This is a genomic window from Nocardioides furvisabuli (assembly GCF_021083185.1).
In the GTDB taxonomy this organism is placed as follows: Bacteria; Actinomycetota; Actinomycetes; order Propionibacteriales; family Nocardioidaceae; genus Nocardioides; species Nocardioides furvisabuli.
The window spans coordinates 171,782-227,140 of record NZ_JAIGQB010000002.1 but is presented as its reverse complement, the minus strand read 5'-3'; the positions used below and the strand labels follow the sequence as shown (position 1 = coordinate 227,140).

General features: G+C 71.4%; 57 protein-coding genes (2 of these 57 only partly in view). 33 read left to right on the top strand and 24 right to left on the bottom strand.

Annotation, left to right across the window (positions count from 1 at the left end; all coding sequences use genetic code 11):
- A protein-coding gene (locus K4G59_RS04270; RefSeq protein ID WP_231249552.1) for a hypothetical protein crosses the window boundary here: on the bottom strand, positions 1 to 473 show its 5' portion. Its footprint begins 25 nt before the window's first position; 473 of the gene's 498 nt are visible here — the first part of the coding sequence; it begins with the start codon at positions 471 to 473; its stop codon lies off the left edge, out of view.
- Positions 474 to 588: 115 nt separating this feature from the next.
- Here K4G59_RS04270 and rimP point away from each other — a divergent pair, with 115 nt between their 5' ends.
- From rimP to K4G59_RS04230, 8 genes are all read left to right on the top strand, one after another.
- Entirely contained in the window at positions 589 to 1,077 is a 489-nt protein-coding gene (gene rimP / locus K4G59_RS04265) for a ribosome maturation factor RimP (RefSeq protein WP_231249550.1), read from the top strand.
- Positions 1,077 to 2,066, top strand: coding sequence for a transcription termination factor NusA (gene nusA / locus K4G59_RS04260; RefSeq protein WP_231249548.1), 990 nt, complete (start codon positions 1,077 to 1,079; stop codon positions 2,064 to 2,066). Before rimP ends, nusA begins: the two co-directional genes overlap by 1 nt.
- Before the next feature lie 46 nt (positions 2,067 to 2,112).
- The gene (locus tag K4G59_RS04255; protein WP_308189343.1) at positions 2,113 to 2,457 is read left to right on the top strand and encodes a YlxR family protein; all 345 of its coding nucleotides are present in this window, start codon (positions 2,113 to 2,115) and stop codon (positions 2,455 to 2,457) included.
- Between the two features lie 97 nt (positions 2,458 to 2,554).
- The gene (gene infB, locus K4G59_RS04250) at positions 2,555 to 5,341 is read left to right on the top strand and encodes a translation initiation factor IF-2 (RefSeq protein ID WP_231249547.1); all 2,787 of its coding nucleotides are present in this window, start codon (positions 2,555 to 2,557) and stop codon (positions 5,339 to 5,341) included.
- Positions 5,342 to 5,476: 135 nt separating this feature from the next.
- On the top strand, positions 5,477 to 5,953 hold the full coding sequence (gene rbfA, locus K4G59_RS04245) for a 30S ribosome-binding factor RbfA (protein WP_231249545.1): 477 nt from the start codon (positions 5,477 to 5,479) through the stop codon (positions 5,951 to 5,953).
- On the top strand, positions 5,953 to 6,822 hold the full coding sequence (gene truB / locus K4G59_RS04240; RefSeq protein WP_231249543.1) for a tRNA pseudouridine(55) synthase TruB: 870 nt from the start codon (positions 5,953 to 5,955) through the stop codon (positions 6,820 to 6,822). Before rbfA ends, truB begins: the two co-directional genes overlap by 1 nt.
- 47 nt (positions 6,823 to 6,869) lie before the next feature.
- Positions 6,870 to 7,808, top strand: a complete 939-nt coding sequence (locus tag K4G59_RS04235; protein ID WP_231249541.1) for a bifunctional riboflavin kinase/FAD synthetase — start codon at positions 6,870 to 6,872, stop codon at positions 7,806 to 7,808.
- Positions 7,801 to 8,763, top strand: a complete 963-nt coding sequence (locus K4G59_RS04230; protein ID WP_231249540.1) for a hypothetical protein — start codon at positions 7,801 to 7,803, stop codon at positions 8,761 to 8,763. Before K4G59_RS04235 ends, K4G59_RS04230 begins: the two co-directional genes overlap by 8 nt.
- 88 nt (positions 8,764 to 8,851) lie before the next feature.
- Here the strand turns inward: K4G59_RS04230 and K4G59_RS04225 are convergent, their stop codons facing one another.
- From K4G59_RS04225 to K4G59_RS04210, 4 genes are read right to left on the bottom strand one after another with little or no spacing between them, the layout of a single operon-like run.
- Positions 8,852 to 9,094, bottom strand: a complete 243-nt coding sequence (locus tag K4G59_RS04225) for an HPr family phosphocarrier protein (RefSeq protein WP_056602465.1) — start codon at positions 9,092 to 9,094, stop codon at positions 8,852 to 8,854.
- A 40-nt stretch (positions 9,095 to 9,134) separates the two neighbouring features.
- Complete coding sequence (locus tag K4G59_RS04220; RefSeq protein ID WP_231249538.1) at positions 9,135 to 11,213, bottom strand: PTS fructose transporter subunit IIABC; 2,079 nt, start codon at positions 11,211 to 11,213, stop codon at positions 9,135 to 9,137.
- Entirely contained in the window at positions 11,210 to 12,163 is a 954-nt protein-coding gene (locus tag K4G59_RS04215; protein WP_231249537.1) for a 1-phosphofructokinase family hexose kinase, read from the bottom strand. Before K4G59_RS04215 ends, K4G59_RS04220 begins: the two co-directional genes overlap by 4 nt.
- Positions 12,160 to 12,927 carry a DeoR/GlpR family DNA-binding transcription regulator gene (locus K4G59_RS04210; RefSeq protein WP_231249535.1) on the bottom strand — a complete coding sequence of 256 codons (768 nt, stop codon included), beginning with the start codon at positions 12,925 to 12,927 and terminating at the stop codon, positions 12,160 to 12,162. The genes K4G59_RS04215 and K4G59_RS04210 overlap by 4 nt, the downstream gene beginning before the upstream one ends.
- 86 nt (positions 12,928 to 13,013) lie before the next feature.
- On the opposite strand from K4G59_RS04210, the gene ptsP reads away from it, so the two are divergent.
- From ptsP to K4G59_RS04190, 4 genes are all read left to right on the top strand, one after another.
- On the top strand, positions 13,014 to 14,693 hold the full coding sequence (gene ptsP, locus K4G59_RS04205) for a phosphoenolpyruvate--protein phosphotransferase (protein WP_231249534.1): 1,680 nt from the start codon (positions 13,014 to 13,016) through the stop codon (positions 14,691 to 14,693).
- Between the two features lie 43 nt (positions 14,694 to 14,736).
- Positions 14,737 to 16,476 carry an alcohol dehydrogenase catalytic domain-containing protein gene (locus K4G59_RS04200; RefSeq protein WP_231249533.1) on the top strand — a complete coding sequence of 580 codons (1,740 nt, stop codon included), beginning with the start codon at positions 14,737 to 14,739 and terminating at the stop codon, positions 16,474 to 16,476.
- A 142-nt stretch (positions 16,477 to 16,618) separates the two neighbouring features.
- A complete protein-coding gene (locus tag K4G59_RS04195) occupies positions 16,619 to 18,157 on the top strand; it encodes a PTS mannitol transporter subunit IIBC (RefSeq protein WP_231249532.1) in 1,539 nt (512 codons plus the stop codon).
- A gap of 128 nt (positions 18,158 to 18,285) precedes the next feature.
- The gene (locus tag K4G59_RS04190) at positions 18,286 to 18,717 is read left to right on the top strand and encodes a PTS mannitol transporter subunit IIA (protein ID WP_231249530.1); all 432 of its coding nucleotides are present in this window, start codon (positions 18,286 to 18,288) and stop codon (positions 18,715 to 18,717) included.
- A gap of 99 nt (positions 18,718 to 18,816) precedes the next feature.
- Here K4G59_RS04190 and K4G59_RS04185 read toward each other — a convergent pair whose 3' ends face one another.
- Entirely contained in the window at positions 18,817 to 20,946 is a 2,130-nt protein-coding gene (locus K4G59_RS04185; protein ID WP_231249529.1) for a molybdopterin-dependent oxidoreductase, read from the bottom strand.
- A 113-nt stretch (positions 20,947 to 21,059) separates the two neighbouring features.
- On the opposite strand from K4G59_RS04185, the gene K4G59_RS04180 reads away from it, so the two are divergent.
- The 4 genes from K4G59_RS04180 (at position 21,060) to K4G59_RS04165 (ending at position 25,699) form a co-directional block, all read left to right on the top strand.
- Positions 21,060 to 21,326, top strand: a complete 267-nt coding sequence (locus K4G59_RS04180; protein ID WP_231249527.1) for a DUF6458 family protein — start codon at positions 21,060 to 21,062, stop codon at positions 21,324 to 21,326.
- A 171-nt stretch (positions 21,327 to 21,497) separates the two neighbouring features.
- Positions 21,498 to 21,773 carry a 30S ribosomal protein S15 gene (gene rpsO, locus K4G59_RS04175; protein WP_135840703.1) on the top strand — a complete coding sequence of 92 codons (276 nt, stop codon included), beginning with the start codon at positions 21,498 to 21,500 and terminating at the stop codon, positions 21,771 to 21,773.
- Positions 21,774 to 22,069: 296 nt separating this feature from the next.
- Complete coding sequence (locus tag K4G59_RS04170) at positions 22,070 to 24,304, top strand: polyribonucleotide nucleotidyltransferase (RefSeq protein WP_231249525.1); 2,235 nt, start codon at positions 22,070 to 22,072, stop codon at positions 24,302 to 24,304.
- 87 nt (positions 24,305 to 24,391) lie between these two features.
- The gene (locus K4G59_RS04165) at positions 24,392 to 25,699 is read left to right on the top strand and encodes a M16 family metallopeptidase (RefSeq protein WP_231249524.1); all 1,308 of its coding nucleotides are present in this window, start codon (positions 24,392 to 24,394) and stop codon (positions 25,697 to 25,699) included.
- A 186-nt stretch (positions 25,700 to 25,885) separates the two neighbouring features.
- Here the strand turns inward: K4G59_RS04165 and K4G59_RS04160 are convergent, their stop codons facing one another.
- Positions 25,886 to 26,401, bottom strand: a complete 516-nt coding sequence (locus tag K4G59_RS04160; protein ID WP_207081935.1) for a class I SAM-dependent methyltransferase — start codon at positions 26,399 to 26,401, stop codon at positions 25,886 to 25,888.
- Between the two features lie 114 nt (positions 26,402 to 26,515).
- On the opposite strand from K4G59_RS04160, the gene dapB reads away from it, so the two are divergent.
- A complete protein-coding gene (gene dapB, locus K4G59_RS04155) occupies positions 26,516 to 27,259 on the top strand; it encodes a 4-hydroxy-tetrahydrodipicolinate reductase (protein WP_231250123.1) in 744 nt (247 codons plus the stop codon).
- A 27-nt stretch (positions 27,260 to 27,286) separates the two neighbouring features.
- Here the strand turns inward: dapB and K4G59_RS04150 are convergent, their stop codons facing one another.
- From K4G59_RS04150 to K4G59_RS04130, 5 genes are all read right to left on the bottom strand, one after another.
- Positions 27,287 to 27,583: an AzlD domain-containing protein gene (locus K4G59_RS04150; protein ID WP_231249523.1), complete on the bottom strand. Its 297-nt coding sequence runs from the start codon at positions 27,581 to 27,583 to the stop codon at positions 27,287 to 27,289.
- Positions 27,583 to 28,314, bottom strand: coding sequence for an AzlC family ABC transporter permease (locus K4G59_RS04145; protein WP_231249521.1), 732 nt, complete (start codon positions 28,312 to 28,314; stop codon positions 27,583 to 27,585). Before K4G59_RS04145 ends, K4G59_RS04150 begins: the two co-directional genes overlap by 1 nt.
- Positions 28,315 to 28,368: 54 nt before the next feature.
- Entirely contained in the window at positions 28,369 to 28,563 is a 195-nt protein-coding gene (locus K4G59_RS04140; protein WP_231249520.1) for a hypothetical protein, read from the bottom strand.
- Positions 28,564 to 28,703: 140 nt separating this feature from the next.
- Positions 28,704 to 29,264: a GNAT family N-acetyltransferase gene (locus tag K4G59_RS04135; RefSeq protein WP_231249518.1), complete on the bottom strand. Its 561-nt coding sequence runs from the start codon at positions 29,262 to 29,264 to the stop codon at positions 28,704 to 28,706.
- Positions 29,261 to 29,842 carry a DUF3043 domain-containing protein gene (locus K4G59_RS04130; protein ID WP_231249517.1) on the bottom strand — a complete coding sequence of 194 codons (582 nt, stop codon included), beginning with the start codon at positions 29,840 to 29,842 and terminating at the stop codon, positions 29,261 to 29,263. The genes K4G59_RS04135 and K4G59_RS04130 overlap by 4 nt, the downstream gene beginning before the upstream one ends.
- 150 nt (positions 29,843 to 29,992) lie before the next feature.
- Here K4G59_RS04130 and K4G59_RS04125 point away from each other — a divergent pair, with 150 nt between their 5' ends.
- The 5 genes from K4G59_RS04125 to K4G59_RS04105 are packed head-to-tail and all read left to right on the top strand — an operon-like array spanning position 29,993 to position 33,752.
- Positions 29,993 to 30,796, top strand: a complete 804-nt coding sequence (locus tag K4G59_RS04125) for a PspA/IM30 family protein (protein ID WP_231249515.1) — start codon at positions 29,993 to 29,995, stop codon at positions 30,794 to 30,796.
- Positions 30,793 to 31,071: a PspA-associated protein PspAA gene (pspAA, locus tag K4G59_RS04120; RefSeq protein ID WP_231249514.1), complete on the top strand. Its 279-nt coding sequence runs from the start codon at positions 30,793 to 30,795 to the stop codon at positions 31,069 to 31,071. Before K4G59_RS04125 ends, pspAA begins: the two co-directional genes overlap by 4 nt.
- A gap of 10 nt (positions 31,072 to 31,081) precedes the next feature.
- Complete coding sequence (gene htpX, locus K4G59_RS04115) at positions 31,082 to 31,993, top strand: zinc metalloprotease HtpX (RefSeq protein ID WP_231249512.1); 912 nt, start codon at positions 31,082 to 31,084, stop codon at positions 31,991 to 31,993.
- Between the two features lie 5 nt (positions 31,994 to 31,998).
- Positions 31,999 to 32,571, top strand: a complete 573-nt coding sequence (gene pspAB, locus K4G59_RS04110) for a PspA-associated protein PspAB (RefSeq protein ID WP_231249511.1) — start codon at positions 31,999 to 32,001, stop codon at positions 32,569 to 32,571.
- On the top strand, positions 32,568 to 33,752 hold the full coding sequence (locus K4G59_RS04105) for a sensor histidine kinase (protein WP_231249510.1): 1,185 nt from the start codon (positions 32,568 to 32,570) through the stop codon (positions 33,750 to 33,752). Before pspAB ends, K4G59_RS04105 begins: the two co-directional genes overlap by 4 nt.
- Here K4G59_RS04105 and K4G59_RS04100 read toward each other — a convergent pair.
- Both K4G59_RS04100 and nadA read right to left on the bottom strand, forming a co-directional pair.
- Positions 33,749 to 34,945 (bottom strand): winged helix DNA-binding domain-containing protein, encoded by a 1,197-nt coding sequence (locus K4G59_RS04100; RefSeq protein WP_231249508.1) that lies wholly within the window; start codon positions 34,943 to 34,945, stop codon positions 33,749 to 33,751. The two genes, K4G59_RS04105 and K4G59_RS04100, sit on opposite strands and share 4 nt — an antisense overlap.
- A 15-nt stretch (positions 34,946 to 34,960) precedes the next feature.
- Positions 34,961 to 36,139: a quinolinate synthase NadA gene (nadA, locus tag K4G59_RS04095; protein ID WP_231249507.1), complete on the bottom strand. Its 1,179-nt coding sequence runs from the start codon at positions 36,137 to 36,139 to the stop codon at positions 34,961 to 34,963.
- 89 nt (positions 36,140 to 36,228) lie between these two features.
- Here nadA and K4G59_RS04090 point away from each other — a divergent pair, with 89 nt between their 5' ends.
- The gene (locus K4G59_RS04090) at positions 36,229 to 37,470 is read left to right on the top strand and encodes a glucose-1-phosphate adenylyltransferase family protein (protein ID WP_231249506.1); all 1,242 of its coding nucleotides are present in this window, start codon (positions 36,229 to 36,231) and stop codon (positions 37,468 to 37,470) included.
- Between the two features lie 16 nt (positions 37,471 to 37,486).
- Here K4G59_RS04090 and K4G59_RS04085 read toward each other — a convergent pair whose 3' ends face one another.
- Positions 37,487 to 38,374: a GNAT family N-acetyltransferase gene (locus tag K4G59_RS04085; RefSeq protein ID WP_231249504.1), complete on the bottom strand. Its 888-nt coding sequence runs from the start codon at positions 38,372 to 38,374 to the stop codon at positions 37,487 to 37,489.
- Complete coding sequence (locus K4G59_RS04080) at positions 38,371 to 38,790, bottom strand: SRPBCC domain-containing protein (protein ID WP_231249502.1); 420 nt, start codon at positions 38,788 to 38,790, stop codon at positions 38,371 to 38,373. The genes K4G59_RS04085 and K4G59_RS04080 overlap by 4 nt, the downstream gene beginning before the upstream one ends.
- Before the next feature lie 41 nt (positions 38,791 to 38,831).
- On the opposite strand from K4G59_RS04080, the gene K4G59_RS04075 reads away from it, so the two are divergent.
- The gene (locus K4G59_RS04075; protein ID WP_231249501.1) at positions 38,832 to 39,914 is read left to right on the top strand and encodes a glycerate kinase family protein; all 1,083 of its coding nucleotides are present in this window, start codon (positions 38,832 to 38,834) and stop codon (positions 39,912 to 39,914) included.
- Positions 39,915 to 40,002: 88 nt separating this feature from the next.
- On the top strand, positions 40,003 to 40,362 hold the full coding sequence (gene erpA, locus K4G59_RS04070) for an iron-sulfur cluster insertion protein ErpA (RefSeq protein WP_207081919.1): 360 nt from the start codon (positions 40,003 to 40,005) through the stop codon (positions 40,360 to 40,362).
- A 59-nt stretch (positions 40,363 to 40,421) separates the two neighbouring features.
- On the opposite strand, the gene K4G59_RS04065 is transcribed toward erpA, so the two are convergent.
- The gene (locus K4G59_RS04065) at positions 40,422 to 40,664 is read right to left on the bottom strand and encodes a hypothetical protein (protein WP_231249499.1); all 243 of its coding nucleotides are present in this window, start codon (positions 40,662 to 40,664) and stop codon (positions 40,422 to 40,424) included.
- Positions 40,665 to 40,728: 64 nt separating this feature from the next.
- On the opposite strand from K4G59_RS04065, the gene K4G59_RS04060 reads away from it, so the two are divergent.
- On the top strand, positions 40,729 to 41,715 hold the full coding sequence (locus K4G59_RS04060) for a carbohydrate kinase family protein (protein WP_231249498.1): 987 nt from the start codon (positions 40,729 to 40,731) through the stop codon (positions 41,713 to 41,715).
- A gap of 13 nt (positions 41,716 to 41,728) precedes the next feature.
- Here K4G59_RS04060 and K4G59_RS04055 read toward each other — a convergent pair whose 3' ends face one another.
- Together K4G59_RS04055 and K4G59_RS04050 are read right to left on the bottom strand one after the other, a co-directional pair.
- Positions 41,729 to 41,968: a sulfurtransferase TusA family protein gene (locus K4G59_RS04055; RefSeq protein ID WP_231249496.1), complete on the bottom strand. Its 240-nt coding sequence runs from the start codon at positions 41,966 to 41,968 to the stop codon at positions 41,729 to 41,731.
- 1 nt (position 41,969) lies between these two features.
- Positions 41,970 to 43,097, bottom strand: a complete 1,128-nt coding sequence (locus K4G59_RS04050) for a cysteine desulfurase family protein (RefSeq protein ID WP_231249495.1) — start codon at positions 43,095 to 43,097, stop codon at positions 41,970 to 41,972.
- A gap of 177 nt (positions 43,098 to 43,274) precedes the next feature.
- Here K4G59_RS04050 and ctaC point away from each other — a divergent pair, with 177 nt between their 5' ends.
- From ctaC to K4G59_RS04030, 4 genes are all read left to right on the top strand, one after another.
- Entirely contained in the window at positions 43,275 to 44,165 is an 891-nt protein-coding gene (ctaC, locus tag K4G59_RS04045; RefSeq protein WP_231249493.1) for an aa3-type cytochrome oxidase subunit II, read from the top strand.
- Entirely contained in the window at positions 44,162 to 45,925 is a 1,764-nt protein-coding gene (gene ctaD, locus K4G59_RS04040; RefSeq protein ID WP_425572348.1) for an aa3-type cytochrome oxidase subunit I, read from the top strand. The genes ctaC and ctaD overlap by 4 nt, the downstream gene beginning before the upstream one ends.
- Positions 45,922 to 46,320 carry a cytochrome c oxidase subunit 4 gene (locus K4G59_RS04035; RefSeq protein ID WP_231249491.1) on the top strand — a complete coding sequence of 133 codons (399 nt, stop codon included), beginning with the start codon at positions 45,922 to 45,924 and terminating at the stop codon, positions 46,318 to 46,320. The genes ctaD and K4G59_RS04035 overlap by 4 nt, the downstream gene beginning before the upstream one ends.
- A gap of 105 nt (positions 46,321 to 46,425) precedes the next feature.
- Positions 46,426 to 47,652, top strand: a complete 1,227-nt coding sequence (locus K4G59_RS04030; RefSeq protein ID WP_231249490.1) for a L,D-transpeptidase — start codon at positions 46,426 to 46,428, stop codon at positions 47,650 to 47,652.
- 250 nt (positions 47,653 to 47,902) lie between these two features.
- On the opposite strand, the gene qcrB is transcribed toward K4G59_RS04030, so the two are convergent.
- The 4 genes from qcrB to ctaE are packed head-to-tail and all read right to left on the bottom strand — an operon-like array spanning position 47,903 to position 52,325.
- A complete protein-coding gene (gene qcrB / locus K4G59_RS04025) occupies positions 47,903 to 49,657 on the bottom strand; it encodes a cytochrome bc1 complex cytochrome b subunit (protein WP_372461788.1) in 1,755 nt (584 codons plus the stop codon).
- Entirely contained in the window at positions 49,654 to 50,772 is a 1,119-nt protein-coding gene (qcrA, locus tag K4G59_RS04020; RefSeq protein ID WP_231249488.1) for a cytochrome bc1 complex Rieske iron-sulfur subunit, read from the bottom strand. The genes qcrB and qcrA overlap by 4 nt, the downstream gene beginning before the upstream one ends.
- Entirely contained in the window at positions 50,769 to 51,641 is an 873-nt protein-coding gene (qcrC, locus tag K4G59_RS04015) for a cytochrome bc1 complex diheme cytochrome c subunit (RefSeq protein WP_372461787.1), read from the bottom strand. Before qcrC ends, qcrA begins: the two co-directional genes overlap by 4 nt.
- A gap of 45 nt (positions 51,642 to 51,686) precedes the next feature.
- Positions 51,687 to 52,325, bottom strand: coding sequence for an aa3-type cytochrome oxidase subunit III (ctaE, locus tag K4G59_RS04010; protein ID WP_443685461.1), 639 nt, complete (start codon positions 52,323 to 52,325; stop codon positions 51,687 to 51,689).
- A 74-nt stretch (positions 52,326 to 52,399) separates the two neighbouring features.
- Between ctaE and K4G59_RS04005 the strand changes: the two genes are divergently transcribed.
- The 3 genes from K4G59_RS04005 to trpD are packed head-to-tail and all read left to right on the top strand — an operon-like array spanning position 52,400 to position 54,867.
- The gene (locus K4G59_RS04005; RefSeq protein ID WP_231249485.1) at positions 52,400 to 53,338 is read left to right on the top strand and encodes a cytochrome c oxidase assembly protein; all 939 of its coding nucleotides are present in this window, start codon (positions 52,400 to 52,402) and stop codon (positions 53,336 to 53,338) included.
- A gap of 23 nt (positions 53,339 to 53,361) precedes the next feature.
- Positions 53,362 to 53,772 (top strand): Rv3143 family two-component system response regulator, encoded by a 411-nt coding sequence (locus K4G59_RS04000; protein WP_231249484.1) that lies wholly within the window; start codon positions 53,362 to 53,364, stop codon positions 53,770 to 53,772.
- 42 nt (positions 53,773 to 53,814) lie between these two features.
- Positions 53,815 to 54,867 carry an anthranilate phosphoribosyltransferase gene (trpD, locus tag K4G59_RS03995; protein ID WP_231249482.1) on the top strand — a complete coding sequence of 351 codons (1,053 nt, stop codon included), beginning with the start codon at positions 53,815 to 53,817 and terminating at the stop codon, positions 54,865 to 54,867.
- Here trpD and K4G59_RS03990 read toward each other — a convergent pair.
- On the bottom strand, positions 54,849 to 55,359 hold the 3' portion of the coding sequence (locus K4G59_RS03990) for a hypothetical protein (protein ID WP_231249480.1). The gene runs 113 nt beyond the window's last position; only the last 511 of its 624 coding nucleotides appear in the window; the start codon falls outside the window, past its right edge — the gene reads right to left on this strand; its stop codon occupies positions 54,849 to 54,851. The two genes, trpD and K4G59_RS03990, sit on opposite strands and share 19 nt — an antisense overlap.

Sequence of the window (55,359 nt, the reverse complement as noted above, 5' to 3'; positions counted from 1 at the left end):
GCTGCGGAGTGCTGGGCGGTCGATGCGGCGACGCTGGCCAGCACGCGCGCGAGGTCGCCGCTGGCCGCGGCGACGCACGCCTCGCGCAGCTGCCGCAGCAGCCGCTGCTCGGAGCGGCGTACGGCAGCCAGTGCCCGGTCCGGCGCGTCGGGGACGCGGGCGGGGGAGGCTCCGGGCAGCTCGGTGTCGGCGACCGCACCCGCGAGCAGCTCGCGGTGCGCAGCGTGCGCGGCGACCAGGGGTTCGAGCCGGGCGGCGAGTCCCGGCGCTGCCGCGGTGGCTGCCAGCACGCCCTCTGCGCGCACCAGCGCGGCGACGACGGTGGCCACGAGCTCGGCGTCCTCCGGGGGCGGCGGTGAGGCGGCGGAGGCGTCGTCGCGAGGCGGCGGGTCGATGTCGCACGCCGCAAGGACCAGGGGCGTCGCGAGTGCCGAGCCCACCGCCGTACGGCGGGAGAGGGGGCGTCCGGGCACCCCCGAACCCTACCTACCACCTGCCGCGGTCCGGACCGGTCGGCGGTGGATGAGCCGGCTCCGGCACCGGCCGCTAGGGTGATCCTTCGACAACAGCACAAGGAGGTCGCACCCGATGAGCACACCCCGTCAGGACGCCACCCGGGACCGCATCGAGGCGGAGCTGGTCGACCCCCTGAGCGTGATGGGTCTCGACGTCGAAGCCGTCGAGGTCACCCCCGCCGGCAAGCGGCGCGTGCTGCGCGTCGCGGTCGACAAGGACGGTGGCGTGACGCTCGACGACGTCGCCGACGCCACCCGCGAGGTCTCGCGGGTGCTCGACGAGTCCGACGTCATGGGCGAGATGCCCTACACGCTCGAGGTCACCTCCCGAGGTGTCGACCGCCCCCTGACCCTGCCGCGCCACTGGCGCCGCAACTCCGACCGGCTCGTGAAGGTCACCCTGGCCGACGGCGAGACCGTGACCGGCCGCATCACCGACTCCTCGGAGGAGTCGGTGATCCTCGACGTGTCGGGGGAGACGCGCGAGGTCGCCTACGCCGACGTCGCGAAGGCCTTCGTGCAGGTCGAGTTCAACCGCAAGAGCGAGAAGAAGGACGACTGATGGACATCGATCTGAGCATCCTGAGGATGCTGGAGCGCGAGAAGGAGATCTCCTTCGAGGTGCTGGCCGAGGCCATCGAGCAGGCCCTGCTGACCGCCTACCAGCGCGCCACGGAGTCGCAGCACCCCGCGCGCGTCGAGCTGGACCGCAAGACCGGCCACGTGACCGTGTGGGCCCGTGAGGTCGACGAGGACGGCGTCGCCGGACCCGAGTACGACGACACCCCCGCCGGCTTCGGCCGGATCGCGGCCACCACCGCCAAGCAGGTGATGCTCCAGCGGCTGCGCGACGCCGAGGACGAGAAGACCTTCGGCGAGTTCTCCGGCAAGGAGGGCGACATCATCTCGGGCATCATCCAGCAGGGCCGCAATCCCGACGACGTGATGGTCGACCTCGGCAAGCTCGAGGCGATCCTGCCGATCAGCGAGCGGGTTCCGGGAGAGAGCTACGTCCACGGCGAGCGCATCAAGTGCCTGGTCATCTCCGTGCGCAAGGGCATGCGCGGCCCGCAGGTCACCCTGTCCCGCTCGCACCCCACGCTCGTCAAGAAGCTCTTCGCGCTCGAGGTGCCCGAGATCGCCGACGGCACCGTCGAGATCGCCGGCATCGCCCGCGAGGCCGGGCACCGCACCAAGATCGCCGTCCACTCCACCATCCCGGGCGTCAACGCCAAGGGCGCCTGCATCGGTCCGATGGGCCAGCGGGTGCGCAACGTGATGAGCGAGCTCCACGGCGAGAAGATCGACATCGTCGACTGGGCCGAGGACCCGGCCGAGCTGGTCGCCCACGCCCTGTCGCCGGCCCGGGTCAACTCCGTGGAGATCGTCGACCTGGCCGCGCGGTCCGCACGGGTGGTGGTCCCGGACTTCCAGCTGTCCCTGGCTATCGGCAAGGAGGGGCAGAACGCCCGTCTCGCCGCCCGGCTCACCGGCTGGCGCATCGACATCCGCTCGGACGAGGCCCCGGATCCTGAGCCGGCCGCCGAGTGAGCCTCAGTTCGTGAACCACTGGCTCCACGCAGTAGAGTGACTCACAGTGACCATCACGTCTGACACCCCTGCGCCCGGACCCGTCCGGACGTGCGTGGGTTGCCGGGCCAGGGTCGCTGCGAGCGAGCTGCTGCGAGTGGTCGCAGGCTCGGACGCCGGGGGCACGCCCGCCCTGGTGCCCGATCCGGACCGCCGGGCACCCGGTCGTGGGGCGCACCTCCACCCCACGCTCGAGTGTTGGGAGCTCGCGGTGCGACGTCGAGCATTCCCCCGGGCCCTGCGCTCGGGAGTCCCGCTCGCCGGAGCGCCGGTGGAGGACCACCTCGCCTCGCTGCACCACCATTCCGACCCACAGCACGACCGACCAGAAACTGGAGCACGCAGCTCATGAGCACTCGATGAGTAACTCGTAATGAGTGTGCACACCCACTAGCTGTTCCGTTTCCCCTCCTTCTGGGGTCACGGACCAGAAGGAGTAGTTACCAACCGTGGCAAAGACCCGAGTCCACGAACTCGCCAAGGAGTTCGGAGTCGAGAGCAAGTTCGTTCTCGAGAAGCTCAAGGAGATGGGTGAGTTCGTCAAGTCGGCATCGTCGACCGTCGAGCCCCCCGTCGAGATGCGCTTCAAGAAGCAGTACGGCGACGAGCTGAAGGCCGCTGCGGCCTCCGCTCCCGCCGCCGACACCGCGACCGAGGCGCCGGCCAAGAAGGCCGCACCCAAGCCCGGCCCCAAGCCCCCTGCCGCGCCTGCCGCGACCGAGGCCCCCGCCGAGACGCCCGCCGAGGCTTCTGCCCCGGCACAACCCGTCGAGGAGGCGGCCCCGGCCGCCAAGCCCGGTCCGAAGCCCGGCCCCAAGGCACCTGTCGCCGAGCCGACGGCCCCGGCCGCCGAGCCCGAGCCGCCGGCGGCCCCGGCAGCTCCGGCTGCCAAGGCCCCGTCCCCGGCACCGCGTCCCGTGGGTCGCCCCGGCGCCCCGCGCCCGGGCAACAACCCGTTCGCCCCGAGCCAGGGCATGGGCTCGCGCCCGGCCCCGCGCACGCCCGGCGACGACAACCGTCCGCCGCGTCCGCCGGCCGGCGGTGGCGACGCACGCCCCGGCATGCCGCGCCCCAACCCCGCGATGATGCCGAAGTCGCCTGCCGCCTTCGGCAACGGTCCCGGCGCCCGTCCGGCCCGCGGTGGCCCCGGTGGCGGCCCCGGTCGTCCGGGTGCTCCCGGTCGCGGTGGCGCTCCGGGTCGTCCCGGTGCCGGTGGCGGTGCTCCCGGCGGCGCTCCCGGTCGTCCTGGTGGCTTCGGCCCGTCCGGTGGCGGTCGCCCCGGTGGCGGTCGTCCCGGCCAGCGTGGCCAGACCCAGGGTGCCTTCGGGCGCGCCGGCGGCCCGTCGCGTCGAGGGCGGAAGTCCAAGCGTGCGCGTCGTATGGAGTTCGAGGCCATGGAGGCCCCGACGATCGGTGGCGTGCGCGTCCGCAAGGGCAACGGCGAGACCGTCCGCCTGCCGCGTGGTGCCTCGCTGACCGACTTCGCCGAGAAGATCAACGTCGACGCCGCTGCGCTGGTGCAGATGCTGTTCTCGCTCGGCGAGATGGTGACCTCCACGCAGTCCGTGGGTGACGAGACGTTCGAGCTGCTCGCCGACGAGCTCAACTACGTCGTGGTCATCGTGTCCCCCGAGGACGAGGACCGTGAGCTGCTCGAGACGTTCGACCTCGAGTTCGGTGCCGACGAGGGTGACGAGTCCGACCTGGTCATCCGCCCGCCGGTGGTGACCGTCATGGGTCACGTCGACCACGGAAAGACCAAGCTCCTCGACGCGCTGCGCAACGCCAACGTCGTCGACAAGGAGGCCGGTGGCATCACCCAGCACATCGGTGCCTACCAGGTCCACACCGAGGTCGACGGCGACGACCGTCGCATCACCCTCATCGACACCCCCGGTCACGAGGCGTTCACCGCCATGCGAGCCCGTGGTGCCCAGGCCACCGACATCGCGATCCTGGTCGTCGCGGCCGACGACGGCGTCATGCCGCAGACGGTCGAGGCGCTCAACCACGCCAAGGCGGCAGGCGTGCCGATCGTCGTGGCGGTCAACAAGATCGACAAGCCGGAGGCCGACTCGACGAAGGTCCGCGGCCAGCTCACCGAGTACGGCCTGATCCCCGAGGAGTACGGCGGCGACGCGATGTTCGTCGACGTCTCGGCCAAGGCGGGGCTCAACCTCGACAAGCTGCTCGAGGCCGTGGTCCTGACCGCGGACGCCTCGCTCGACCTGCGGGCCAACCCCACGCAGGACGCACAGGGCCTCGTGGTCGAGGCGCACCTCGACCGCGGTCGCGGTCCGGTCGCCACGGTCCTGGTCCAGCGCGGAACGCTGCGCGTCGGCGACTCGATCGTCGCCGGTCCCGCCCACGGTCGTGTCCGCGCCATGCTCGACGAGCACGGCAACGAGATCACCGAGGCGGACCCGTCGCGTCCCGCGATGGTGCTGGGCCTGAGCGCCGTCCCCGGCGCGGGCCAGAACTTCATCGTGGTCGAGGACGACCGCATGGCCCGCCAGATCGCCGAGAAGCGTGAGGCGCGCGAGCGTGCGGCCATGCAGGCCAAGCGTCGCGTGCGTCGCAGCCTCGAGGACTTCATGGCCTCCATGGAGAAGGGCGAGAGCCAGGAGCTCAACCTCATCCTCAAGGGCGACGTGTCCGGATCGGTCGAGGCCCTCGAGGACGCCCTGTCGCAGATCGACGTGGGCGAGGAGGTCTCGCTGCGGGTCATCGACCGCGGTGTCGGTGCGATCACCGAGACCAACGTCGACCTGGCTGCCGCCTCGGACGCCATCATCATCGGCTTCAACGTTCGCCCCCAGGGCAAGGCGAGCCAGATGGCCGACAAGGAAGGTGTCGAGATCCGCTACTACTCGGTCATCTACCAGGCGATCGAGGAGATCGAGGCGGCGCTCAAGGGCATGCTCAAGCCCGTCTACGAGGAGTCGACCCTCGGCCAGGCGGAGATCCGCGAGATCTTCCGCTCGTCCAAGGCTGGCAACATCGCAGGCTGCATGGTCACCTCCGGCCTCATCCGCCGCAACGCCAAGGTGCGTGTGCTGCGTGACGGAGCCGTGGTGGCCGACAACCTCGACCTGTCCTCGCTCCGCCGCGAGAAGGACGACGCCTCCGAGGTCCGCGAGGGCTTCGAGTGCGGTCTGGTGCTCAAGAACTACCAGAACATCCAGATCGGCGACATCGTCGAGTCCTTCGAGATGCGCGAGATCCCGCGCAGCTGATTGCCGAGCGGGCACTTGCTCGCGCTGAACAGAGTCGACCGGGCGGTTCCTCGCGCTACGCCGCGAGGAACCGCCCGGTCGGCGCGTGTCAGCGCGAGGAAGTGCCCGGTCACCACCGTTTGAGAGAGTGAGCCCATGAGCAACCCCCGCGTCCGCAAGATCGCCGACCGGATCCAGGTCATCGTCGCCGAGATGCTCGAGCGCCGGATCAAGGACCCGCGCCTCGGCTTCGTCACCGTCACCGACGTCCGGGTCACCGGCGACTCGCAGCAGGCCTCGATCTTCTACACCGTCCTCGGTGCCGACGAGGAGCGCGCCAGCACCGCCGCCGCGCTCGAGTCCGCCAAGGGCGTCATCCGCTCCGAGGTCGCCAAGCAGCTCGGCATGCGCATCGTGCCGACCCTCACCTTCATCCCCGACGCCCTCCCCGAGAGCGCCCGCGAGCTGGAGGAGGTCCTGGCCCGCGCGAAGCAGCAGGACGAGGAGGTCGCGGCCCGCCGCGTCGAGGCGTACGCCGGCGAGGCCGACCCCTACAAGAAGCCCCGCGTGATCGACGAGGACGACGACCTCGACGAGGACGACGACCTCGACGACGAGGACGACCGCGCCTGATGGTCGACCCCGGACTGGTCGTGGTCGACAAGTCGCCGGGCATGACGTCGCACGACGTCGTGGCGCGGGTGCGCCGGCTGGCGGGCACCCGCAAGGTGGGGCACGCCGGCACCCTCGACCCGATGGCCACCGGAGTGCTGGTGCTCGGCGTCGACCGCGCCACCCGGCTGCTCGGCCACCTGATGCTGACCGAGAAGGCGTACGACGCCACCGTGCGGCTCGGCGCCTCCACCACCACCGACGACGCCGAGGGTGAGGTCACCTCGACCCACCGCGTCGACGGCGTGGGGGCCGACGACGTACGGGCGCAGCTGGCGACGCAGGTCGGCGACATCCTCCAGGTGCCGACCGCCGTGAGCGCGATCAAGGTCGACGGCAAGCGGGCCTACGCCCGCGTGCGTGACGGCGAGCAGGTCGAGCTGAAGGCCCGGCCGGTGACGATCCGCGAGCTCGTGGTGCACGACCAGCGGGTGGTGGGCGACCTCCTCGACGTGGACATCTCGGTCCGCTGCTCGTCGGGCACCTACATCCGGGCCATCGCCCGCGACGTCGGCGCCGCGCTCGGGGTGGGCGGGCACCTGACGGCGCTGCGGCGCACGGCGGTGGGCCCCTTCGACCTCGACGTCGCACGCACCCTCGACGAGCTGTCGGACGACTTCGCCGTCGTGCCGATCTCGGTGGCGGCCCGCGCGAGCTTCCCCGCTGTCGATCTCGACGAGGAGCAGGCCGCCGACGTGCGTGTCGGTCGCGCCCTGGACCTCGCCCTTCCTGCAGACGCGCCCCACGCGGTGTTCGCGCCGGACGGACAGTTCCTCGCGCTCTACGAGCAGCGCGGCGAGCGGGCCCGCGCCGTGGCGGTCTTCGTGTGACCGGGGGACCGGCCGGACCGTGCGTCGGGCGCCAGTAGGCTGCCGCCGTGCAGATCTGGCGAGACGTCGACGACGTGCCGAACGACCTCGGCCGCACGGTGGTCAGCATCGGCAACTTCGACGGTGTGCACCTGGGGCACGCCCACGTGCTGCGCGAGGCCCGTGAGACCGCCGAGCGCCTCGGCGTCGACACGGTGGTCGCGGTCACCTTCGACCCGCACCCGATGGCGGTGCTCCGCCCGGAGCACGCGCCGCCGACGCTGACCTCCATCCGCACCCGCGCGCGCCTGCTCGAGCACGCCGGCGTCGACGCGATCCTCGTGGTCGCCTTCGACCGGGAGGTCGCCGGCTGGGCCCCGCAGGAGTTCATCGACCGGATCCTGGTCGACGCGCTGCACGCCGCGGCCGTGGTCGTCGGCGGCAACTTCCGCTTCGGCGCCAAGGCGGCCGGCGAGGTCGCGACCCTGGTCGAGGCCGGCGTGTCGCGCGGCTTCGAGACGATCGGCGTCGCGCTCGACGGTGGCCCGCAGGTGTGGAGCTCGACCTACGTCCGCCAGTGCCTGGCCACGGGCGACGTGGCCGGCGCCTCGGAGGCGCTGGGCCGCCCGTTCACGGTGCGCGGCACGGTGGTCGAGGGTGACAAGCGCGGCCGCGAGCTGGGCTACCCGACCGCCAACGTGCCGGTCCCGCCGGTCGACGCGGCCCCGGCCGACGGCGTCTACGCCGGGTGGCTCACCCGGCTCGACACCGGCGAGCGCTTCCCGGCCGCGATCTCGGTCGGCACCAACCCGACCTTCGACGGCGAGCGCGAGCGGCGCGTGGAGTCCTACGTGCTCGACCGCGACGACCTCGAGCTCTACGGCGTCGAGGTCGAGGTGGCCTTCGTCGACCGGCTGCGCGGGATGGTGAAATTCGAGGGCATCGAGGCGCTCGTGGAGACCATGCACGACGACGTACGCCGGGCGCGCGAGGTCCTGGGTGGCTGACCCCCGGCTCGCCCTGACCGACGAGTGGTTCCTCGCCCACGGACTGCCGTACTTCGTGCCGGAGCAGCGTGCCGGTGCCCGGGACGCGCTCCGGCTGGGACGCACCGTTCCCCTGGTCGTGCTGACCGGCCTGGCTGCGGCGGCCGCCGGGGTGGCGCTCGCCCTCGTCTCCGGGCAGCTGACCCTCGCTCCTGCCACCGCCGTCACGCTCGGCATGCTCGCGGCGGGCTGGTACGCCCTGACCGCGCTCAGGGCCAGCCCGATCGTGCGGTGGGCGCTGCACCGTGCCTTCGGCAGCCTGCGGACCGTGCTGCCGATGATGACGCGCGCCCTTCCGCTCCTCCTGATCTTCGTGACGTTCCTCTTCATCAACGCCGAGGTCTGGCAGGTCTCGTCGCGCCAGGACGGCGCCGCGCTCTGGCTCGTCGCCCTCCTGTTCGGGATCCTCGCCGTCCTGTTCCTGCTGGTGCGGCTGCCCGAGGAGGTCGACCGGACCGACGACCAGGTCGACGACGCGCTGCTGCTCCTCGCGTGCCGCGGCACCCCCTTGGAGGACGCCGCGCGGGACCTGGTCGACGACCCCGGGGCCGACCCGGCGGCCCACGCCGAGATCCACGGGTTCGAGCGCTGGAACCTGGTGCTGGTGCTGCTGGTGATCCAGGCGGTCCAGGTCCTGCTGCTGTCGGCCACCGTCTTCCTCTTCTTCATGCTCTTCGGCTCGATGGTCATGCGCGACGACGTCGTGGAGACGTGGATCGGTGAGCCGACGGCCAACCTCACTGTCGAGCTGTTCCAGGTCTCGATCTTCCTGGCCGCGTTCTCGGGGCTCTACCTGACGGTCGCGACCGTCACCGACGAGACCTACCGCGAGCAGTTCTTCGGCACCGTGCTCCACGAGATGGAGCGAGCCGTCGGCATCCGCGCGGTGTACCTGGCCCTGCGCGAGCGCCGCTGACGCGCCGGTGGGCGGTGCCCCACCCACCGTCCCGACGTACGGGATGTGGCTGGCGCACCGCCCACCGGGCGATCGGGTGACCTGGAGCTCAGGCGTCGAGGTCCTGCTCGACGAGCGCAGCGATCGCGTCGACGGCGGCCTGGTCGTCCCCGGCCACCTCGACGGTGTCGCCGTTGCCGGCTCCCAGGGTCATGATCATCAGCGAGGAGCTCGCGTCGACACCGTTGATGGTGACGTCGGAGCCGAGCTCACCGGCCTTCTCGGCGATGATCGCGGCGGGACGGGCGTGGAGGCCGACGGCGGAGCCGACGACGACGGACTTGCTGGGCATGGTTCTCCTTCAGATGGGCTGGTGGTGGGACGGGTGTTGGTCAGACGGTAGCGAGGTCGGCGTCGGTGCGTCCGATGCTCTTGAGCGTGACGACGAGCGCGGTGCTCACGAGCACGCCGGCGACGAGCGCCACGAGGAACCACAGCTTGTTGTCGACGGCGAAGAGCACGAAGATGCCGCCGTGCGGGGCGCGCAGCCCCACGTCGAGGCCCATGGCGAGGGCGCCCGTGACGGCGCTGCCGGCCATGATCGACGGGATGACGCGCAGCGGGTCAGCCGCCGCGAACGGGATGGCGCCCTCGGTGATGAACGAGGCGCCCATCGCCCAGGCCGCCTTGCCGTTCTCGCGCTCGGGCACCGTGAACAGGCCCGGTCGCACGACCGTGGCCAGCGCCAGCGCGAGCGGCGGGACCATGCCGGCGAGCATGACCGCGGCCATCACGTTCAGCTCGGGAGCGTCGGTGGCCGTGGCGGCGGCACCGAGCCCGGCGGTGGCGAAGGCGTACGCCGTCTTGTTGAGCGGACCGCCCATGTCGAAGGCCATCATCAGGCCGAGGATCACGCCGAGCACGACCGCGGAGCCGCCCTGGAGGCTGTTGAGGCCGTCGGCGAGGTTGGTCATCAGCGCGCCCAGCGGCTTGCCGAGCAGGACCACCATGACGAAGCCGGAGATGAGCGTCGCGAGCAGCGGGATGACCAGCACCGGCATCAGGCCGCGCATCCAGGTCGGCACCTTCCAGCGGGTGATCCACAGCGCCACGACCCCGGCGAGCACGCCGCCGACGATGCCGCCGAGGAAGCCGGAGTTGAGGGTGCCGGCGATCGCGCCCATCACGAAGCCGGGGGCGATGCCGGGGCGGTCGGCGATGGCGTAGGCGATGTAGCCGGCCAGGGCCGGGACGAGGAATCCGAACGCGGCGGCGCCCAGCGTGAACATCAGTGCGCCGAGGTAGGCGAAGAACGCGCTGCCGAACAGCGCGTGGTCGAGACCGAACTCCTCCAGGTCGGGCAGGTTGAAGAGGGTGTTGTCGACGGCGATCGCCTGGCCGTCGTCGACGATCTCGTAGCCGCCGAACAGGAAGCCGAGTGCGATCAGCAGGCCACCGGCGGCGACGAACGGGATCATGTAGGACACGCCGGTCATCAGGACACGGCGGACGGTCGCGCCGAAGGACTGCTTGCCCTCCCCGGTGTCGGTCGAGTCGCTGGCCGTGCCCTCCACCTTCGGCGCGCTGGACGGGTCGGCGGCGTAGCGCAGCGCCTCGGCGATCATCGCGTCGGCGTCGTCGATCGGACGCTTCACGCCCGAGCTCACCATCGGCTTGCCCGCGAAGCGGGACCGGTCGCGCACCCCCACGTCGACGGCGAAGACCACGGCGCCGGCGGCGGCGATGGTCTGGGGGGACAGGGGCGTCGAGCCGGCCGAGCCCTGGGTCTCGACGTGCAGCTCGACCCCGGCCCGCTCGGCAGCGGCCTCGAGGGCCTCGGCCGCCATGTAGGTGTGCGCGATCCCGGTCGGGCACGCGGTGACCGCGACGAGCGACGGCTTCGTGCTCGAGGCCTGCGCGGGAGCGGCGGCGGGGGCGGCGGCCGGTGCAGCGGGGGCCGGTGCAGCGGTGCCCGGGGTGCTGCCCGAGGCGGCGACGCCTGCCTTCGCGGCCGGGGCGGGCTCACCGAGCTCGTGGGCGATCAGGTCGACGACCTCCTCGTCCGTCTCGGCGGCGCGCAGCGCGTCGGTGAAGGCAGGCTTCACGAGCGCACGGGCCAGCTTGGTGAGGATGGTGAGGTGGTCGGCGTCGCCACCCGCGGGGGCGGCGATGAGGAAGGCGAGGTCGGCCGGGCCGTCCTTGGCGCCGAAGTCCACCGGCGGCTCGAGGCGGGCGAAGGCCAGGGTCGGGACCTCCACGCCGGTGGTGCGGCAGTGGGGGATCGCGATCGCGCCGGGCAGGCCGGTCGCGGACGTCGCCTCGCGGGCGAAGGCGTCCTCGACGAGCTGGTCGACCGACGTGGCGCGGCCGGCGTCGCCGACCACGGCGGCCAGTGCACGGATCACGTCGTGCTTGTCGGACCCCCAGTCGGCACTGAGCCGGACGAGGTCGGTGGTGATCAGGGCGGTCATGCGGTGCCTCCGAGTGGAGTGACGCCGACGAGCTCGGTGCGCAGCTGCGACGGCTGGGGGATGGTTGTTCCTGGTAGTCCCGCGGCGGCGCTGCCGTAGGCCACGGCCAGTGCCAGGCGCTCCGGGGCAGGCAGGCCCCGGATGTCGCCGAGCAGGTAGCCGAAGAGGCTGGAGTCGCCCGCACCGACGGTGCTCACGACCGTGGTCGGGGGAGGGGTGGCGTGCCACGCGCCGTCCGGGGTCACGAGCACGGCGCCGTTGCCGCCGAGGGTGGCGAGCACCGCGCCCACGCCGCGCTCGAGGAGCCGCTGGGCGGCGGCGGCGGTCGCGGTCGGGTCCGCCTCGAGCTCCTCGGGATCGCCGCCGGTGAAGGAGGCCAGCTCCTCGCCGTTGGGCTTCATCAGGTCGGGGGCCGCCCCGGGCAGGGCGTCGACGAGCGCCCGGAGCGGCGCGTCGCTGGTGTCGACGGCGACGTGCCCACCGACGGCGCGCAGGCGGCGTACGAGGTCGGCGTAGAAGTCGACGGGAGCGCCGGCCGGCAGCGAGCCCGCGAGCACGGTCCACGCGGCGTTGCCGGCGCGGGCCAGCACCGCCTCGGCCATCCGCTCGAGGTCGTCGCGCGAGACCTCGGCGCCGGGGGAGTTGAGCTTGGTGGTGGTGCCGTCGGGCTCGGTGATGGTGAGGTTGACGCGTACGTCGCCCGCGGGCCGCACCGGTCGGCAGTCGATGCCGGCGCCGAGCAGCTCGAGCACGAAGGCGTCGTCCTTGAGGGCCGGCACGACGGCGACGCTGGGGATGTCGGCGCTGACGGCCGCGCGGGAGATGTTGACCCCCTTGCCGCCCGCCTGCGAGGTCACCGAGAGGACCCGGTGGACCTGGCCGCGGGCCAGCTCGCCGTCGAGGGCGACGGTCCGGTCGAAGCTCGGGTTCGGCGTCAGCGTCAGGATCATGCGACCACTACCTCTATTCCGGCGGATTCCAGCGCGCGGCGGTCCGCGGCCTCGATGTCGCTGTCGGTGACGAGCACGTCCACGCCGTCGAGCGTCGCGAAGCGCACGGCCGTCTCCACGCCGAGCTTGCTTGAGTCGGCCAGCACGACCGTGCGGCGCGCGCACGCGATCATGGCGCGCTTGCTGGCCGCCTCGTCGCTGTCGGGGGTGGTCAGGCCGTGGCCCACGGTGAGGCCGTTGGTCGCGATGTACGCCACGTCCGCGCGCAGGTCGGCGAGGGCGGCGACGGTGTCGGAGCCGACGGCGGCGTGGGTGGTGGGGCGCACCTTGCCCGGCAGCAGGTGCAGCTCGATCTGGGGGAGGCCCGCAAGCCTGGTCGCCACGGGGACCGCGTGCGTGATCACGACCAGGCGGTGGTCGCGTGGCAGGGCTGCGGCGAAGCGGGCCGTGGTCGTACCGGCGTCGATGACGACGACCGAGTCCGGCGGGGGCAGCAGCGCGACGGCGGCGTTCGCGATCGCGTCCTTGGCCTCGGTGTTGGACTGGTCGCGCTCGCCGATGCCGGACTCGATCACCGTGAGCGACCCGGCCGGGACCGCCCCGCCGTGCACGCGGCGCACCAGGCCGATCCGGTCGAGGGTCGAGAGGTCGCGACGCACCGTCTCGGTGGTGACCTCGAACTCCTCGGCCAGCTGGACCACCGACAGGCGGCCGCGGCGGCTGATGAGGTGGGCCATGGCCTGCTGGCGTTCCTCGGCGTACATCGGTCCCCTCTCGGCGAATCTGTGTATGTGTTGTTTTAGTCCCGAATGTGTTGCTTGTCAACCACGTCGTGATCTACGGTGTGTCCATGACCACTCCCGAGCACCAGTTCCGCGGGACCCCGGTCGTGCCGGGTGTCGCCGCAGGCCCCGTCCTGCACGTCCGTGGCGAGGTCTCGCCCGACGCGATCACACGCTACGGCGACGGCGACTTCGCCGATGCCGACGCCGCGCTGGCGGCGTACGACGATGCGGCGGCGGCCGTGGCGGAGACCTTCTCCACCAAGGCGGCTGCCGCGCAGGGTGCCGCCGCCGAGGTGCTCACCGCCAGCGCCGGCCTCGCCCGCGACAAGGGCCTGCGCTCGGCGGTGGCGAAGAACCTCACCGCCGGTCAGGGACCGGTCGCGGCCGTGCAGGGTGCGGTGGAGCAGTTCGCCACGATCTTCACCAACATGGGCGGCCTCATGGCCGAGCGGGTGACCGACCTGCGCGACATCGAGCGCCGCGTCGTGGCGCACCTCGTCGGCGAGCCCGCACCCGGGGTGCCCATGCCGACCGAGCCGTCGATCCTCGTGGCCGAGGACCTCGCGCCCAGCGACACCTCCGGCCTCGACCCCGAGCTCGTCACCGCGCTCGTCACCGAGCGGGGCGGTGCCACGAGCCACACCGCGATCATCGCCCGTCAGCTCGGCATCCCCTGCGTGGTCGGGGCAGCCGGTGTCATGGAACTCGCGAGCGGGACCTTCGTCGTCGTCGACGGCGAGACCGGCTCGATCGAGCAGGGCGCCGATCCCGAGGAGGCCCGCGTCCGGGTCGAGGAGAGCCGTCGCCTGCGCGAGGAGCTGGCCCACTGGAGCGGTCCGGCCGCCACGGCCGACGGCCTGCCGGTCAAGCTGCTCGCCAACGTCGCCGACGGGCCCTCGTCCGCCTCGGCCGGCACCGAGCCGGTCCAGGGCGTCGGGCTGTTCCGCACCGAGCTGTGCTTCCTCAACCGCAAGGACGAGCCGAGCGTGGAGGAGCAGACCGACATCTACGCGAGCGTGCTGTCTCCCTACTCCGACGGCCGCTACGTCGTCGTCCGCACCCTCGACGCAGGCTCCGACAAGCCGATCGCCTTCGCCACGCAGGAAGGCGAGGAGAACCCCGCCCTCGGCGTGCGCGGCCTGCGGCTCAGCTTCGGCAACCCCGGCCTGATGGACCGCCAGCTCGACGCGGTCGCCGCCGCCGCCGGGCGCACCGGCACCGAGACGTGGGTGATGGCGCCGATGGTCGCCACGGTCGCCGAGGCCGCCGACTTCGCCGCCAAGGTGCACGCCCGCGGCCTCAAGGCCGGTGTGATGGTCGAGATCCCCAGCGCCGCGCTCCTGGCGCACCGGATGCTCGAGGTCGTCGACTTCCTCTCCATCGGCACCAACGACCTCACCCAGTACGCCATGGCCGCCGACCGCATGGCCACCGACCTCGCGCACCTCACCGACCCGTGGCAGCCCGCGGTGCTCCAGCTGATCGCGATCACCGCGCACGCCGGCGCCGAGGCGGGCAAGCCCGTCGGGGTCTGCGGCGAGGCGGCCGCCGACCCGCTGCTCGCGACGGCGCTCATCGGCATGGGCATCTCGTCGCTGTCGATGGCTGCGCGCGCCGTACGCCCTGTCGGCGCACAGCTCGGCAAGGTGACCCTCGAGACCTGCGAGGCCGCCGCCGAGGCGGCCCTCGGCGCAGCGGACCCCATGGCCGGACGCGCCGCGGTCCGCGAGCTGCTGGGGCACTGAGCCCCGAATTCCCGGACATCCACCACCTCACGACGGAGGAAGCATGACCTCACAGTACGACCGCTACCGCGCAGCCGACCTCGACGTCCCGGAGCAGGGCTGGGCCTGGCACCTGTGGGGCGCGGGCGAGGACAACATGGGCAAGGACGACCAGCCCGAGCTGGTGCCGGTGCCCCGACCCGATGCCGACCACATGCTCGTGCGCATCGACAGTGTGGGGCTGTGCTTCTCGGACGTGAAGATCATGCGCCAGGGCGGCAGCCACCCGAAGCTCTACGACCGCGACCTGTCCACCGAGCCCACCCGGCTCGGGCACGAGGTGAGCCTCACCGTCATCGAGGTGGGCAAGAACCTCCAGGACCGCTTCCACGCCGGGCAGCGGCTCGCCGTCCAGCCTGACATCTACCAGGACGGCAGGAGCACCGCCTACGGCTACACCATCCCCGGCGGCCTCATCCAGTACCACCTCATGGGCGCGGAGATGCTCGACACCGACGACGGTGCGTGCCTGCTGCCGATCCCCGACACGATGGGCTACGCCGAGGCCTCCACCCTCGAGCCCTGGGGCTGCGTGATGGCGGCCTACACCCAGCGTCGACGCCTCGAGCCCAAGGCCGGCGGGACGATGTGGATCATCGGACGGCCCGGCGACGAGCGTGAGTACGCCTTCTCCTCCGGCCTGGACGCCCCGGCCACGATCGTGCTGACCGACGTGCCCGCCTCGGTGGCGAGGCTCGTCGAGGGCACCGCGGCCACCACGGTCGTGCGTGACGGCCTTGGCCCCGGCGACTTCCAGGCGCTGGTGGACGAGCTGACCGACGGCGCCGGCTTCGACGACATCGTCATGCTCGACCCGCGGTCCGCGGCGACGGCGGGTGCCGTGGCCACGCGCATCGCCCGGCGCGGCACCCTGAACCTGGTGGGGGAGACCGCCCTGGACGGGCTGGTGGATCTCGACGTGGGCCGTCTGCACTACGACTACACCGCCTACCTCGGTGGCCGGGGGCCGGACATCGCCGCGTCCTACGGCGAGGCGAGGAACCGCTGCGACCTGCGCCCGAGGGGCACCACCGTCTTCGTGGGCGCCGGTGGTCCCATGGGCCTGATGCACGTCCAGCGCGCCATCCAGCAGCCCGACGGACCGCGCACGATCGTCGCCACCGAGGTGAGTGACGAACGGTTGCAGAGCCTCGAGGACCGCCTGGCCCACCTCGCGGAGGCCAATGACTGCGAGCTGGTGACGTTCAACTCCCAGACCTCGGAGCAGTCCCTCCACGACTTCGTCATGGGGCTCACCGACGGTCGGGGGGCCGACGACGTCGTGGTCAGCGTGCCCATCGCCGACGTGATGGCCGAGGCCGACACCCTGATGAACCCCGACGGCATGCTGGTCTTCTTCGCCGGGGTGCCCAACGGCACCCTGGCGCCGTTGAACCTGAGCGCGGTCTACCTGGACAACGCGCAGTACACCGGGACGTCGGGGCTGACCATCCACGACCAGCAGCAGGTGGTGGACCTGGCCACCCGGGGTGAGCTGTCGCCGGGATCCATCGTGGGCGCCGTCGGCGGCATGCGCGCGGCCAAGGACGGCCTCCAGGCGCTGGTCGAGGGCAGCTACTCCGGGAAGGTCCTCATCTTCCCCCAGATCCACGACCTCCCCCTGACGGGCCTCGATGAGCTCGAGGAGACGCTGCCGCAGGTCGCCGAGAAGCTGTCGCCCGGCGGCACGTGGAACGACGAGGCGGAGAGGGCGCTCTTCGAGAGCCAGCTCAGCGATCTCTAGCGGGCAGTCCGCTGAGTTCGGTAAAAACCACAGACTCGGGCACAAAACATGCCCGAACGCTTGGCAACGTGCCCGTTCGTGAGGTTTAATACGAGGACCTTGTGATGGGGGTCACCCCCGAGCACTACTGGAGGACATCAGCATGGCGACGACATCCACTCCCGCGGCCCGCACCGGCGCCCGCGTCCACGTGCAGCGGTTCGGCACGTTCCTCTCCAACATGGTCCTGCCGAACATCGGCGCCTTCATCGCGTGGGGCCTGATCACCGCACTCTTCATCGAGAACGGCTGGCTCAACCTCGGCGGCGGCGACAACGCCTGGCTCGGCTCCGGCAGCTGGGTCGCCGAGTTCGGCGGCTGGGGTGACTCCGAGAGCGGCGGCATCGTCGGGCCGATGATCACGTTCCTGCTGCCCCTGCTCATCGGCTACACCGGCGGCCGGATGATGTACGACAACAACATCCGCGGCGGCGTCGTCGGAGCCATCGCCACGATGGGCGCGATCGTCGGCGCCAGCGTGCCGATGTTCCTCGGCGCGATGATCATGGGCCCGCTCGGCGGCTGGTCGATGAAGAAGCTCGACGCCCTCTGGTCGCACAAGATCCGCCCCGGCTTCGAGATGCTGGTCAACAACTTCTCCGCCGGCATCTGGGGGATGATCCTCGCGATCGTCGGCTTCGTGATCGCCGGACCGTTCGTGACGTGGTTCAGCGCCCGCGCCGAGGAGGTCATCGACTTCCTCGTCAGCAACAGCCTCCTGCCCCTGACGTCGGTGTTCATCGAGCCGGCCAAGGTGCTCTTCCTCAACAACGCGATCAACCAGGGCATCCTCACCCCTCTCGGCACCAACGAGGCGGCCAGCGAGGGCCAGTCGATCCTCTTCCTGCTCGAGGCGAACCCGGCCGCGGGTGCGGGTCTGCTCCTCGCCTTCATGTTCTTCGGCAAGGGTGCGGCGAAGGCCTCGGCCCCGGGCGCGCTGCTCATCCACTTCGTCGGCGGCATCCACGAGATCTACTTCCCCTACGTGCTGATGAAGCCCAAGCTGATCCTCGCGATGATCGCCGGTGGCATGACGCAGATCTTCATCAACCTGGCCTTCGACTCCGGGCTCCGAGCGCCCGCGGCACCGGGCTCCATCATCGCGGTGCTGATCCAGACCCCTGGTGCGAGCTATGTCGGCGTCATCCTGTCCGTCATCGGCGGAGCGGGCGCGTCGTTCGCAGTCGCAGCGGTCCTGCTCAAGATGGACAGGACCGAGGACGAGGGCGACCTCACCGCGGCCACTGCCAGCATGGAGTCGATGAAGGGCAAGAAGTCCTCGGTCGCCGGCACCCTGGCCGGCACCGCGTCCGGCACCGTGCCCGGCGCGGCTGCCACCACGACGAAGGAGATCCGCACCATCGTCTTCGCCTGCGACGCCGGCATGGGGTCCTCGGCGATGGGCGCCTCGGTGCTCCGCAAGAAGGTCCACGACGCCGGTCACACCGAGGTGACGGTGGTCAACAAGGCCATCTCCGACCTCGAGGACGACGTCGACCTGGTGGTCACCCACCAGGACCTCACCGACCGGGCCCGCCTGAAGACCCCGTCCGCCGTGCACGTCTCGGTCGACAACTTCATGGGCAGCCCGCGCTACGAGGAGATCGTCGAGATGGTCCAGCAGAACAACCGCACCACCTGATCCACCCGTGGCCCGGCTCCCGCACGACGGGGGCCGGGCCTCGGCGCAGGGCACCGTGCCCGCCCGTGTGGTGTGATGGCCGCACGCGAGAACCCACACCTGACCCACTGCGAGAGAAGAGGCGCCGGATGAGTGACGTACTGAGCCGCGAGGCGATCGTGCTGGGTGGGCAGGCCCGCGACCGCGATGCGGCGATCACCGAGGCCGGCCAGCTGCTCGTGGCAGCCGGCGCCGTCGACCAGGCCTACGTCGACGCCATGCACGAGCGCGAGACCTCGGTCTCCACCTTCATGGGCAATGGGCTCGCCATCCCGCACGGCACCAACGAGGCCAAGGCGCTCATCCGCCACACGGCGATCTCGTTCGTCCGCTACGACGAGCCCATCGACTGGAAGGGCAGCCCGGCGACCTACGTCGTCGGCATCGCCGGCGCCGGCGACGACCACCTCGCGGTGCTCTCGGCGCTCGCGGGCGCGTTCACCGACGACGCCAGCCTCGCCGCGCTCGCCGCGGCTCGGACCCCCGACGACGTGCTCGCTGTCCTGGCCGACAAGGTCTAGGCCCGGCGAGGTGGAGGCTGACCCCCGTCCCTCCACCCCGTCGCACCAGGAGCCCCCGCCGACCAGCCTCGGCGGGGGCTCCGCCGCGTCGGGGCCGGGTCAGCAGGCGGTGACGGCGACGGGCACGCCGTTGAGCGCGGCGTTGCCGGACACGTCGAGGAGCTCGGGGTCGGTGAGGTCGTTGACCGAGACGCCGGGCACCTCGCGGCTGCGTCCCATGCGTACGCCGTCGCGCGCGTGGCCGTAACCGTGGGGGAGCGAGACCACGCCGGGCATCAGGTCGTCGGAGGCGGCCACGTCCACCTCCACGGCTCCCACCCGCGAGGTGACGCGCACCCGGGAGCCGTCGGCGATGTCGCGGTCGGCGAGGTCGGCGGGGTTCATCAGCAGCTGGTGGCGCGGGCGGCCGCGGGTCAGGCGCTCGGAGTTGTGCATCCATGAGTTGCAGTCGCGCTGGTGGCGCCGCCCGATGAGCAGCAGCCCGTCGCCGTCCGGAGCCTCCACGGCGGCCAACCGGGCGACGTCGCGGACCACGAGGTCGGGGGCGAGGTCGACCCGCTTGCCCCTCGACGGCAACCGCGCGGGCAGCTGCCCGCCGCGGAGCGGCCCCAGGTCGATGCCCTGCGGACGCGCGCGCAGCTTCGTCAGCGTGACACCGCTCGAACCGCGCCGCAGGAGCTGGCCGACGAGGAAGGTCGGGCTCGCGGTCAGCCGGGCGCGCTGGACCAGGCGCTTCTTCAGCGGGGCCTTGCGGTTCAGGCGCGCCGTCGTGCGCAGCGTGATCTCGCGGAAGATCTGCCAGTCGTGGCGCTGGTCGGCGTCCTTCTCGAAGACCGCCGGGGTGAAGCGGGCGGTGTCGCGCACCGCCAGCAGGTGGAAGACCAGGTCGTAGTGGTCGCGCTCGAGCGCCGTGGTGGGCGGCAGGATGACGTCGGCGTGACGGGTGGTCTCGTTGACGTAGATGTCGACCGCCGCCATGAAGTCGAGCCCGCGCAGGGCCGTGTCCAGGCGTGCGCCGTCCGGGGTCGACAGCACCGGGTTGCCGGCCACGGTCAGCATCGCCCGCACCTGTCCCGCGCCGGGGGTCTCGATCTCCTCGCGCAGCGCCGAGACCGGCAGCTCGCCAGCGGTCTCCGGGAGCCCCCGGACCCGCGAGCGCCACGCGTCGTGGTGGCCGCGCCCGATCAGGCCGGTGCCGACCGCGTCGATCGCGGGCGTGGTGAACATCGCCCCGCCCACGCGGTCGAGGTTGCCGGTGAGGATGTTGAGGCAGTTGACCGCCCACTGGCACACCGTGCCCCACGGACCCGCGGACACGCCGATCCGGCTGTAGACCACGCCCGCGTCGGCCGCCGCCAGCTCGCGGGCCAGGCGCCGGACTTCCGCGGCCGGCAGGCCGCTCATCGCCTCGGCCCGCTCGGGGGTGAAGTCGGCGACCAGGTCGACGACCGTCGCCAGCCCGTCGGCGTACGCCGCCACGGACGGTGCCTGCTCCGTCGTCAGGACGTGCAGCATTGCGAGCAGCACCCACGCGTCGGTGCCCGGACGCACGAAGTGGTGCTCGTCGGCGACCTTCGCGGTCTCGGTGCGGCGGGGGTCGACGACGACCATCCGGCCACCGCGCGCGTGCAGGTCACGCACCCGCTGCGGGAAGTCCGGCACCGTCATCAGCGAGCCGTTGGAAGCCATCGGGTTCGCCCCGATGACCAGGAACCACGACGTGCGGTCGATGTCGGGGACCGGGAGGAAGAGCTGGTGGCCGAACATCAGGTGCGCGACGAGCTGGTGGGGGAGCTGGTCGACCGAGGTGGCCGAGTAGCGGTTCCTGGTCCGGAAGGACTTGAACATCGCCGTGCCGTGGGTCATCGAGCCGAGGCTGTGCGCGTTGGGGTTGCCGAGGTAGACGCCGAGCGCGTCGTCGCCGTGCTCGTTGATGACGCCGGCCAGCCGGTCGGCGACCAGGTCGAAGGCCTCGTCCCAGCCGATCTCCTCCCAGCGCGCGTCCGCGCCCTCGCCGAGGCGCCGCACGGGTCGGCGCAGCCGGTCGGGGTCGACGTACACGTCGCCGATGGCCACGCCCTTGGGACACACGTGCCCGCGCGAGAGCGGGTCGGCGGGGTTGCCACGCACGCCGACGACGTCACGGCCCTCGATGGTGATCTCGAGGCCGCAGATCGCCTCGCACAGGTTGCACACTCCGATCCGCTTCTCCGCCGACTTGTCCGCCATGAGGGCGATCGTCGCACGCCGCACCCCGGAGGGGGGTGACACACGACGCCCCGCAGGCCAGACTCTGCCGCGCCCGGTCACCGCCGGGCGTCCCCAACAGAATGGAGCTCGTCATGGGTTTCGGAGGGCCGATCGGCCTCATTGTCCTCGGACTGATCCTCGCGCTGGCCTTCAACGACCAGCAGGTGGGGCCCCTGGAGGTCATCACGCTCGGCTGGATCCTCGTGGTCGCCGGCGTGCTCTGGCTGGTGCTGACGCTGGTCCAGCAGAACACCAAGCGTCGTCACACCACCACCGCCACCACCACCGACGCGGAGGGCCGCCAGGCCAGCACCCAGCGCACGAGCGAGTCGGACCCGCCGCCCCCGCCGGCGGTCTGAGGCGCCTGCAGGTCCTCGGTTGCGCGGCGCGGATTGGGCCCACCGATCAGCGCCTCGATATGCTTCTGCGGTTGCCCGCGAGGGTGACGTGCCGTCATGACGGCCGCGGATCCACAGTGCCCCGGTGAACAGGCCCGGGCGCGCCGCGCAACGAGAACCGAAGGAGCCCCCATGTCGATTGGTACCGACGCGGAGACCAAGAAGAAGATCATCGCCGAGTACGCCCTGACCGAGGGTGACACCGGTTCCCCCGAGGTCCAGATCGCGCTGCTCAGCCACCGCATCTCGCACCTCACCGAGCACCTCAAGACCCACAAGCACGACCACCACAGCCGTCGTGGTCTGCTGCTGCTCGTCGGCCAGCGCCGTCGTCTGCTCAACTACCTGCAGAAGACCGAGATCGAGCGCTACCGCTCGATCATCGAGCGCCTCGGCCTCCGCCGCTGATCCCCGGAGCGGCCTCCCGCACGCGGGGGGCCGCTCCTGCGGTTTTCCGGGCGTCCCGGGCGCGCTCACGGCGCGCTAGTGTCGGTCCCGGAGCACTCCACAACTGAACACACAACCATCAGGAGCGACCCGCACGTCCGGCCCGGTCCTCGGTAGTGGCCTTCAGATCCCGCGCGACGACCGCGCGGACGATCTGCGGGCCTCGATCGAAGACCGGCCCCCGCGGGGCCTGACGCCCCACCACCGAGTGGACGCGCGCGGATCGCTCCGCGAAGAGAAAGCAGGATCCTGCTTCCATGAGTGAACCCATCATCTCCGCCGTCGAGACCGTCCTCGACAACGGCAAGTTCGGCAAGCGCACCGTCAAGTTCGAGACCGGCCTGCTGGCCCGTCAGGCTGCCGGTTCGGTCACCGCCTACCTCGACGACGAGACCATGCTGCTCTCGGCGACGACCGCGGGCAAGACGCCCAAGGACCACTTCGACTTCTTCCCCCTCACGATCGACGTCGAGGAGCGGATGTACGCCGTGGGCCAGATCCCCGGCTCCTTCTTCCGGTCCGAGGGCCGGCCCGGCGAGGACGCGATCCTCACCTGCCGCCTGATCGACCGCCCGCTGCGCCCGACCTTCAAGAAGGGCCTGCGCAACGAGGTCCAGGTCGTCATCACGGTCATGGCCCTCGACCCCGACCAGCCCTACGACGTGCTGGCCATCAACGCCGCGTCGCTCTCCACCCAGCTCTCCGGCCTGCCGTTCTCCGGCCCGGTCGGTGGCGTCCGCGTCGCCCTCATCGAGGGCCAGTGGGTCGCCTTCCCGTCGCACTCGCAGCTCGAGTCGGCCGTCTTCGACATGGTCGTCGCGGGCCGTGTCACCGAGTCCGGTGACGTCGCCATCATGATGGTCGAGGCCGAGGCCCCCGAGGACACCTACGCGCTCGTCCAGAACGGCGCCCAGGCGCCCACCGAGGAGATCGTGGCCGGTGGCCTCGACGCGGCGAAGCCCTTCATCAAGCAGCTCGTCGAGGCCCAGGCCCAGCTCGCTGCCGAGGCGGCCAAGCCGGTCCAGGACTTCCCGGTCTTCCTCGATTACGAGGACGACGTCTACGCCGCCGTCGAGGCCGCGGCCAAGGACGACACCGCCGCTGCGATGACCATCGGCGACAAGCAGGAGCGCGAGACCAAGGTCGACGAGATCAAGGGCGCCCTGCTCGAGAAGCTCTCCGGCCAGTTCGAGGGTCGCGAGAAGGAGATCGGCGCGGCGTTCCGCTCGCTGAACAAGTCGCTCGTGCGCCAGCGCGTGCTGCGCGACAAGGTCCGCATCGACGGTCGCGGCCTCGCCGACATCCGTCCGCTGCACGCCGAGACCAACGTGATCCCCCGCGTCCACGGGTCGGCACTGTTCGAGCGCGGCGAGACCCAGATCCTGGGTGTCACCACCCTCAACATGCTCAAGCTCGAGCAGCAGCTCGACACGCTGTCGCCGGAGAAGTACCGCCGTTACATGCACAAGTACGTCTTCCCGCCGTTCTCCACCGGCGAGACCGGTCGCGTGGGCTCGCCCAAGCGTCGCGAGGTCGGCCACGGCGCCCTGGCGCGTCGCGCGTTGCTGCCGGTGCTGCCCTCGCGCGAGGAGTTCCCCTACGCGATCCGTCAGCTCTCCGAGGCCATGGGCTCCAACGGCTCCACCTCGATGGGCTCGGTCTGCGCCTCGACCCTGTCGCTGCTCCAGGCCGGTGTGCCGCTCAAGGCCTCCGTCGCCGGCATCGCGATGGGTCTCATCTCCGACGAGGTCGACGGCGAGACGCAGTACGTCGCGCTGACCGACATCCTCGGCGCCGAGGACGCGTTCGGCGACATGGACTTCAAGGTCGCCGGCACCCGTGAGTTCGTGACCGCGCTCCAGCTCGACACCAAGCTCGACGGCATCCCGGCCGAGGTGCTCGCAGCCGCGCTGACCCAGGCCCGCGACGCTCGCCTGGCGATCCTCGACGTCATGGCCGAGGCCATCGACGCCCCCGAGGAGATGTCGATCCACGCCCCGCGCATCATCACCGTGCGCGTGCCCGTCGACAAGATCGGCGAGGTGATCGGGCCCAAGGGCAAGGTCATCAACCAGATCCAGGACGACACGGGCGCGACGCTGTCCATCGAGGACGACGGCACGGTCTACATCGGTGCGACCAACGGTGAGGCCGCCGAGGCGGCCAAGGCCGCTGTCAACGCCATCGCCAACCCGACGATGCCCGAGGTCGGTGAGCGCTACCTCGGCACCGTCGTGAAGACCACCAACTTCGGTGCCTTCGTCTCGCTCATGCCCGGCAAGGACGGCCTGCTGCACATCAGCAAGCTGCGTGCCCTCGCCGGTGGCAAGCGCGTCGAGGCCGTCGAGGACGTGCTCTCGGTGGGCCAGAAGGTCCAGGTCTCGATCGCCGAGATCGACGACCGCGGCAAGCTCTCGCTGGTCCCCGTCGTCGACGAGGCCGAGGGCGACTCCGCGGAGTCGGTCGAGGCCGAGGGCACCGACGCCGAGTGACCTGATGCTCCATCCGCGACCGGCCGGCAGCCATGCCGGCCGGTCGCGGCATTTCACCCCCGGCTCCACCGGTTCGGAAGGACCCCAGTGCAGAAGAACGGCACCACCCGCACGCTCCACACCGTCAAGGACGCCGACGGCGCAGTGACCTCACGCGTACGCCGCACCGTGCTGTCCAGCGGCCTGCGCATCGTCACCGAGCAGATGGCCGGCACGCGCTCGGCCAGCATCGGCGTGTGGGTCAACGTGGGCTCGCGCGACGAGACGCCTGCGCTCCACGGCTGCTCGCACTTCCTGGAGCACCTGCTCTTCAAGGGCACCCCCGAGCGTTCGGCGATGGAGATCTCCGTCGCGCTCGATGCGGTGGGAGGCGAGTTCAACGCCTTCACCACCAAGGAGTACACCGTCTTCCACGCCCGGGTCCTCGACGAGGACCTCGGCACCGCCGTCGACGTGCTGGGTGACATGGTCACCGCCTCGACGATCACCGCCGCCGACGTCGAGGCCGAGCGCGACGTGATCCTCGACGAGATCGCCATGCACGACGACGACCCCGACGACGTGGTGCACAACCTCTTCGCGCACCAGGCCTGGGGCGACACGCCCCTCGGGCGCCCGATCGCCGGCACCGAGGCCTCGATCACCGCGATGACCCGGGCCCAGATCCACCGCTTCTACCGTCGCCACTACCGTGCCGACAACATGGTCGTCTCCGTGGCCGGCAACGTCGACCACGCCGATGTGGTGCGCCAGGTCAAGAAGGCCTTCGGCCGCGCGGGGTTCCTCGACGGTGAGGCCACTCCCACGCCGCCGGCGCAGAGCGAGCACGCCCGCAAGGTCCACCCCGGCGAGACGCGTACGGTCCGGCCGCAGGAGCAGGTCAACCTCGTCCTCGGCGTGAAGGGGATGACCCGCACCGACCCGCGCCGCTACGCCCTCGGCGTGCTCAACACCGCGCTCGGCGGCGGTACGTCGTCGCGGATGTTCCAGGAGGTCCGCGAGCTGCGCGGCCTGGCCTACTCCGTCTACTCCTTCGCCAGCCACCACGCCGACGCCGGCGTGGTCGGGGTCTCCGTGGGGTGCCTGCCGGGCAAGTACGACGCCGTGCTCGAGACCGTGCGGGGCGAGCTCGCCAAGGTGGCCGCCGAGGGGCTCACCGAGGAGGAGGTCGAGCGCGGCAAGGGCCAGCTCAAGGGCGGTCTGGTGCTCGGTCTGGAGGACTCCGGCTCGCGCATGTCACGCATCGGCAAGGCCGAGCTCGTCTACGACGAGCTGCTCACCATCGACGAGGTGGTGGGTCGGATCGAGGCCGTCACCCACGAGGACGTGTGCGCGCTCGCCCGCGAGCTCTTCACCCAGCCCGAGCTGCTGGCGGTCGTGGGTCCGAAGGCCTGACCAGGCACTTCGTTCCGCCACACGCTGTCGAGCGGGCACTTCGTTCCGCCACAAGCTATCGAGCGGGCACTTCGTTCCGCCACACGCTGTCGAGCGGGCACTTCCAGCGGAAGGAAGTGCCCGCTCGGGGCATCCCAGCGGGAGGAAGTGCCCGCTCGGGGCATTCCAGCGCGAGGAAGTGCCCGGTCAGCGCCGGGCGATGATGCCGATGACCGGGGGAGCCTTCTGCTCGACCACGCTCACCCGGAAGCCGCCGCGCAGGAGGTTCTCCGACGCCTTCTTCACGATGTTGGGCACCAGCTCGGGACGGGCGGCCTCGTAGAAGAGGTAGACCGCGCCGCCGGGGACGACGCGCTCGTGGAGCAGCGCGATCTCGTCCTCGCACGCGCGGACCCAGAAGAGGTTCACGTTGAAGGCGAAGACCTTGTTGAGCCGCTTGACCGGCACCCGGAGCGTGGCGAGGTCGATCTGGCGCACGACGAGCCGGCCGGCGTCGACGTACTTCTGGTTGCGTCGCTTGGTGCGGTCGACGCCCGACTCCGAGCGGTCGATGGCGAAGAGCTTGCCGGTCTCCAGCTTCGCGCAGATGGCCTCGGCGCCGGCACCGGGGCCGCATCCGATCTCGAGGACCTGGTCGCCCGGCTGGACGTCCATGAGGTCGACGGCCCACTTGATGCGCGGCGGGATGGTCGGGGAGGGCATGGCGCACAGCCTGCCAGACCCGCGTTCACGAGTCAGCCACCGCCACCCGCGACCTGCGCCCGACGGTAGGTTGAGCCCGTGAGCACGCCTGCACCCGAACCCCAGGACACCCCCGTGAAGGTCGGCGTGCTCGGCGCGCGCGGCAAGGTCGGCGCCGAGGTGTGCCACGCCGTCGAGGCGGCCGCGGACACCGAGCTCGTCGCCGCGGTGGACGCCGGCGACGACGTCGAGCAGCTGGCCACGGCCGGCGCGCAGGTGGTCGTCGACTTCACCCATCCAGACGTGGTGATGGACCACCTCCGGTTCTGCATCGAGCACGGCATCCACGCCGTCGTCGGCACCACGGGCTTCGACCGGTCCCGGCTCGACCAGCTGGAGACCTGGCTGGCCGACGCGCCGGAGGTCGGCGTCCTCGTCGCCCCCAACTTCTCCATCGGCGCGATCCTGATGATGCGTTTCGCCGCCGTCGCGGCTCCCTTCTTCGAGTCGGTGGAGGTCGTCGAGCTGCACCACCCCGACAAGGCCGACGCGCCGTCCGGCACGGCCCAGCGCACCGCGGAGATGATCGCGGCGGCGCGTCGTGAGGCCGGCAGCGCGCCGATGCCCGACGCGACGTCGACGGGCCTCGACGGTGCGCGCGGGGCCGACGTCGAGGGCGTACGCGTCCACGGGCTGCGGGTGCGGGGGCTGGTGGCCCATCAGGAGGTCGTCCTCGGCGCGGCGGGGGAGACCCTCACCATCCGGCACGACTCGCTCGACCGGGTCTCCTTCACCCCCGGGGTGCTCACCGGCGTGCGTTCGATCGCGGCACACCCCGGCCTCACGGTCGGCCTCGAGCACTTCCTCGACCTCGACTGAGACATCCCGGGCGCAGTCGGGGGGAGGTCAGGCCAGGCGCGCGAGCGCGGCCACGGCGGCTGCGCCCACCACCACGACGAGGAACGGCGCACGCAGCAGCAGCGCGACGAGGGCGAATCCGAGACCCAGCGCCCGCGCGTCGAGAGCGAGGGTGGGGCCGTCGGAGAAGGCCTGCACGGCGACCAGGGCAGCGAGCAGCGCCACCGGGATCAGGTCGGCCACCCGCTCGACGGTCGGGTGGGCGAGGACTCGCTCCGGCAGGGACAGCCCGGCCAGCTTGAGCAGGTAGCAGCCGACGCCGGCCAGCAGGATCGCGGTCCACATCAGCGGTGCCCACCCGCCACGTCGTCGGGCCCGGGGATCTCCGTGGGGTCCGGGCGGCGCGCCAGGACGCCGACGAGCAGGGCGACGCCCCCGGCGGCCAGGACGGGCACGCCCGCGGCGCTGACAGGCACCATCGACAGCGCGACCGTCGCGGCCAGCACGCCGACGAGCACGTTGCGCCGGTCCTCGAGCCGGGGCCACAGCAGCGCGAGGAAGGCCGCGGCGACGGCGGCGTCGAGACCGAAGGTCCGCGGGTCGCCGACGGCCCCACCAGCGAGTGCTCCCGCCACGGTGGCGAGGTTCCACAGGACGAAGACGGCGACCCCGGTGGCGAGGAAGCCGAGCCGGGTCGCGGGGGTGCTGTCGCGACCCACGGACATCGCGGTCGACTCGTCGATGAGGACGTGGGCGGCACCCGCGCGCCGCCAGCCCCGCCACTGCAGCAGCGGCGCCATGCGGAGGCCGTACAGAGTGTTGCGGGTGCCGAGCAGGAGCGCGGTCGCAGCGCCCGAGAGCGGGCTCCCGCCGGCGGCGACGACGCCCACCAGTGCGAACTGGCTGGCCCCTGTGAACATCAGCAGGGACAGGACGCACGTCTGGGGGACGCTGAGGCCGGAGGCGACCGAGACCGCGCCGAACCCGAGCCCGTAGGCACCCGTCGCCACGCCCACGGCGAGGCTGTCGCGGAGGATCCCCGAGCGCTCGGCGGGTTCGAGCACGGCGTCACTCACGCCGGAAGGCTAGGACATGCCCTGCCCCGGGTCCGCCGTCGGCAGGGGTGCCGGCTACGGCTCGTGGCGGCGTACGCGCACGCCCGGACGCTGGCGCCGGTGGAAGTCGTGGACCAGGACGAACGCCGCGGCGATGCCCGCACCGGCGCCGGCCACCAGACCGACCCGGACGTTGAGCGGGATCTCCGGGACGGCGCCGAACCAGAAGCCGATCCCCATGCAGACGAGGACCGCGGCGAGGACGAGCACCCACCTGTGGAGTGATGGAAGCGGACCGAACATGTCGAACCCCCGTGCTGGACCGGTGAAGTGGCCGGACCTCCATAGTGACGCCCGTCACAGGAAAAACAAGACACCCAGGGGTGGATTGGCGCGGCGGTGTGCGGGCGTCAGGCGATCGCGGTGTGGAGCCGCACCTGCTTGACCGTCGTCGTCCCGGTCCCGTCGAGGTCGAGCTCGCGGTGCGCGGAGTCGGCCGCCCACCCGGCGTCGGTGAAGAACGTGCGCAACCCGTCGTCGCCGGCATTGACCCAGGTGACGGCGCGGGTGAAGCGGTCCGCGGCCAGGGTGTCGACGGCTGCCTGGAGCAACCGCGACCCGTGGCCCTTGGCCCGCTCGGCGGGGTCGAGGGTGACCTCGGCGAGCTCCCCGTCGGAGACCGGGTCGCAGTCGGGGTCGAGCGCGGGGGAGGTGAGTGCGAAGCCGACCACCCGGTTGCGCTCGAGGGCGACGAGCACGCGGTTGCGGGCGTCGGCGGGCCGGGCAAGCACCTGGCGCCACTGCGCCGACACGGCGTCGACGTCGCTCGGCAGCACCTCGGCGGGCAGCACACCGGCGTAGAGCTCGGGCCACGCGCGCACCTGCACTGCTGCGATCGCCTGGGCGTCGTCGGCCCAGGCGATGCGCACGGACACGTCGGCCGTCGGGCCGCCCACGTGCGAGTGGCTCATCGGTAGGTCTCGGGCAGCTTCTCGCCGATCCGGACCTGGGCCTTGGGCAGGCGCAGGAACTTCATCTGCAGCGAGCGCATGGCGGCGTACAGCGTGGTCCCCTTGGTGGACTCGTCGGGGAAGCGGCGGGCGAGCTCGCGGCGCAGCCGGAAGCGCAGCATGACGATGTCGACGATGATCACCATGATCGTGGTGAACAGGACCGTGTTGCCGAGCTGGACCATGCCGTCGTTGCCGGAGTAGCCCAGCACCATCGAGACGATGAGCAGCGGCACCATGAGCTCGATGAACGAGAAGCGCGCGTCGACGAAGTCGCGGATGAAGCGGCGCACGGGCCCACGGTCGCGGCTGGGCAGGTAGCGCTCGTCGCCGGTCTTCATCGCCTCACGCATCTTGCGCGAGGTGTCGCCACGGGCAGCACGCTGTGCGGCCATCTGCTCCTTGCGGGTGCGGGGCACCTTGGCGCGGGCGCGGGCGGCGGCCTCGGCCTCCTTGCGCGAGGGCGTGGGTCGGCCCTTGCCGCCCACCTTCTCGGGAGCGAGGGGGGTCTCCGGCTGGGACTGGGTACGTCGGAACACGCGTGCTGCCTTCACTGGATCGGATGCTCCCCCCAGCCTATCGCCGTACGCCCGGGCGGACGCCGTCGCCGGATGTCCTACCTCCGGCTTGGGTTTGGTCCTAGGGTGAGAGGGACGACCCAGCCGTACCGAGAGAGGGTTTCCACCCCGATGAGTCTCATGAAGCGCATCAGCCTGATCTTCCGCTCCAAGGCCAACACGGCCCTGGACAAGGCGGAGGACCCCCGCGAGACCCTCGACTACAGCTACCAGCGCCAGCTCGAGCTGCTCTCGAAGGTCCGGCGAGGCGTCGCGGACGTCGCCACCAGCCGCAAGCGCGTCGAGCTGCAGGTCAACCAGCTCGAGCAGCAGGCCGCCAAGCTCCAGGGTCAGGCGGAGAAGGCCATTGGCGTCGGTCGCGAGGACCTGGCGCGTGAGGCGCTGACCCGCAAGTCGGGCCTGGCCTCGCAGATTACCGCGCTCAAGGAGCAGCAGGCCACGCTCCAGGGCGAGGAGGAGAAGCTCGTCCTGGCCCAGCAGCGGCTGCAGGCCAAGGTCGAGGCCTTCCGCACGCGCAAGGAGACCATCAAGGCCACCTACACCGCCGCCGAGGCGCAGACGCGCATCGGCGAGGCGATGTCGGGCATCGGCGAGGAGATGGGCGACGTCGGCCTGGCGATCCAGCGCGCCGAGGACAAGACGGCGCAGATGCAGGCGCGCGGCCAGGCGATCGACGAGCTGATCGCCTCCGGCGCGCTCGACGACGCCTCGCAGCTCAACGCCGGCGACGACATCACCCGCGAGCTCGACGCACTGAGCTCCGGCTCCGACGTCGAGTCCGAGCTGGCCCGGCTGAAGGCGGGCAGCGCCCAGCCGGAGGCGATCGAGGCATCCGACGGCGGCGGCGACATCCTCGCCGCCGAGCCCGAGGCCGTGAAGGCGGACGGCGAGTCGACGGAGGGTGGTCGGGGATGATCGTCCGCATCCTTGGCGAGGGTCAGTACGACCTCGACGACCACGCCCTCGACGCCCTCAACGGCCTCGACAACCAGATCGAGCAGGCCATCGAGTCCGGCGACGAGGCGATGTTCCGCACCGCGCTCCAGGGGCTCCTGTCCGCGGTCCGGTCCAGCGGTACGCACCACGAGCTGGACTCCCTCGACGAGTCCGACCTCATCCTGCCGCCACCGGACGCCACCATCGGCGAGGTCCGCGAGCTCCTGGGCGACGACGGCCTGATCCCCGGCTGACCGGTCCTCGATGGCCTCGTCGCGCTTCATCAAGGACACCGGGCTCACCGTCCGGATGACCCTCACCCTCTTCCTCCTCGGCGCGCTCTACGTCGGCCTCGTCGTCGCCGTCATCGCCTTCGTCCGCAGCCCGGGCGGGGCGGTCGCGGTCGCCCTGATCGCGATCGGCATGGCGTTCTGGCAGTGGTGGAGCTCGGACAAGGTCGCCATGCGCGCCATGCGTGCCCGCGAGGTGACGCCCGAGGAGGCGCCGGAGCTGCACGGCATGATCGACCGGCTGTGCGCCCTGGCCGACATGCCCAAGCCGCGCGTCGGAGTCGCGGACCTGGCCGTGCCCAACGCCTTCGCCACCGGCCGCTCGCCCGAGCGGTCGGTCGTGTGCGTGACCACCGGGATCCTCCAGACCCTCGACTCCGAGGAGCTCGAGGCGGTCCTGGCGCACGAGCTGAGCCACGTCGCCCACCGCGACGTGCTGGTCATGACGGTCGCCTCGTCCGCCGGCATCGCGGCCGGCCTGCTGATGCGCTTCGCCCAGTTCGGCGGCATGGGCCGCTCGCGCAACAACAACAGCAGCGCGCTGCCCGCCGTGCTGGTCGCCGTCGTGGTCGCCCTCGTCGTCTACGCCGTCAGCTTCCTGTCGCTGCGACTGCTCTCGCGCTACCGCGAGCTGAGTGCCGACCGGGCCGGCGCCTACCTCACGCTCAAGCCGGCCGCGCTCGCCACCGCCCTGCAGAAGATCAGCGGCGAGGCCGCCGCCATCCCGACCCGTGACCTGCGGGCCGCCAGCGCGGCCAGCGCCCTGTGCATCGTCCCGGCCCTGAGCGGAGGCCTGAGCGGCCTGATGGCCACCCACCCGCCGCTGGAGCGCCGGCTGTCGCAGCTCGCGCGGATCCAGGCCGAGCTCAGCCGGCCGGCGGGGTGAGGGCGATGGGTCTCTGGGAGGCGATGCGGGCCAGGACGCAGCCGAAGCGCAACAACCTCGACGCGCTGTTCCTCGTGCCGAGCGCCGCGATCACGCTCCAGACCGCGCTGGGATTCGAGCCGACCGGCTCCGGCTCGGTCTGCTACCGCTCGGCCGCCGGGGCTGCCTTCGCACAGACCCAGCAGGACGTGGTGGCGCTGCTGCGCGACGACGCCGAGGCGCCGCAGGTGAGCGTGAGCGAGGACGACTACGGCTTCACCTGGCTGGTGGTCACGGGCGACCCGGGCGACATGTCGGGGCTCTGCACCGACCTCCACGCCGTCAACACCACCCTCGAGCTCAACGGCTTCGACAGCGGCCTGCTCTGCTCGATGGTGCCCTTCGCCAACGCGTCCGGCCAGCGGTTCGGGCTCACCTACCTCTACAAGCAGGGCACGTTCTACCCCTTCTCACCGAGCGGCCCCCAGTCGCGCGACACCCTGCTGGAGCTCTCCGTGCGCGACCTGCTTGCCGACGAGCTGCCGATGGAGCCGGACCTGCAGCGCTGGCTCGCCGTGTGGAAGGCGCCCGGCCTGTGACGGCGCTGCAGGACGGCGACGCCAGGCGCGAACGGGTGCTGGCCGCGTACGGCGTCCTCGACCGCCCGCCGCGCCGCGAGCTCGACGCGCTCGTGGAGCTCGCCGCCAGGGTGGCCGGCGTGCCCTTCGCCGCCGTCAACCTCTTCACCGCCGACACCCAGCACCAGGTCGCCACGACGGGCTTCGAAGGGCAGGACTCCGCGCGCGAGGACGCGTTGTGCCGGGTGGTCGTGGAGTCGGGCCAGCCGGTGATGCTCGAGGACGCCGGGCGCGACGCCCGGTTCGCCCACAGCCCGTGGACGACCGGCGAGATCGGCGACGTGAAGTTCTACGGCTCCCACCCGCTGACCACTCCCTCCGGGGTCGTCATCGGCACCCTGTGCGTCTTCGACAGCGCGACGCACGAGGTCGACGACGAGGCCGCCCGAGGTCTCGCACAGCTCGCCGACCGCGTCGTCGACGTGCTGGAGCTCGAGCTCGCCTCGCGGCGGTTGCGGGACGCCAACGCACGCCTGTCGACCTCCAACGAGCGCCTCGCGCACTTCGCCGGGCAGGTCAGCCACGACCTGAAGAACCCGCTGACCTCGATCTCGCTCTCGCTCGAGAGCCTCGAGCTCGAGGTGACCGACCCCTACCAGGTCGACACGGTCGCCCGCGCGCGGCGCGGCGTGCAGCGGATGACGGACATGATCGGCGGTCTGCTGGACTTCGCCGCGCAGGGCGCCGCACCCGGGGACGACCTCGTCGACCTGGGCCCGGAGCTCGATGCGGCGCTCGACGACCTCGCCGGCCGGATCGATCGCGCACACGTGGTCGTCGGTCCGCTCCCGACCGTCCGTGGCGACGGACCGCAGCTGCGGTCGGTGCTGATGAACCTCGTGGACAACGCGGCGAAGTTCAGCGCTGCTGGTGCCCCGCCGGACATCGAGGTGGACGCACGCGCGCTCGACAAGCACCACCGCGTCGAGGTGCGCGACCGCGGGCGCGGCATCCCTGCCGAGCAGCACGAGCGCGTCTTCGCGCCGCTCGCCCGCCTCGACAAGACCGTCGACGGCTCCGGCATCGGGCTGGCGACCTGCCGCCGCATCGTCGAGGCACACGGCGGGTCCATGGGGGTCGAGGACCGCCCCGGGGGTGGCTCGGTCTTCTGGTTCGAGCTCCCCGCGCCCGGCCACACCTAGGCCGACGGGGCGAGCCGGGCCTGCTTCATCTGGGGCGAGGAGTAGACGGTGCCCACCACGGTGCCGTCGAGCCACCGGCTCAGCCGTTCCGCCTCCTGCTCCAGCGCGGCACGGCCCGTCGGGTCGACGTCCTCGAGCAGCGAGAGGCGTACGGCTCCGGAGTCGTCCTGCACCCAGCAGCCCACGACCCGGCCGTCCCACCACGCGGTGGTGCCGGCGTTGCCGTTGGTGTCGAAGAGCCGCGGCCCGTGGACCGGGGCGAGGTAGAAGTCGCGCGACTTCCAGCCCATCACGGTCGGGTCGAGCGTCGGCAGCAGCGCGGCCCACGGCTCCACGGGCGGGGTGTCGGCGGTGTCGTCGGGCAGCACCCAGCCGGTCGTCGCGTCGTCGAGGGCGACCTCCACGGCACCGACGTCGGCGAGGGCCCGGGTGACGGCGGTCTTGGTCGAGCCGAGCCACCACTGGACGTCGGCGGTGGTGCCGGGGCCGAACGTGGCCAGCCAGCGGCGGACCAGCTCGGCGTAGCCGGCGGCCTCGTCCCACGGCTCCGCCGCCGCGCCGAGCCACTCCCGGGCGGTGGCCCAGCTCGGCTTGTTGACCCGCCAGTGGCCGGCGTTGCGCGCGCGGAACGCGGAACCGGTCAGACCGAGATGGGTCAGCACCCAGGGTGCGACGGGCACGGGCCGGTCGGACGGCTTGTCGGTGTCGCCGCCGACGGAACCGGCCAGCTCGGGCACCTGCGCGCGGAGCTCCGCCGTGGTCGCGGGACCGTCGGCGAGCCTGGCCAGGGTGGCGGTGCGGGCGGCCTCGAGCCAGGCAGCGCCGTCGTCGGCCAGCCCGGCTCCCTCCACCATCTTGGCGACCCGTTTGCCCTCCGCCGTCGCGACGCGTGCCGACGCGCTGCCCCACGCGGCGGGCAGGAGGTCGCGGGGGAAGACGAAGAGCGTGCGCCGCATGGCCAGCTGCTTGACGACGCTGCGCTCGTCGTAGAGCGCGTGGTCGACGGCGTCGACGTCGAGGCCCTCGGACCGGGCGGCGACGGCGAGGTGCACGGTTGCGGCCTCGGTCGCGTGCAGCACGGTCATCGCCCGCGTCACCGCCTCGACGCTGCCGAGCCGGTGACCGGGCGCCAGCGCGTGGCGCACGGCGATCCGGCGACGACGCTCGGCGTCACCGATCCTGGGCAGGGCCATCGACGGCGGCGGGGCTCAGTCGCGGTGCGACTTGCCGGGCAGGTCGAGCATCCGCTGCAGCGCCACGAGCGCGTCGGCCTCGGTCTCCGGGTCGACGGTGACCTGGTTGACGACCGTGCCGGCGACAAGGTTCTCCAGGGCCCAGACCAGGTGCGGCAGGTCGATGCGGTTCATCGTCGAGCAGTAGCAGACGTTGCGGTCGAGGAAGACGATCGTCTTGTCGGGATGGGCGTCGGCCAGGCGCTTGACGAGGTTGAGCTCGGTGCCGATCGCCCAGACCGTCCCGGGCTCGGCCGCCTCGATGGTCTTGATGATGAACTCGGTCGACCCGACGAGGTCGGCCTTGAGCACGACCTCGTGCTTGCACTCGGGGTGGACCAGGATGTTGATCCCGGGGTGCTGGGCGCGCAGCTCGTCGACGACGTCCTCGGAGAAGCGACCGTGCACCGAGCAGTGGCCCTTCCACAGGATCATCCGGGCGTTGCGGAGCTCGTCGGCGCTCAGCCCGCCACCGGGCTGGTGGGGGTCCCACACCACGCACTCGTCGAGGGCGATGCCCATCTGGAGGACAGCGGTGTTGCGCCCGAGGTGCTGGTCGGGGAGGAAGAGCACCTTGGCGTCGCCGTCGCCCTTCTGGGCGAACGCCCAGTCGAGCGCCACGTCGGCGTTGGACGACGTGCAGACCACGCCTCCGTTGCGGCCGCAGAAGGCCTTGATGTCGGCGCTGGAGTTCATGTAGGTCACGGGCACGACGACGTCCTGGATGCCGGCGTCGGCCATCGCGTCCCACGCGTCCTCGACCTGGCGCAGGCGGGCCATGTCGGCCATCGAGCACCCGGCCGCGAGGTCGGGCAGCACGACCTGCTGCGCCGGTGAGGTGAGGATGTCGGCCGACTCGGCCATGAAGTGCACGCCGCAGAAGACGATGAACTCGGCGGCGGGCCGCGCTGCGGCGTCGCGGGCGAGCTTGAAGGAGTCACCGGTGACGTCGGCGAACTGGATGACCTCGTCGCGCTGGTAGTGGTGGCCCAGGACGAACACGCGCTCGCCGAGGGCCGCCTTGGCGGCGCGGGCGCGCTCCACGAGGCCGGGGTCCGAGGCTGCCGGGAGGTCACCGGGACACTCCACGCCGCGCTCGGCGTCGAGGTCGCGGCCCTTGCCGAGGGGGAGGAGCGGCAGGTCGACGAGGCTCATGGGTCGATCCTAGGTCGCGTCGGTGACATCGACATGCCCCGCCCGGAGGGAGGGACGTCCGGCACCGGCCCGCGTGCCATGCTTTCGCCATGCCACGACGCGGTGAGGTGCTGGCCCTGGTCCAGGCGGGCGGGCAGGGCTCCCGCATGGACGTGCTGACCCGGGAGCGCGCCAAGCCCGCCCTGCCGTACGGCGGTGTGCACCGGCTCGTCGACTTCGCCATGTCCGCGATGGTGCACGCCGACCTCGCCGACGTCTGGGTGTCGCTGGAGTACCAGGTGACCTCGATCGACGACTACCTCTCCGGCGGCCGGCCGTGGTCGCTGGACCGCAACCGGGGAGGCTTCCGCCGGATCATCCCCCAGACCGGCACCGGTCCCGCGACCGAGAGCGGCTTCGCCTTCGGCAACGGTGACCTGCTCCTGCGGATGTCTGCCGACATCGCTGCGTTCGGCGCCCGCGCGCTCGTCGTGTGCAGCGCCGACCACGTCTTCAACATGGACCTCGAGCCGGTGATCGACGAGCACCTCGCCTCGGGCCGCGTGGCCACGGTGCTCACCAGCGAGGTGACCAAGAAGGACGCCTCCGACAACGTCGTGGTGCTCGCCGGGCGCGACGGCACCGTGACCGGTGTGGAGCACAAGCCGTCGCGACCCTCGGCCGGCACGGTGGCGAGCGAGATCTTCGTCTACGACACCAACGTGCTGCTCGACACCCTCCAGGACCTGCGCCGCGAGCTGGCCCCAGGACAGGACCCCCAGGACACGGCTGCCGGCGACAGCGGGATCGGCGACTTCGGCGAGCACCTGCTGCCGCGCCTCGTCGAGGGCGGCAGGGTCGCCGCCGTGCCCCTCACCGGCTACTGGCGCGACGTCGGGCAGCCCGGCCTCTACCTCCAGTCCCACCGCGACCTGCTGCAGGGCCGGGTCGACGTGTTCGACCACCCGGACCGTCCCGTCATCTCCCACTGGCCCGACCGCCCCGCCGCGCGGGTGCGGGCGGCGGGGGAGTGCCGCGACTCGGTGCTGTCCCCGGGGGTCGACGTCTCCGGCCTCGTCGTCGGCTCCGTGCTCGGCCCCGGTGTCGTGGTCGAGAAGGGCGCCGAGGTGCACGACAGCGTGCTCCTGGAGGACTGCGTGGTCCGTGCCGGCGCCATGGTGCGCACGTCCGTGCTGGACGAGCGCTGCGAGGTGGCGGCACGCGCCCGGGTCGGTGCCGAGCCGTCGGCGCGGCTGGCCCGCGACGAGGACGTGGTCCTGGTCGGGCGCGACTCACGCGTCAGAGGCGACGTCGCGGCGGGTGCGCGGCTCGAGCCGGGCTCGCAGCTGTAGGACGTCGCCGTCGGCCTCAGAGCAGGCTGCCGTGGTGCAGGTAGGGCGTGGGCGGCTTCATCCGCCGCACGCACAGGTAGCCGTTCTGGTGGATCGCCAGGCGTGCCGCGAGTCCCACGTCGAGGGCCCACTGGTTCGCCGCGGTGATGTGCTGCACCGAGACCTCGGCGTCCGGTCGGGACGAGGCGAGCGCCTCCCACATCAACCCCGACGCCGTACGCCGGTTCGTGGCCGCGAGCAGGGTCGGCGCCCCGTCGTCGTCGACGTAGGCGTAGCCGGATCCCGTGGTGTGGTCGGTGACGACCAGGCGGAACTGGGCGAGCAGCAGCTCGTGGTCGGACAGGTGAGCGGCTCCACGGGTCCGCCGGTCGACGGAGTCGAGCAGGTCGATGTCGGCCGCGGTGCCCTCCCGCACCCGGTCCACCACGGGGATCGCGCTGCGGTCGACAGCGCCGCGCAGGAGCATCTGCGGGTGGAGGTCGAAGCCGGCCAGTCGGTAGCGGCGTGCCGCACCGGGGTCGGCGCTGGCGGCGAACATGCCGCGCAGGCACCCGCGGCCGTGGTGCAGCGCCGCCGCCATCAGCTGGGCGCCGATGCCCTGGCCCTGGTGGTCGGGCCGGACCGCGAAGGAGGCGAGGATCCACATCAGCTCGCGCACCCGCGAGACGGCTCCGCCCACCACCTCGCCGTCGACCTCGGCCACCCAGCAGCCGCCCGCGTCGGTCACGAGGGCCGCCCGGGTGCGGTCGATCCAGGCGCCCGTGCGCCCGGGAGGACGGCGTACGGGGTCGGGCCACGAGCGGGGGTAGGAGCGGACGTCGACCTGGTGGTAGCTGGTCGCGGTGATCTCGCCGAACGCCTCGAGGTCGTCCTCGCGCATCGGACGGACGAGCGCCCCGCTCACGACACGTGCGCGGCGTAGCGATCGAGGAGCCGCTGCCAGTCGGCGTAGCGGGCGCGGAGGTCCTCGGTGCCGGGCAGCCAGCCGCTGTGCACCAGCCGTACGAGGGTGGCGCCGGCCTCCGCCTCGGTGAAGCGGACGTCGAGGACGGTCGCCTCGTCCTCGGGGTGACCGAGCCAGAACTCCTGCGTGTAGCGGCCGATCGGGTCCCACTCCATCACCCGGCCCCACGTGAAGTGCTCGTCTCCGTGGACCATCTCGACGGGACCGTCGGGGTCGATCGCGATGCCGCTGTAGGTGGCCGGCTCAGGGGTCACCGCCGGGTCCCACCACTCGCCCATCTGGGCGGTGAAGCCGACGAAGGCCTCGGTGGGGGTCACCGGCACGGTCACTTCGGCGACGATCGGGTCAAGACTCATGCGGCCAGCATGCCGGACGGCTCCACTGCGAGGATGGCGCCATGCGCGTGCTCATCGCCCCGGACAAGTTCGCCGGCACCCTCACCGCGGTGCAGGCCGCGGACGCCATCGCCGAGGGCTGGCGCCGCCACGCGCCCGGGGACGAGCTCGACCTCGCGCCGATGGCGGACGGGGGACCGGGCTTCGTCGACGTGCTCCACGCCGCCCTCGGTGGGGAGCTGTCGGCGGTCACCGTCGGCGGTCCGCACGGCGCATCGGTGCCGGCCGTGGTGCTGCGGGTCGGTGACACGGCGTACGTCGAGAGCGCGCAGGCCGCCGGCCTCCACCTGGTCGACGGCGACCCGGAGACGGCGACCAGCCGCGGGGTCGGGGAGCTGGTGCTGGCCGCGGTGGACGCAGGCGCCCGGACCGTCGTGGTCGGGCTCGGCGGCACGGGCACCAACGACGGCGGGGCCGGGTTGCTCGCCGCGCTCGGGGCGACCGCCGACGCGGTGCTCGACGCCGGGCCGGCCGCCCTGTCGGGCGTGGGCGACGTCGACCTGTCGGCAGCTCGCGAACGCCTCGCCGGCGTCACCCTCGTGGCCGCCAGTGACGTCGACATCCCCCTCACCGGGCTCTTCGGGGCCACGAAGACCTTCGGGCCGCAGAAGGGCATCGCGGAGGAGCGCATCGCCGAGGTGGACGGCTGGCTCGAGGCGTTCGCCACCGCCACGGACCGGCGTACGTCCCTCGACAAGGGTGCCGGGGCCGCCGGTGGCATCGGCTACGCCCTCCTGGTCCTGGGTGCCTCCCGCGAGCCGGGCATCGACCTGGTGGCCGCGGCGGTCTCGCTCGCCGAGCGGGCCGGACGCAGCGACCTCGTCGTCACCGGCGAGGGCGCCTTCGACTTCTCCAGCCGCGCCGGCAAGGTGCCCTACGGCGTGGCCGGGGTCGCCTCGGAGGCGCTGCGGCCCTGCATCGCGCTGGCCGGTCAGGTGCTGGTCGGCTCGCGGGAGATGCGCGCGCTCGGGATCGAGTCGGCGTACTCCCTGGTCGAGCTGGTGGGGGAGGAGCGGGCGTACGCCGCCCCGGCCGAGGCGCTGGCCGACCTCGCGCAGCGCGTGGCGCGGACCTGGTCGCGATGAGGCCCGGCCGCCTCGTGGGGTCGGGGAATATCCCCAGGTGTGCGACCATTGCAACGAGCGAGACCCCGATACTTCCTGGAGTGATGAGATGACCGAGCAGGTCGAGACCACTGAGCGCCGCACCGACCAGATCAACCTGTCCGACGTCGCTGCCGGCAAGATCAAGAGCCTCCTCGAGCAGGAGGGCCGTGACGACCTGGCCCTGCGCATCTCCGTGCAGCCCGGTGGCTGCTCGGGCCTGCGCTACCAGCTCTTCTTCGACGAGCGCACGCTCGACGGCGACGTCACCACCGACTTCGACGGCGTGACCGTCGTCGTCGACCGGATGAGCGTCCCCTACCTCAACGGAGCCGAGATCGACTTCGTCGACACCATCGAGAAGCAGGGCTTCACGATCGACAACCCCAACGCGACCGGTTCGTGCGCGTGCGGCGACTCGTTCCACTGACGTGACACCTGCGAAGGGCCCCAGCCGAGAGGCTGGGGCCCTTCGTCGTTCCTGACCGATCAGTCCAGGTGCAGGTGCAGGGCGTTGGCGATGCGCGCGGCGGCGTCGGAGACCCGGATCTCGCGCTTGCCGACCTCGGCCGGGTAGTCCTCGTAGCGGATGCTGGGGGGTGCGGCGACGGCGGCGCGCGCGGCGCGCTCCAGGCGGAGGTGGCGACCGACCGCCCGGCAGTCGGCGGCCATCTCGTCGGGGGTCGCCAGCTCGTCGTGGACCAGGTGCGCGGGGTGTCGTGACGTCGTCATGGCAACGACGCTATTGGCTACTGCGTGGTATCCCGAGCTGTACCGGGAGGTAGTGTTTCGCGTCGTGTCCCTCCTCGTTGCCGGATCCATCGCGACCGACCACCTGATGTCCTTCCCGGGTAGGTTCTCCGACAGCCTGGTCGTCGACCAGCTCGACAAGCTGTCGGTGTCCTTCCTGGTCGAGGACCTGGAGGTGCGCCGGGGAGGATGCGCGGCCAACATCTGCTTCGGCCTCGGCAACCTGGGCCTGCGCCCGGTGCTCGTCGGGGCCGTCGGTGAGGACTTCGCCGACTACCGCGCGTGGCTCCAGCGCCACAACGTCGACTGCGACTCGGTGCACGTCTCCGAGACGCGCCACACGGCTCGCTTCGTGTGCACCAACGACTCCTCGATGGCGCAGATCGCGAGCTTCTACGCCGGCGCCATGAGCGAGTCGCGCGAGATCGAGCTCAAGCCGATCGTCGACCGCGTCGGCGAGCCCGACTACGTCATCATCGGCCCCGACGACCCGCAGGGGATGCTGCGCCACACCGAGGAGTGCCGCCAGCGCGGCTACCGCTTCCTCGCCGACCCCTCGCAGCAGCTCGCCTTCGGTGACGGCGACCTGATCCGGCCGCTGATCGACGGTGCCGAGATCCTGTTCTCCAACGAGTACGAGGCCAGCCTCATCACCCAGAAGACCGGATGGAGCCCCGAGGAGGTCCTCTCGCGCGTCGGCACGTGGGTGGTGACCCTCGGCCCCGCCGGCGTGCGCATCGACCGCGAGGGCGAGGAGTCCGTCGTCGTCCCGGCCGTCCCCGAGATCGAGAAGGTCGAGCCCACCGGCGTCGGCGACGCCTTCCGTGCCGGCTTCCTCGCCGCCCTCAGCTGGGGCCTCGGCCACGAGCGCGCCGCCCAGCTCGGCTGCCTGCTCGCCGTCTACGTCGTCGAGCAGGTCGGCACCCAGGAGTACGAGATCTCCCGCAGCGCCTTCCTGGCCCGCTGCGCAGCGACCTACGGCGACGAGGCCGTCGCCGACTTCGAGCCGCACCTCGAGACGATCCGACCGTGAGGCCCGCCGGCCGTCAGCCGAGACGGCGTACGACGTAGCGCGGGACGCCGTCGTCGGCGGTGTCCGCACCGACGTAGTCCTGCTGCTTCATCCGGCACCACGCCGGCACGTCGACGGCCGCGGCCGGGTCGCGCGCCACCACGGCCAGCAGCCCGCCGACCTCGACGTCGTCGAGGTGGCGGGCGAGCTCGATCACCGGCATCGGGCACGGCATCTCGCGGCAGTCGAGCTCGAGGTCGACGGGGTCGTCCACGTCAGAGCCCCACGCGCGCACGGATCTCGGCCACGACGCCCGGGAGCGCGTCGCAGAAGGCGTCCACCTCGGTGCGTGTCGTGTCCCGCCCGAGCGAGAGCCGGACGTTGCCGTGCGTCAGCACCCCCATCGCCTCCAGGACGTGACTGGGGGTGAGGGTCGAGGCGGTGCAGGCCGATCCGCTGGCGATGCCGAAGCCGAGACGGTCCAGCTTGGTCACCAGCGCCTCGCCGTCGACGTAGAGGCAGGAGAAGGTCACCAGGTGGGGGAGCCGCCGGTGCGGGTCGCCGACCACCTCGACGTCGGGCACCTCCGCGGCCACGCGACGGCGTACGACGTCGACGAGCGCGTGCTGGCGGGCGTTGACCTCGTCACGCTCGGCCACCACCGCCTGCAGTGCCGCGGCCGCGGCGAGCACGGCGGGGACGTTCTCGAAGCCGGTCGAGCGCTCGTCGACCCGGTCGTCGCCGGGGAAGGGGTTGCGCCAGCGGGCGCGCTTGCGCACCAGCAGCACGCCGACACCTGCCGGGCCGCCCCACTTGTGCGCCGACCCGGCAGCCGCGGCCCAGCCGTCCGGCAGCGGCAGCCGGCCCATCGAGGCGCATGCGTCGGTGAAGAGCGGGACGTCGTCGGGCAGGTCGAGCTCGCCGACGGGCTGCACGGTGCCGACCTCGTGGTTCGCGACCTGGAGGGCGACGACGCCGACCTCAGGCGTCGCGGCTGCCTCGGCGAGGTCGCCGGCGTCGACCCTGCCCTCGCGGTCGCACCGGACGACGGCGGACCGGGCGCCCCACGCGACGGCGTGGCGCACCGCGGAGTGCTCGACGGCCGAGTGCACCACGACGTCGCCGCGTCGCGAGCCGCGCACCAGCCCCAGCAGCCCCAGGTGCACCGCGTGGGTGCCGCTGGGGGTGAAGGTGACCTCGTCGGGACGCACGCCGAGAGCGTCCGCGGTGGCCTCGCGCGCGTTGTCGAGCAGGAGGCGAGCCGTGCGTCCGGCGCGGTGCAGCCGGCGGGGGTCGGCGTACCCCTGGTCGAGGGCGGCGAGGAGCACGTCGCGGGCGGCCGGGTGGAGCGGCACGGCGGAGGCGCTGTCGAGGTACTCCTCGCCCGCCCCGGCCCCTTTCACAGGGGCAACCTATGCCACGGGGCGGGTCTGCCACGCGCGTGGATCGGGCAGATCGACCGACACCCGACCCTGCCCGGGACGTTGGGGGCGGTTGGGGATACTCTTCCTACGTCGAAAAAGGACCGAGAGAGAGGCTCGTCAGTGGGTCTGCAAGTCCCCAAGCTTTCGGGCGCGCCGATGCGGCGCAGCCTGAAGATCGCGCTGCTGGGCGTGACGATGCTGGTGCTGGCCGGATGCTCGGAGGCCGACACGCACCAGATCAAGAACCTCGCCATGCCCGACCGGGCCACGGCCCAGGGTCCCTACACCTACGAGCTCTGGAAGTGGGCCTGGGTCGCCGCCATGGTGACCGGCGTCATCGTCTGGGGCCTGATCTTCTACGCCGTGGTGAAGTTCCGCCGCCGCAGCGACGACGAGGTGCCGCGGCAGACGCGCTACAACCTGCCCCTCGAGGTCTTCTACACGATCGCTCCCGTGCTGATGTGCGTGGTGTTCTTCTTCCACACCGTCCGCGTGCAGGACGAGGTCATCAAGATCGAGCCCGAGCCCGACCTGACCGTCGAGGTCATGGGCCAGCAGTGGTCGTGGACCTTCAACTACGGCGTCGGCGAGCAGGACCCGACCGCGACCGCGGGTGAGGACGACAACGGCGAGCCCGACTTCGCCTACGACGACTACGTCTACTTCTCCGGCACCGGCCGCGTCATCCCCACGCTCTACCTCCCCGTCGACCGGACGGTCCAGTTCAACCTGCACTCGCCCGACGTCATCCACGACTTCGGCGTGCCGTCCTTCCTCGTGAAGATGGACGTGATCCCCGGCCGCGTGAACAAGCTCCAGGTCACCCCGACCGTCGAGGGCACCTACGCCGGCAAGTGCTATGAGCTCTGCGGTGTCTCGCACTCGCGGATGCTCTTCAACGTCGAGGTCGTGAGCCAGGCCGAGTACGACGCCTACCTCGCCGAGCTCGCCGAAGCCGGCAACACCGCCGACTCCCCGCTGCTCGGTGGCAGCTACGTCCGGGACCAGGTCGGCCTCGAGGACGACTCGGAAGGAAGCAACGAGTGAGCGCCGCAACCACTTCCGCACCGCACGCCGCGGCGCCGCCGCCGGAGCGCAAGCCGCTCGGCCAGCAGGCCGTGCGCCTGCTGACGACCACCGATCACAAGCTGATCGGCAAGATGTACCTGATCACGTCGTTCGCCTGGTTCCTCATCGCTGGCGTCATGGCGATGCTGATCCGGTCCGAGCTGGCCTACCCCGGCTCGCAGATCGTCAACGACCAGCTCTACAACCAGCTGTTCACGATGCACGGCACGATCATGCTGCTGCTCTTCGCGACGCCGCTGTTCTTCGGCTTCGCCAACGTGATCATGCCGCTGCAGATCGGTGCCCCCGACGTGGCGTTCCCGCGCCTGAACATGTTCAGCTACTGGCTGTTCCTGTTCGGTGGCCTCATCGCCGCCTCGGGCTTCCTCACGCCGCAGGGTGCCGCCGACTTCGGCTGGTTCGCCTACACGCCGCTCTCGGACGCGGTCCGCAGCCCCGGCGTCGGCGGTGACCTCTGGATCATGGGCCTCTGGATGGCCGGCCTCGGCTCCATCCTCGGTGGCGTCAACTTCATCACCACCATCATCTGCATGCGCGCGCCCGGCATGACCATGTTCCGGATGCCGATCTTCGTGTGGAACACGCTGATCACCTCGATGCTGGTGATCCTGGTCTTCCCGATCCTCGCCGGCGCGCTGCTGTCGCTGGAGGCCGACCGGATCCTCGGTGCCCACGTGTTCGACCCGTCGCACGGCGGGCCCATCCTGTGGCAGCACCTGTTCTGGTTCTTCGGCCACCCAGAGGTCTACATCATCGCCCTGCCGTTCTTCGGCATCATCTCCGAGATCCTCCCGGTCTTCAGCCGCAAGCCGATCTTCGGCTACGTCGGCCTGGTGGCCGCCACCCTCGGCATCGCGATGCTGTCGGTGGCCGTGTGGGCCCACCACATGTACGTCACCGGTGCGGTCGACCTGCCGTTCTTCTCCGGCATGACGTTCCTCATCGCCGTGCCGACGGGTGTGAAGTTCTTCAACTGGATCGGCACGATGTGGGGCGGATCCCTGTCCTTCGACACCCCGATGCTCTGGTCGGTCGGCTTCTTGACGACCTTCCTCTTCGGTGGTCTCACCGGCGTGATCCTGGCAAGCCCGCCGCTGGACTTCCACGTCTCCGACTCCTACTTCGTGGTGGCGCACTTCCACTACGTCGTGTTCGGCACCGTGGTGTTCGCGATGTTCGCCGGCTTCTACTTCTGGTGGCCGAAGATGACCGGCAAGATGCTCGACGAGCGTCTCGGCAAGCTGCACTTCTGGATCCTGTTCATCGGCTTCCACCTCACCTTCCTGGTGCAGCACTGGCTCGGTGTCGAGGGCATGCCCCGTCGCTACGCCGACTACCTGCCCGAGGACGGCTTCACCACGCTGAACCAGATCTCCACGGTGGGTGCCTTCCTGCTGGGCGCCTCCACGCTCCCGTTCCTCTACAACGTCTACGTGTCCGCCAAGGGCCCGAAGGTCGAGGTGGACGACCCGTGGGGCTGGGGCCGCTCGCTCGAGTGGGCCACCAGCTGCCCGCCGCCGCGCCACAACTTCGTCAGCCTCCCGCGCATCCGTTCGGAGTCCCCGGCGTTCGACCTGCACCACCCCGAGGTCGCGCTGATGGAGCTCGGTGACAACGAGGCAGAGCGCAACGGCGACGTCGCCGACGCACCTGACGTGCACGGACGCGAGGAGATGCTCCGCGACCGTGTCGAGGACAACGAGGAGGACGGTCGATGAAGGCCGAGGCTTGGATCTTCGGGATCACCGCACTGTTCGTGGCGGTCGTCGCGCCGGCGTACTGGTTCCTCTCCGGGGACTGGACCGGCACGTCCGCCCTGGTCATGACGGCGCTGCTCTTCGGCATGGTCACCCTCTACCTCGGCTTCCACGCCTCGCGCATGGATCCGCGTCCCGAGGACCGCAAGGAGGGTGAGATCGCGGAGGGTGCCGGCGAGCTGGGCTTCTTCCCGCCCTACTCCTGGTGGCCGCTGTGGTGCGCGCTCGCGCTCGGCGTGATCGTCTACGGCACCGCGTTCGCCGCGTGGTGGCTGGTGATCATCGGCTTCACCGTCGGCGCTGTCGTCGCCTGCGGCTTCGTGTTCGAGTACTACCGGGGTGAGCACGCCCACTGAGCCTCGTCGCTCGCCGTCTTCGGAAGAGCCCGTCCACGCCGTAGGCTGGACGGGCTCTTCCTGTTCCACCTGCTCGTCACTCGCTCCACCTGGGGGATTCGTCAGATGCCTGCTCGCGCGCTCGCACCGCTGCCCGGCACGCACCTGCTCCGACGTCGTACGTCGGCGGCCGCGGCGCTGCTCGTCCTGACCGGCACGCTCGTCGCCTGCTCGACGGACGACAGCGCCACACACGAGGAGGGTCCCGGAGACCCCGCGACGTCTGCGACGCCCGCCCCGGAACCCGTACGCCTCACCACCAGCTTCGCCGACCCGACCGCGGTGCCGATCGACGCGCCGGTCACGGTCGGCACGTCGGGCGGCACCCTGGACGACGTACGCGTCGCCTCGGCTGCCGGCGTGGTCGACGGCTCGGTCGCGGGCGGCCGGTGGACGGCCTCGACGCTGCTCGAGCCCGGCACCGACTACACGATCACCGCGTCCGCGACCCGGTCCGACGGCCGCAGCGTCGAGCGCACGCGGACCTTCAGCACCGTCGACCTCAGCCTGGACGAGCAGACCTTCGCCGCCGTCGCGCCGCTGGACGGGGAGACCGTCGGCGTCGGGATGCCGGTCGTGGTCACCTTCGACCTGCCCGTGAGCGACCGCGCCCTGTTCGAGGAGCACATGCAGGTCAGCAGCACGCCGTCACAGCGAGGATCGTGGTACTGGCTCAGCGACCGGGAGGCCCACTGGCGCCCGACGAGCTACTGGAAGCCCGGCACGGAGGTGTCCGTCGACCTCGACATCAACAGCCTCCCGGCGGGCAACGGCATCTACGGCCAGGAGGCGCGCAGCATCGACTTCACCATCGGCGACGCGGTCGTCAGCAAGGTGGACGTGCGCACCCACACCATGCGCACCTTCATCAACGGCGAGCTCGCCCGGACAATGCCGATCAGCGCCGGCAAGGCCGGTTGGGAGACCCGCTCCGGCACCAAGGTCATCATCGAGACGTTCCGGCGCAAGCGGATGAGCGCCGCCACTCTCGGGGTCGACGAGAGCGACCCGGAGTTCTACGACCTCTCGAACGTGCAGTACGCCCTGCGTGTCACCTACTCCGGCGAGTTCCTCCACGCCGCGCCCTGGTCGGCCGGCTCCCAGGGCAGTGCCAACGTCTCGCACGGCTGCGTCGGGATGAGCCTGGCCGACGCGGCCTGGCTCTACGAGCGCACCCGCCGCGGCGACGTCGTCGAGGTGGTCGGCTCCGAGCGACGGATGACGCTCGAGAACGGCTACGGCGACTGGAACCTCTCGCCGGCCGACTGGAAGTCCGGCTCCGCCCTTTCCTGACGTCTCGGACCGCTCCCGCTGGCTGTGCTTCGGCGCCGGGGGAGCGGTGCGTGAGGCAGGTTCTGGCGGCTCGGAAGATGTCTCACTCACCGCTGCGCGGGCGAAAGGTGTCCCACCCACCTCCTGCGCACCCCGCAGGTGGCCCACGCACCGCCGACGGGGGCGTACGCCGACAGCTGGCCCCGCAGACGACGAAGGCCCGCCGGGATCATCCCGGCGGGCCTTCGTCGTGTGACGTCGTACGAGCGACTCAGTGGTCGCGCAGCGGAACCTCGTCGGCGTCGCGCAGGTGGTGGTCGTCGAACTGGTGACCGTCGACCGGGTGGTCGAGACCTGCCTGGAGCTCCGCCTCGTGCTCGGCGTGGTGGTGCGCCGCCTCGAGCTCGGCCCGGGTGGGCTTCTGCACGTTGTGGACGTACATCCACGTCGAGAGCTTGGCCCGCAGCTTCTCCGAGCGCGTGTTGGGCGCGGCCACGCCGGCGGCGTCGGTGTCGCCGTTGGCGTGGAAGACCTCGTCACGGTCACGCGCGGTGAGCGTGTAGGCGGCCGTCTCGCTGATCGGCAGGTGCCGCTCGGCGTACGACCCGTCGGGGGAGCGGGTGATGATGCCCGTCTCGTAGCCGTGCAGCAGCTTGTCGTTGTCGTGGCGCTGCAGCGAGATGCACCAGCGGCGCGTGATCCAGAACGCCAGCAGCGGGCCGAGGAAGATCGCGACACGCATGAAGTAGGTGATCTGGTTGATGCTCGCGTCGAGCTTGATGGCGATGATGTCGTTGCCACCGGCAGCCCAGGCGAGACCGTAGAAGGTCATCAGGGCCACCATCACCGCGGTGCGCGTCGGCGCGTTGCGCGGGCGCTGCAGCAGGTGGTGGTCCCGCTTGTCGCCGGTGATCCAACCCTCGATGAAGGGCAGGAGCATCAGGATGACCAGCATCAGCGGGGGCACGATCAGGATCGGCAGCATCACGTTCCACGAGATGGTGTAGCCGAAGATCACCGACTCCCAGCCCGTGGGGATGATGCGCAGGAGGCCGTCGGGCCAGCCCATGTACCAGTCGGGCTGCGAGCCCGCCGTGACCTTCGTGGGGTCGTAGGGGCCGAACTTCCACAGCGGGTTGATCGTCATCAGGCCGCCCATGAGGGCGATGACGCCGAAGACCATGAAGAAGAAGCCACCGGCCTTGGCGGCGTACACGGGCAGCATCGGGAAGCCGACGACGTTCTGCTCGGTGCGGCCGGGCCCGGGCCACTGCGTGTGCTTGTGGTAGACGAGCAGCAGCATGTGGGCCGCGATGAGGGCCAGCAGGATCCCGGGGATCAGCAGGACGTGGATGATGTAGAGGCGCGGGATGATCGACTCACCCGGGAACTCGCCACCGAAGAGCAGGAACGACATGTAGGTGCCGACGACCGGCGTGGCCTTCAGGAAGCCGTCAGCAGCACGGACGCCGGTGCCCGAGAGCAGGTCGTCGGGGAGCGAGTAGCCGGTGAAGCCCTCGAGGGTGCCGAGCAGCAGCAGCAGGCAGCCGATGACCCAGTTGAGCTCGCGGGGCTTGCGGTAGGCGCCGGTGAAGGCGACGCGCAGCAGGTGGACCATCATCGAGGCGACGAAGACCGTCGCGGCCCAGTGGTGCATCTGGCGCATCAGCAGGCCGCCGCGCACGTCGAAGGAGATGTGCAGGGTCGAGGCCATCGACTCCGACATCCCGACGCCGCGGAGCTGGTCGTAGGAGCCCTCGTAGGTGATGTGACCCATCGACGGGTTGAACCACAGGGTGAGGAACACACCGGTGAGGAGGAGCACGACGAAGCTCCACAGCGCGATCTCGCCGAGCATGAACGACCAGTGGTCGGGGAAGACCTTGCGGAGGTTCTTCTTCATCGCCGTGGCCAGGCCCAGGCGGTCGTCGGCCCACGTGGCCAGCGATCCGGCACGGCCGGGCTTGGAGGCGGTGGCTGCCTCGGTGCCGTTGCTCGAGGCAACCTTGCTGGTGTCGATGCTCACAGCTTCTCACGCTCCCAAAAGCTGGCCCCGATGGGCTCAGTGAAGTCACTCTGGGCGACCAGGTAGCCCTCTTCGTCCACCTTGATCGGCAGCTGGGGAAGGGGGCGGGCAGCCGGACCGAAGACGACCTTGGCGCCGTCCGCCAGGTCGAAGGTCGACTGGTGGCACGGGCACAGCACGTGGTGCGTGGTGCGCTCGTAGAGGGAGATCGGGCAACCCACGTGGGTGCAGATCTTGGAGTAGCAGATGATCCCGTCGACGGTCCACTTGTCCGGCTGCGTCGCCGGCGTCAGCTCGTCGGGGTCCATCCGGACGATGATGATGGCACCCTTGGCCTTCTCCGACTGCTCCTCCGCGCCCTCGAGCTCGGGGTAGCCGTTCTCCTCGGAGGGGAACATCGCCTCGGGGGCGGCGTTGATGAGGTCGCCGACCTCGATCTCGCTGGCCAGGATCGGGGTGCCGACGACGTCGCGCACGAGGCGCATCCCCGGCTTCCAGAGGGTGTGGGCGAGCTTGTCGATGTCGAGGGCGTCACCGGGGGCCAGGTCGCGCAGCAGCACGACGGCGGGCAGCCCCAGGACGCCGACGGCGCCGATCATGGTGTTGCGCACGAGCGGGCGACGGCCGATGCCGGCCTCGTCGAGGCCCGCGTTGAGGGCGGCGACGGTGGCCTCGCGGTCCTCCGGGGGAGAGGCAGCCGGGTGCCGCATCTCGACCATCTCGGCGTCGGCCATGAGCTTGCGCGCGAGGTGGATGATGCCGGTGCCGATGAGCAGCAGGCTGACCCCGAGCGTGACCCCGAGCGACACCGTCGAGGCACCCAACCCGAGGAACGTGTCCCAGTTGTCGCCGACCGAGAAGGAGAAGTAGGCGACCACGAAGAGGACGGCGCTGATCATGGCGGCGATGAACATCGCTGCGATCTGGCGCTCGGCACGCTTCTCGGCCTTGGGGTCGACGTCGGTCGGGCGCCACGTGTGCGGCGGCAGGCCGGGGTCGGCGATCGGGTCGGCCGGCGTGCGCGCCGGCACGTGCGACTGGGCGCCCGTCTCGTCGCTGTAGGGCTCGGGCGTCCCGTCGGGACCGTTGACCGGGCGGTTGTCGTCGTTGCTCACGCGTTCACCTTGCTCTTCTTCGTCCGCGTCGTGTGCGAGGCGATCCAGACCGCCGCGCCCACGAGGCCACCGATGCCGACCAGCCACCCGAACAGGCCCTCGGACACCGGTCCGAGGCCGCCCAGGGTGAACCCGGCGTACTCAGGCGCGTCCTCGAGGCTGTCGAGGTAGGCGATGACGTCGCGCTTCTCCTCGGGGGAGAGGTTGCCGTTGCTGAAGTTGGGCATGTTCTGCGGGCCGGTCAGCATGGCCTCGTAGATGTACTTGCCCTCGACGCCGTGCAGGCTCGGGGCGTAGCCGCCACGCGGCATCGCGCCGCCGGCGCCGTTGAAGTTGTGGCATGCCGTGCAGTTGGTGAGGAAGATCTGCCCGCCGCGGGAGATGGCCTCCTCGCGCTCCTCCTCCGACAGTCCCTCGATCGAGTAGTCCGACTCGTCGGGGATGGCCGGGCCGGGGCCCAGCGAGGCGACGAACGCGGCGAGGGCCTCGGTCTCCTCGTCGGTGAAGATGGCCTTCTTGCGCGGCGCCTGCGCGCCCGGGCTGGCGAGCGGCATGCGGCCCGTGCCGACCTGGAAGTCGACCGACGCGGCACCGACGCCGACCAGCGAGGGGCCGATCTGGTAGCCGTCGCGCACGGTCGGGATGCCCTCACCGTTCTTGCCGTGGCAGAACGCGCAGCTGGCGAGGAAGAGCTCCTTGCCCTCAGCGACCTTCTCGGCGTCGCTGGCCTGGTCCTGCGCCTGGGCGGGGGCCAGGGCGGTGTAGAGCGACCCGCTGATCAGCAGGCCGAGCAGCAGCACGGCGAGGCCGGCCAGTGGGCCGCGGCGGTGCCGGGAGAGGCGACCAGCGGTTCGGTTCAGCAAACGCACTTTTGAGTCCTTGCCGGTTGCGACGGTGGTGACTGTCGGGGGTGCTTACTTGATGACGTAGATCGTGAAGAACAGGCCGATCCAGACCACGTCGACGAAGTGCCAGTAGTAGGACACGACGATCGCGGTCACGGCCTGCTCGTGGGTGAAGCGGCGCGCGAGATAGGTGCGGCCGAGCACGAAGAGGAAGGCGATGAGGCCGCCCGTCACGTGGAGGCCGTGGAAGCCGGTGGTGAGGTAGAACATCGAGCCGTAGGCCGAGCTGCCCATGGTGACGCCCTCGTGCACCAGCTCGGCGTACTCCAGCGCCTGGCCGCCGATGAAGATCGCGCCCATGACGTAGGTGAGGATGAACCACTCGCGCAGGCCCCACTTGGAGAAGTTCAGCAGGGAGCCGGTGCGCCCGGCCTGGCCGCGCTCGGCGGCGAAGACGCCCCACTGGCAGGCGAAGGACGACGCCACGAGGATCGCGGTGTTGGCGGTCGCGAAGGGCACGTTGAGCAGCGCCGTCTCCTGGGCCCACAGCTCGGGGCTCACTGCGCGGATCGTGAAGTAGGCCGCGAACAGCGCGGCGAAGAACATCAGCTCGCTCGAGAGCCAGATGATGGTGCCCACGCTGACCATGCTGGGTCGGTCGTGGTGCCCGTGCAGTCGGGATGCCGGAATCGCTGTTGCTGTCGCCACGCGAACATTATGGCTGCTGGGGTGAAGGGAGGGCACCCCGACCCCCTGTGATCCCACGTCATAAAGTTCACACCGTGCTGCTTCCCCTGCCCCTCGCCTCGGAGGACGCCCTCGAGACGCTACCGCGATTCACGCTCGGGCGGGTGTTCACCGACTGGGGGATCGACCCGATCCCCTTCGTGGTGACCGTGTGGGCCGTCGGCCTGTACGCCGTCGGGGTGGCCGTCCTGCGCCGTCGCGGCGACCACTGGCCGGTGGGCCGGACGCTGTCGTTCGTCGGCCTCGGGATGGGGTCGTTCGTGTTCGCGACCATGTCGGGGCTCGGGCGCTACGACACGACGCTGCTGAGCGTGCACATGGTCCAGCACATGCTGCTGTCGATGGTGGTGCCGCTCGCGCTCGCCCTCGGCGCGCCGGTCACCCTGGCGCTGCGGACGCTTCCGGCGGCGCCGCGGCGCTGGTTGCTGGCGGTCATCCACTCCCGTGTCGCGAAGGTGCTGGCCTTCGCCCCGCTGGCGTTCGTGCTCTACATCGCCTCGCCGTGGGCCCTCTACTTCAGCCCCTGGTACGACGCCAGCCTGAGCTCGTCGTTCGTGCACCAGATGATGCACATCCACCTCGTGCTGGTCGGCACGCTCTTCTTCTGGCCGCTGATGGGCGTCGACCCGGTGCCCGGGCGGGTGAGCCACCCGTTCCGGGTGCTGCTCACGCTCATGACGCTGCCCTTCCACGCCTTCCTCGGGGTGACGATCATGGGCCAGCAGACCCTGATCGGCGGTGAGCACTACCTCGCGCTGCGGGAGGGGCCGATGGGCTCGTGGCTGCCGCCGGTGCTCGAGGACCAGCACCTGGCGGGCGGCATCCTGTGGGCGAGCGGCGACCTGATCGGCGTGCTGTTCTTCGCCGTGCTGTTCACGCAGTGGGTGCGCTCCTCCATGCAAGAGGCCAGGCGCGAGGACCGTCGCCTGGACCGCGAGGAGCGGCGTACGCCCACTCCCGGAGGCCGGGGGTGAGCCAGCCCGGTTACGATGCCCCCGTGACTGACGCACAGCGCCCCCTGAAGGTCCTCGTCTACAGCGACGACGTGAACACCCGCCAGCAGGTCATCCTGGCGCTGGGTCGCCGTCCGCACCCCGACCTCCCGGAGCTCCAGTACGTCGAGGTCGCCACCGAGCCGGTCGTGCTCCAGAACATGGACGCCGGTGACATCGCGCTCGCGATCCTCGACGGCGAGGCCGTCCCGGCCGGCGGCATGGGCATCGCCAAGCAGCTCAAGGACGAGATCTACGAGTGCCCGCCGGTCGTGGTGCTGACCGGGCGTCCGCAGGACGCGTGGCTCGCCACGTGGTCGCGCGCCGAGGCCGCTGTGCCGCACCCGATCGACCCGATCCAGCTCGCCGAGGCCGTCGTCGGCCTGCTGCGCCCGTCGGTCCCGGCCACCTCCTGACACCGTTCGGGGGCGTCCCCGGCGCGCCACTAGCCTGATCCCATGTCCCACACCTGGCCCGACGTCCTCTCCACGCTGGTCGCCGGACGCGACCTGACGACCGAGCAGGCGCGATGGGCGATGGACGAGGTCTTCGCCGGCGCCGCCACCCCGGTGCAGCTCGCCGGCCTCGTCGTCGCGCTGCGCGCCAAGGGCGAGACGGTCGAGGAGGTCTCCGGCATCGCGGCCGCCATGCTCGCCGCCGCCAATCCGATCTCCGTGCCGGGCCGGTTGCTCGACATCGTCGGCACCGGCGGTGACCGCTCGATGTCGGTGAACATCTCCACCATGTCGGCGATCGTCGCCGCGGGCGCCGGGGCCCGGGTCGTCAAGCACGGCAACCGCTCCGCGTCGTCGCAGTCCGGGTCCGCCGACGTGCTCGAGGCCCTCGGCATCCGGCTCGACCTGCCCCCGGCGCGGGTGGCCGAGGTGGCCGAGGAGGCAGGCATCACGTTCTGCTTCTCCGCGGCCTTCCATCCTGCGATGCGCCACGCAGCCGTGCCGCGCCGCGAGCTCGGCATCGCCACGACCTTCAACATCCTCGGGCCGCTGACCAACCCGGCCCGCCCGCAGGCCCAGGCCATCGGGTGCGCGGACGTGCAGATGGCGCCGGTCATGGCCGGCGTGCTCGCCCAGCGCGGCATCGACGCGTGGGTCTTCCGCGGCGACGACGGCCTCGACGAGCTCACCACGACCACCACGTCCACGCTGTGGCGCGTGCACGACGGTGAGGTCTCGCAGACCTCGGTGGATCCCGCCTCCCTCGGCATCGCCCGCGCCACGACCGAGGACCTCCGGGGCGGCGACGCGGCGCACAACGCGGACGTCGTACGCCGCCTGCTGGCCGGGGAGACGGGGCCGGTGCGGGACGCGGTGGTGCTCAACACGGGCGCGGCGCTGGCGGTCTACGACTCACCCGACGAGGACGTCGAGGGCGCCCTCCGTGCCGGGGTGGCGAAGGCTGCCGAGGCGATCGACTCGGGCGCCGCGGAGGCCGCCCTCGAGCGCTGGGTACGGGCGACCGCGACCGGGACGGCTCAGAGCCCGAGCGTGTAGGAGTCGCCCTCGCGACGGAAGCCGACGCGGTCGTAGTAGGCGCCGACCATGCCGGGGCGGGTCACCACGCGGCGGATGCCGTGCTCGGTGAGCATGCCGCTGCGGCGCCAGACGAACTCGCCGGGGGAGAAGTCGCGGTAGCGCGGCGTCACGTAGTCGAGCAGCACGTCGGCGGTGTCGCCGGTCGTGCGCAGGAGCACCACGCCCACGGTCTCGTCGCCCTTCTGCACGAGGAACGCGTGGTCCGTCGTGGCCGGGTCGTGGACGAAGCCGGGGTTGAACCGCAGGATGTCGGCGCCGTGCACCCGCAGCGTGTGGCGCAGGTACTCGTCGGCCGGACCGACCTCGAGGACCTCGAACGCCGACTCGTCGTGGCGCGCACGGATCAGCTGGACGATGAACCAGGCGTTGATGGCGACGAGGACGGTGTTCATGCCGACCATCGGCCAGACCGCCAGCATCGCGTTGAAGACGATGAGCAGGACGCAGGCG

Excerpts from the sequence above, each read along its gene's own strand:
- rimP (WP_231249550.1), top strand. The coding sequence starts at position 589 with ATGAGCACACCCCGTCAGGACGCCACCCGGGACCGCATCGAGGCGGAG.
- nusA (WP_231249548.1), top strand. The coding sequence starts at position 1,077 with ATGGACATCGATCTGAGCATCCTGAGGATGCTGGAGCGCGAGAAGGAG.
- rbfA (WP_231249545.1), top strand. The coding sequence starts at position 5,477 with ATGAGCAACCCCCGCGTCCGCAAGATCGCCGACCGGATCCAGGTCATC.
- truB (WP_231249543.1), top strand. The coding sequence starts at position 5,953 with ATGGTCGACCCCGGACTGGTCGTGGTCGACAAGTCGCCGGGCATGACG.
- K4G59_RS04225 (WP_056602465.1), bottom strand. The coding sequence starts at position 9,094 with ATGCCCAGCAAGTCCGTCGTCGTCGGCTCCGCCGTCGGCCTCCACGCC.
- K4G59_RS04220 (WP_231249538.1), bottom strand. The coding sequence starts at position 11,213 with ATGACCGCCCTGATCACCACCGACCTCGTCCGGCTCAGTGCCGACTGG.
- K4G59_RS04215 (WP_231249537.1), bottom strand. The coding sequence starts at position 12,163 with ATGATCCTGACGCTGACGCCGAACCCGAGCTTCGACCGGACCGTCGCC.
- K4G59_RS04210 (WP_231249535.1), bottom strand. The coding sequence starts at position 12,927 with ATGTACGCCGAGGAACGCCAGCAGGCCATGGCCCACCTCATCAGCCGC.
- ptsP (WP_231249534.1), top strand. The coding sequence starts at position 13,014 with ATGACCACTCCCGAGCACCAGTTCCGCGGGACCCCGGTCGTGCCGGGT.
- K4G59_RS04200 (WP_231249533.1), top strand. The coding sequence starts at position 14,737 with ATGACCTCACAGTACGACCGCTACCGCGCAGCCGACCTCGACGTCCCG.
- K4G59_RS04195 (WP_231249532.1), top strand. The coding sequence starts at position 16,619 with ATGGCGACGACATCCACTCCCGCGGCCCGCACCGGCGCCCGCGTCCAC.
- K4G59_RS04190 (WP_231249530.1), top strand. The coding sequence starts at position 18,286 with ATGAGTGACGTACTGAGCCGCGAGGCGATCGTGCTGGGTGGGCAGGCC.
- K4G59_RS04185 (WP_231249529.1), bottom strand. The coding sequence starts at position 20,946 with ATGGCGGACAAGTCGGCGGAGAAGCGGATCGGAGTGTGCAACCTGTGC.
- K4G59_RS04180 (WP_231249527.1), top strand. The coding sequence starts at position 21,060 with ATGGGTTTCGGAGGGCCGATCGGCCTCATTGTCCTCGGACTGATCCTC.
- rpsO (WP_135840703.1), top strand. The coding sequence starts at position 21,498 with ATGTCGATTGGTACCGACGCGGAGACCAAGAAGAAGATCATCGCCGAG.
- K4G59_RS04170 (WP_231249525.1), top strand. The coding sequence starts at position 22,070 with ATGAGTGAACCCATCATCTCCGCCGTCGAGACCGTCCTCGACAACGGC.
- K4G59_RS04160 (WP_207081935.1), bottom strand. The coding sequence starts at position 26,401 with ATGCCCTCCCCGACCATCCCGCCGCGCATCAAGTGGGCCGTCGACCTC.
- K4G59_RS04150 (WP_231249523.1), bottom strand. The coding sequence starts at position 27,583 with ATGTGGACCGCGATCCTGCTGGCCGGCGTCGGCTGCTACCTGCTCAAG.
- K4G59_RS04135 (WP_231249518.1), bottom strand. The coding sequence starts at position 29,264 with ATGAGCCACTCGCACGTGGGCGGCCCGACGGCCGACGTGTCCGTGCGC.
- K4G59_RS04125 (WP_231249515.1), top strand. The coding sequence starts at position 29,993 with ATGAGTCTCATGAAGCGCATCAGCCTGATCTTCCGCTCCAAGGCCAAC.
- pspAA (WP_231249514.1), top strand. The coding sequence starts at position 30,793 with ATGATCGTCCGCATCCTTGGCGAGGGTCAGTACGACCTCGACGACCAC.
- htpX (WP_231249512.1), top strand. The coding sequence starts at position 31,082 with ATGGCCTCGTCGCGCTTCATCAAGGACACCGGGCTCACCGTCCGGATG.
- pspAB (WP_231249511.1), top strand. The coding sequence starts at position 31,999 with ATGGGTCTCTGGGAGGCGATGCGGGCCAGGACGCAGCCGAAGCGCAAC.
- K4G59_RS04100 (WP_231249508.1), bottom strand. The coding sequence starts at position 34,945 with ATGGCCCTGCCCAGGATCGGTGACGCCGAGCGTCGTCGCCGGATCGCC.
- nadA (WP_231249507.1), bottom strand. The coding sequence starts at position 36,139 with ATGAGCCTCGTCGACCTGCCGCTCCTCCCCCTCGGCAAGGGCCGCGAC.
- K4G59_RS04090 (WP_231249506.1), top strand. The coding sequence starts at position 36,229 with ATGCCACGACGCGGTGAGGTGCTGGCCCTGGTCCAGGCGGGCGGGCAG.
- K4G59_RS04080 (WP_231249502.1), bottom strand. The coding sequence starts at position 38,790 with ATGAGTCTTGACCCGATCGTCGCCGAAGTGACCGTGCCGGTGACCCCC.
- K4G59_RS04075 (WP_231249501.1), top strand. The coding sequence starts at position 38,832 with ATGCGCGTGCTCATCGCCCCGGACAAGTTCGCCGGCACCCTCACCGCG.
- erpA (WP_207081919.1), top strand. The coding sequence starts at position 40,003 with ATGACCGAGCAGGTCGAGACCACTGAGCGCCGCACCGACCAGATCAAC.
- K4G59_RS04065 (WP_231249499.1), bottom strand. The coding sequence starts at position 40,664 with ATGACGACGTCACGACACCCCGCGCACCTGGTCCACGACGAGCTGGCG.
- ctaC (WP_231249493.1), top strand. The coding sequence starts at position 43,275 with ATGCGGCGCAGCCTGAAGATCGCGCTGCTGGGCGTGACGATGCTGGTG.
- K4G59_RS04035 (WP_231249491.1), top strand. The coding sequence starts at position 45,922 with ATGAAGGCCGAGGCTTGGATCTTCGGGATCACCGCACTGTTCGTGGCG.
- K4G59_RS04030 (WP_231249490.1), top strand. The coding sequence starts at position 46,426 with ATGCCTGCTCGCGCGCTCGCACCGCTGCCCGGCACGCACCTGCTCCGA.
- trpD (WP_231249482.1), top strand. The coding sequence starts at position 53,815 with ATGTCCCACACCTGGCCCGACGTCCTCTCCACGCTGGTCGCCGGACGC.